Genomic DNA, 57,671 nt, shown 5'->3' with positions numbered 1-57,671 from the left:
GGACCGCCGGCCCGGATCGCGCCGGAGCCGTGGCGCAGGGCGGTGACCAACAGGCCGACGCACGCGGCCAGGAGCGTGGCGGCGGTCAGGGCCGCGAAGGCCCACCCCGCGTCGCGCAGCGACGCGGCGATGGCCGGCTCGGGCGTCAGCACGCGCAGGGCGTGACCGACCAGCAGGAAGATGACCGATGCGGTTCCGGCCAACAGGGGGGCCAGCACGGAGAGCGTCGGGAGCAGTCCGGCCCCGGCGGAACCGGAAGCTCCGGAAGAGGCCGCGTCCGCTCCCTGAGCCGAGGGAGCCCGGTCGGGGCGGCGCAGCTCCTCGCGGAGCCGGACGAAGTGGTCGTACTCGGCGGCGGCGCAGGAGGCGATCGCGGCGGCGGCGCCCAGCGCCATGGCGCGCAACTGTTCGGTGGTCAACCGTCGGCCGTCGGCCGGTGGGTCGAGGTGGTCGTGGGCGGTGCGCAGCGCCTCGTCGAGGACCCGTTCGAACTCGGGGCGGTCCTCGAGGCGCAGGTGCGGAGCGCTGTTCATGTACATCCCCCGATGCCTCCGTGGGGCCGTGAGGGCGGAAACGGAGGAGAGCTCGCTGGAGACAGGGCCCCGATGGTAGAGCGGTTCCGTCAGGCGGTGACAGGGTGTTTCCGGAAAATACGCACCCGCCGGCGACGGCGCGTACCGCCGAGGCCGCCCGCGCGCGGTCGGATCAAGCGGACACCGGGGGATACAACGCTCAGGCGGAGAGCGGGAGTTGGGACACCAGTAGCTTTCCGGCCATGGTCACCCCGCCGTCCATCGCGACCGCGAGGGAGTCGGCGTAGACGTGCGGGCCGTGCACCTGCGGCGCCCCGTCCTCACCGTCCTCGGAGCCGACCTCGCCCAGCAGGTACGGGATGGGGCTGTGCCCGTGGACGAGCCGCCGCCCGCCGTAGGTGTCGAGCATCTCGCGCACGGCCATGGAGCCGCCCTCGTCGCGGAAGGCGAAGCGCTTGGTGAACTTGCGGAACAGGTCCCAGGTCTCGTCGGCGTCGTGGTGGGTGAGCGCCTCGGTGACCGCGTCGTTGACGTCGGTGATGGTGTCGCCGTACTCCAGGTAGGCGGTGGTGTCGGAGTGCACCAGCAGGTGGTCGTCGGCCAGCGCCATGGCGTCCAGTCGGGACATCCACTGGATGTGGTGGTCCTGGAGCCGCTCCATGTCGGAGTGCTGCCCGCCGTTGAGCAGCCAGGCGGCCTTGAAGGAGGCGGTGCCGGCGCCGGAGTTGACGGGGGTGTCGCCGAAGCGCTTGGCGCCGATCAGCAGCAGCTCGTGGTTGCCCATCAGGGCCTTGCAGTAGCCGCCGGCGGCGGCGGCCTCGGCGGAGAGCTGCATCACCAGGTCGATGACGCCGATGCCGTCCGGGCCCCGGTCGGTGAAGTCGCCCAGGAACCACAGCCGCGCGTTGCCCGCGATCCAGTGGTCCTCGGTGTCGATCAGTCCCTGGTTGAGCAGGGCCGCCCGCAGTTCGTCGAGGTAGCCGTGGACGTCGCCGACCACGTACAGCGGGCCCGGCTCGCCGCCGGACGGGGCGAGGGGGGAGGGCGTGTCGACCAGCGTGGGAGTGGGGACGGGCGGGCCGGCCGCGGGGTCGACGACGGGCAGGTCCCGCCGCGTCGGGGTGTAGCCCTCGGGGAGCGGACCGGGAGCCGCGCCCATCGCGCTCGCGTTGTGCCACATGTCGGATCCCCGACCGGCCCCCTGAGTCATCGACCCCTCCACCGTCGCGCGCGCCTGCACCTTCCGGACCCTCTCCGCCTCCCTCGGGGCTGTCCCGTGTCGAAGGCCGGTCCTGGTGTGTGCGCCCATCATAGGAACGCAGGTCGTGCCTTGTGACGCACCCGGGGGACGGCAATTCGGGCCGGATTCGGCCGGGAGCCGGACGAGGTGGAGTTTTCTCCCGTTGTGGCCGGTTCGCTCGCTCAACTGTGCTGTTCGGGGGCGCGGGGTGCGCTGATCGTCGTCTGTGGACGGCGGCGCTGGGAGGAGGCGCGGACGATCAGGTCGGTCGGCATGATCCGCTGTACGGGCCGCCCGCCGCCGGTGCCCTCGATGGCGTCGATCAGGAGTTGGACGACCGTCGTGCCGATGCGTCCGGGCTTGAGGGACAGGGTGGTGACGGGCGGCTCGGTGGTGGCGTAGACGGCGGACTCGCTACAGCACACCAGCAGCAGGTCGTCGGGGACGCGCAACCCGTAGCGGCGGGCGGCGGCGAGCAGGTCGGTGCCGTTGGGGTCGAACAGGCCGTACACGGCGTCGGGGCGGTCGGGGCGGGCCAGCAGCCGGTCGGCGGCGACGGCGCCCGCGCAGGGATCGTGCGCGGGGTACGCCTCGTACACCGGGGGCTGGCCGTTGCGTTCGCACCACCGGAGGTAGGCGCTGGTGGACAGCCGGGTGTAGGTGTCGGTACTGGTGCCGGTGAGCAGACCGATGCGGCGGGCGCCGGCGGCGGCCAGGTGATCCAGCAGGCCGGTGACGGCGGCCTCGTGGTCGTTGTCGACCCAGGCGGTGACGGGAAGGTCGCCACAGGGACGGCCGTCGGAGACGACGGGAACGCCCTGGCGGACCAGTTCGGTGACGACGGGGTCGCGGTCGGAGGGGTCGATGACGACGGTGCCGTCGAGGGCGACGTTCGACCAGACGTCGTAGGGGCTCTGCCGGGTGCTGCCGGGCAGGATCACCAGGGCGTAGCCGCGGGCCAGGGCGGCGGAGGAGGCGGCGCGGGCCATCTCGGCGAAGTAGGCGAACTCGGTGAAGGTGAAGGGCTCCTCGCCGTAGGTGGTGACCGTGAGCCCGATCAGCCCCGACTTTCCGGTGCGGAGGGTCCGGGCCGCCGCGGAGGGGCGGTAGCCGAGACGGTCGGCCACCTCGCGGACGTGGCGCCGGGTGGCCTCGGGCAGACGGCCCTTCCCGTTGAGCGCGTCCGAGACCGTCGTGATCGAGACACCGGCCGCGGCGGCCACGTCACGGATGCCCGCGCGTCCCAGCCGGCGGCCGTGGGAACGACTCACCTGGTGCTTCCCTGCTGCTGTCATGGCGTGCCGATAGTAGGGCGGCGGCATGCCGTTCGCAGAGGCGTACGGAGAAGGGCGTGAAGAACCGATTCTGCAAGCTGGAACAGCGGTGACGACCATGGAAGAGGACGCGGTCGAGCGGTTCGGCCCATCGTTTCCGTGGCTCTCCCGCTGCTTGTACCGGCAGAAGGGACGGTGGCTCGCGGTCACCTCAACTCACCCGTACGGGTGATGCGCGCCACGGCGCGCGCCACCCGCGCACGCTTCCGAGCCGGCGCCGTTCACCGATCGGGCCGGCCCTTCCGGAATCCTGCTGAGATAAGCAGTATTGGTTCCGGCACGAGCGGCGGCAGGCCGCTCCACGACTGGCCCGGAGGGTCGAGGAGGACCTGGCATGACGGAGAAGGCCCCGAAGCTGCGCGCGGTACTGGAAGGGATCCCCACCTACAAGCCCGGCCGTCCCCCGACGTCCGACGGCCCGGTGGCCTACAAGCTCTCCTCCAACGAGAACCCCTACCCGCCCCTGCCCGGCGTGCTGGAGGCCGCCACCGCCGCGGCCGGCTCTCTCAACCGCTACCCCGACATGGCCTGCGGCGCCCTGTTGAGCGAGCTGGCGAGCCGCTTCGACGTGCCCGTGACCCACCTGGCCACCGGCACCGGCTCGGTGGGCATCGCCCAGCAACTGCTGCAGTCCACGGCCGGCCCCGGCGACGAGGTGATCTACGCCTGGCGGTCCTTCGAGGCGTACCCGATCATCACCCGGATCGCCGGCGCCACCCCCGTCCAGGTGCCGCTGACCGAGGACGAGGGCCACGACCTGGACGCGATGGCCGACGCCGTCACCGAGCGCACCCGCCTGATCTTCGTCTGCAACCCCAACAACCCCACCGGCAGGTCCGTCCGCCGCGCGGAGCTGGAGCGCTTCCTGGACCGGGTGCCCGAGGACGTCCTGGTGGTGCTGGACGAGGCGTACCGCGAGTTCGTCCGCGACGAGGAGGTGCCGGACGGGCTGGAGGTGTACCGGGAGCGTCCGAACGTGTGCGTGCTGCGCACCTTCTCCAAGGCGTACGGCCTGGCCGGGCTGCGGGTCGGGTTCGCGGTCGCCCACGAGCCGGTGGCGGCGGCGCTGCGCAAGACGGCGGTGCCCTTCGGCGTGAGCCAGATGGCGCAGGACGCGGCCGTCGCCTCGCTGCGCAGCGAGGACGAGCTGCTCAAGCGGGTCGAGGCGCTGGTCGAGGAGCGGCAGCGGGTCCGCGACGGGCTGCTGGAGCAGGGCTGGACGGTGCCCGAGTCGCAGGCGAACTTCGTCTGGCTGCGGCTGGGCGAACGCACCACCGAGTTCGCCGAGGTCTGTGAGAAGGCCGGTGTGACCGTCCGGCCGTTCGCGGGCGAGGGCGTCCGCGTCACGATCGGCGAGACGGTCGCCAACGACATCTTCCTGCAGACCGCCCGGGCCTTCCGCGCGGAGCTCTAGCTTCACGGACCGGGACCTTCCCCGATCGGGCCCGGCCGAGTGCCGGCCGGGCCCTCCCGAACCGGGACTCTCCCGAATCGGGACGAAGGTCCCGACGAACAGGTCCTTCGCGCCCTCTCACCCCCCGGTGAGAGGGCGCGAAAATATGTGCGTCATACTTCTTGTGAATGTGAACGCATTCACGAGCGCGTGTGTTACGTCACACCTTGTCCACTTTGGAGAGTGCCGTGGACCTAGCTCTGGCACCGGAAACCCTGGCGCGGTGGCAGTTCGGCATCACCACCGTCTACCACTTCCTGTTCGTGCCCCTGACCATCTCGCTGGCCGCGCTGACCGCCGGCCTCCAGACGGCCTGGGTGAGAACGAACAAGGAGGTGTACCTCAAGGCGACGAAGTTCTGGGGAAAGCTCTTCCTGATCAACATCGCCATGGGTGTGGTCACCGGCATCGTGCAGGAGTTCCAGTTCGGCATGAACTGGTCCGACTACTCACGGTTCGTCGGCGACGTCTTCGGCGTCCCGCTGGCCTTCGAGGCGCTGCTCGCGTTCTTCTTCGAGTCGACCTTCATCGGGCTGTGGATCTTCGGCTGGGACAAGCTGCCGAAGAAGCTCCACCTCGCCACCATCTGGATGGTCTCCCTCGGCACCGTCCTGTCCGCCTACTTCATCCTGGCGGCCAACTCCTGGATGCAGCACCCGATCGCCTACCGCATCAACCCCGAGAACGGGCGCGCCGAGCTCACCGACTTCGTCGCGGTGCTCACCCAGAACACCGCCGTGGCGCAGTTCTTCCACAGCATCACCGCGGCCTTCCTCACCGGTGGCGCCTTCATGGTCGGCATCGCCGCCTACCACCTGATCCGCCGCCGCCACGTCCCCGTCATGCGGACCTCGCTCCGCCTGGGCCTGGTCACCCTCGTGACCGCCGGAGCGCTCACCGCCGTCAGCGGCGACGTCCTCGGCAAGATCATGTACGAGCAGCAGCCGATGAAGATGGCCGCCGCCGAGGCCCTGTGGGAGACCGAGGGGCCCGCCCCGTTCTCCGTCTTCGCCTACGGCGACGTGGACGACGGCCACAACAAGGTCGCCATCGAGATCCCCGGACTCCTCTCCTTCCTCGCGCACAGCGACTTCTCCACCCCCGTCCCCGGCATCAACGACACCAACGAGGCCCTCCAGGAGCAGTACGGCCCCGGCGACTACAAGCCCAACATCCCCGTCGCCTACTGGGGCTTCCGCTGGATGATCGGGTTCGGCATGGCCTCCACCGCCCTGGGCGCGGTCGGCCTGTGGCTCACCCGGCGCCGCTTCTGGCTCGCCGAACGCCACCGCACCGCCGCCGACGAGGTGCCGCGCCTGGCCCTCACCCGCGAGACGCTCCTCGGCCCCACCCTCACCCGCTGGTACTGGCGGCTGTCCTTCCTCACCCTGGGCTTCCCGCTCATCGCCAACGCCTGGGGCTGGATCTTCACCGAGATGGGGCGCCAGCCGTGGGTCGTCTACGGCCTGCTGCGCACCTCCGCCGCCGTCTCGCCCGGCGTCTCCCAGGTCGAGGTGTTCATCTCCATGACCGTCTTCACCCTCCTGTACGCCACCCTCGCCGTCATCGAGGTCAGGCTGCTGGCCAAGTACGTCAAGGCCGGACCGCCCGAGTTGACCGAGGCCGACCTCAACCCGCCCACGCGGATCGGCGGTCACGACAGGGACGACGCCGACCGCCCCATGGCCTTCTCCTACTAGGTCCGAGGTTTCCTCCGATGGAACTCCACGACGTCTGGTTCGTCCTCATCGCCGTCCTGTGGACCGGCTACTTCTTCCTGGAGGGCTTCGACTTCGGAGTCGGCGTCCTCACCCGGCTGCTGGCCCGCGACCGCACCGAGCGCCGCGTGCTGATCAACACGATCGGACCCGTCTGGGACGGCAACGAGGTCTGGCTGCTGACCGCCGGCGGCGCCACCTTCGCCGCCTTCCCCGACTGGTACGCCACCCTCTTCTCCGGCTTCTACCTGCCGCTGTTGCTGATCCTGGTCTGCCTGATCGTCAGGGGGGTCGCCTTCGAGTACCGCGCCAAGCGGCCCGAGGAGAAGTGGCAGACCAACTGGGAGCGCGCCATCTTCTGGTGCTCCCTGCTCCCGGCCTTCCTGTGGGGCGTGGCCTTCGGCAACATCGTCCACGGCGTCGCCATCGACGCCGACAAGGAGTACGTCGGCGGCCTGATCGACCTCCTGAACCCCTACGCGCTCCTCGGCGGCCTGACGACCCTGACCCTGTTCACCCTCCACGGCGCGGTCTTCACCGCCCTGAAGACCGTCGGCGACATCCGGGTCCGCGCCCGCGCCCTCGCCGTCCGCCTGGGTCTGGCCTGCGCCGCCCTCGCGGTCGCCTTCCTGGGCTGGACCCAGCTCGACCGCGGCGGCCTCGCCAGCCTGGTCGCCCTGGCCGTCGCCGCCGTCGCGCTGCTCGCCGCCGTCCGGGCGATCGCCGCCGGGCGCGAGGGCTGGTCCTTCACCTTCTCCGGGGTGACCATCGTGGCCACCGTGGCGATGCTCTTCCTCACCCTCTATCCGAACGTCATGCCCTCCACCCTCGACCCCGCCTGGAGCCTGACCGTCGACAACGCCTCCTCCAGCCACTACACCCTGACGATCATGACCTGGCTGGCCGCCCTGGCCACACCACTCGTGCTCCTCTACCAGGGCTGGACATACTGGGTGTTCCGCAAGCGAATCGGCACCCAGCACATCGCCGCCGACGTCCCCCAGCAGGAACCGGAACCCAGCCGCCCATGAAGCCCGTCGACCCCCGCCTGCTCCGGTACGCCCGCACCACCCGCGTCTTCCTCGTCGCGGCCGTGGTGCTCGGGCTGGCCGGAGCGGGCCTGGTCATCGCCCAGGCCGTCCTCATCGCCGAGGTCGTCGTCCGAGCCTTCCAGCAGGGCGCGGCCCCCGCCGACCTGACCACGCCGCTCGTCCTCCTCGCGGTCGTGGCGGTCGGCCGGGCCCTGGTCTCCTGGCTGACCGAACTGGCCGCCCACCGCTCGTCCGCCGCGGTCAAGTCCGAACTCCGCCTCCGCCTCCTCGACCGGGCCACCGCCCTCGGGCCCGCCTGGCTCGGCGACCGGCGCACCGGCGAACTGGCCAACCTCGCCACCCGAGGCATCGACGCGCTCGACGACTACTTCGCCCGCTACCTCCCCCAGCTCGCGCTCGCCGTCGTCGTCCCCGCCGCGCTGCTCGCCCGGATCGTCACCGACGACTGGATCTCCGCGGCGACCATCGTCGTCACCCTGCCGCTCATCCCCGTCTTCATGGCCCTGGTCGGCTGGGCGACCCAGGCCCGCATGGACCGCCAGTGGCGGCTGCTGACCCGCCTCTCCGGCCACTTCCTCGACGTCGTCGCGGGTCTGCCCACCCTCAAGGTCTTCGGCCGGGCCAAGGCCCAGGCCGAGAACATCCGCGCCATCACCGCCGACTACCGCCGCGCCACCCTGCGCACCCTGCGGATCGCCTTCCTCTCCTCCTTCGTCCTCGAACTCCTGTCGACGATCTCCGTCGCGCTCGTCGCGGTCGGGATCGGCATGCGCCTGGTCCACGGGGACCTGGACCTCTACACCGGCCTGGTCGTGCTGATCCTCGCCCCCGAGGCGTACCTCCCCCTGCGCCAGGTCGGCGTCCACTACCACGCCGCCGCCGAGGGCCTGTCCGCCGCCGAGGAGGTCTTCGACGTCCTCGAAACCACGCCCCCCGCCCCCGGCGCCACTCCCGCCCCCGACGCCCGCACCGCCACCATCTCCGTCGAGGACCTCACCGTCCGCCACGAGGGCCGCACCGCCGACTCGCTGCCCGCCACCACCCTCACCGTCCGGCCCGGCGAGACCGTCGCCGTCACCGGTCCCTCCGGCGCCGGCAAGACGACGCTCCTGAACGTCCTCCTCGGCTTCACACGCCCCACCTCCGGTCGCGTCACCGTCAACGGCACCGACCTGACCGACCTCGACCCCGCCGGCTGGCGCTCCCAGATCGCCTGGGTCCCCCAGCACCCGCACCTGTTCGCCGGGACGATCGCCGAGAACGTCCGCCTCGCGAAGCCCGACGCCACGGACGCCGAAGTCCTCGCCGCCCTCCGCGACGCCGGCGCCCCCGACCTGTCGCCCACCACCCTCCTCGGCGAGATGGGCGCCGGGCTCTCCGCCGGTCAGCGGCAACGCGTCGCCCTGGCCCGCGCCTTCCTCGCCGACCGCCCGCTGCTGTTGCTGGACGAGCCGACGGCCGCGCTCGACGGCGCCACCGAGGCCGCCGTCGTCGAGGCGGTCGCCCGCCTGGCCCGCGACCGCACCGTCCTGCTGATCGTCCACCGCCCCGCGCTGCTCGCGGTCGCGGACCGCGTCGTCCGCCTCGCGCCCGCCCCCGTCCCCGCGCCGTCCGAGCGGACACCGGCCACCCCCGTACCCCTCATCACCGGTACGTCGGTCGGCGCCCCCACCCACACCCCGATCCGCACCCCGGGCCACGACGGCCCCGCAGTCGGCAGTGAGCCGGAGGGGACGGGGAGGGACGGCCGTTCCGGACACTCAAGCGTTATTTGCGGGCCCATCACCGGGTCACAGAACGGCACAGGGCAACGGCCCGTAAATAATGCCGTCCGGAATGGTCGTCCCGGACCGGCCCCGACCCCGGCACGCTCCGCACCCGCACCCGCACCCACACCCGCCCCCACGACCACACCCGCACCCGCACCCGACACCCTCGCCCGGGTGCGCCGCATCGCGCGCCCCCAGCGCGCCCGCCTCGCCCTCGCGCTGCTCCTCGGGGCGCTCGCGCTCCTCAGCGCGGTGGGTCTGATGGCCACCTCCGGCTGGCTGATCTCGCGCGCCTCCCAGCAGCCCCCCGTCCTGTACCTGATGGTCGCCGTCACCGCGACCCGCGCCTTCGGCATCGGCCGCGCCGTCTTCCGCTACGCCGAGCGCCTCGTCTCCCACGACGCCGTGCTGCGCCTCCTGGCCGACCTGCGCGTCACCGTCCACCGGCGCCTGGAGCGTCTCGCCCCCGCCGGACTGCGCCACGCCCGGCGCGGCGACCTGCTCGCCCGGCTCGTCGCCGACGTCGACGCACTCCAGGACTACTTCCTGCGCTGGCTGCTGCCGGCCGCCGTCGCCGCCTGCGTCTCCGTCGTCGCCACCGGCTTCACGGCGTGGCTGCTGCCCGAGGCCGGGCTGGCCCTCGCCGTCGGGCTGCTCGTCGCCGGTGTCGCCGTCCCGGCGTTCGCCGCCGTCGTCGCCCGGCGCACCGAGCGGCACCTCGCGCCCGCCCGCGGCGTGTTGACCACTCGCACCGTGGACCTGCTCACCGGCACCGCCGAGCTGACCGTCGCCGGCGCGCTGCCCCGCCGTGCCGAGGCCGTGCGCGCCGCCGACGCCGAACTCACCCGCCTCACCGCCCGCAGCTCCGCGGTCACCGCGCTCGGCGGCGGGCTGTCCACGCTCGCCGCCGGACTCACCGTCGCCGTCGCGGCCTGGGCCGGCGTCGCCGCCGTCCACGGCGGGCGGCTGGACGGACTCCTCATGGCGGTGGTCGTCCTGACACCGCTCGCCTCCTTCGAGGCGGTCACGGGAATGTCGCAGGCGGCCCAGTACCGCCAGCGCACCCGCCGGTCCGCCGAGCGGCTCCACGAGGTGGTCGACGCGCCCGCGCCCGTCCGGGAGCCGGAGCACCCGCTCCCGGCGCCGACGTCCCCGTTCCCGGTCGTCCTCACCGACCTCACGGCCCGCCACCCCGGCCAGGACCGTCCCGCCCTCGCCGGGCTGGACCTGCGGCTGACGCCGGGGCGCCGCGTCGCGGTCGTCGGGCCGTCCGGGTCGGGCAAGACCACCCTCGCCCACGTGCTGCTGCGCTTCCTCGACGTCGAGGGCGGCGGCTACACCCTGGGCCCGGACGCCGTCGACGCCGCCCTGCTGGACGGCGACACCGTGCGCCGCCTCGTCGGCCTGTGCGCCCAGGACGCGCACATCTTCGACAGCTCCCTGCGCGAGAACCTCCGCCTCGCCAGGCCGTCCGCGACCGACGACGACCTCCACGCCGCCCTGGCCGCCGCCCGCCTCGACACCTGGGTCCGGGAACTGCCCGAGGGCCTGGACACCCTGGTCGGCGAGTTCGGCGCCCGGCTCTCCGGCGGACAGCGCCGGCGCCTGGCCCTGGCCCGCGCGCTGCTGGCCGACTTCCCCGTGCTGGTGCTGGACGAACCCGCCGAGCACCTGGACCTCGCCACCGCCGACGCCCTGACCGCCGACCTGCTGGCCGCCACCGAGGGCCGCACCACCGTGCTGATCACCCACCGCCTGGCCGGCCTGGAGGCGGTGGACGAGGTGGTCGTCCTCGACGGCGGACGCGCGGTCCAGCGCGGGACGTACCGCGAACTGGCCGAGGCGGACGGCCCCTTCCGCCGGATGCTGGAGCGCGAGCGGACCACCGAGGAGCTGGTGGGCGCGGTCCGGGGCTGAGCCGCGCCCGCGCCCCGCCGGCGGAACGTTCCGGCAGGCGTCGGGCGGCGGGCGTCAGGCGCCGGCCGGCAGGCTCAGCAGCCGCTCGATCACGGCGGCCACGCCGTCGTCCTCGTTGGTGGCCGTGCGGTGCGTGGTCGCGGCCAGCACGGCGGGGTGGGCGTTGGCCATGGCGAACGAGGCGCCGGCCCAGGTCAGCATCTCCAGGTCGTTGGGCATGTCGCCGAAGGCGACGACCTCCTCCGGCGTGACGCCGCGCCGCTCGCAGCACAGGGCCAGGGTGCTGGCCTTGCTGACGCCGGGCCCGCTGATCTCCAGCAGCGCGCTGGGACTGGAGCGGGTGAACTCCGCGTGGTGACCCGCCGCGTCACGGGCCAGGTGGAGGAAGTCGTCCGGGGCCAGCTCCCTGTGGTGGGCGAGGAGTTTCAGGACCGGCTGGTCGGCGTGTTCGGAGTCGTCCGACAGCAGCTCCTCGACCGATGCGATCACCGCGCCCGGGTCGAGGTGGAACTGCGGGTAGAGCGGCTCGTAGTGAATGCCTCCGGTCCGCTCGACGGCGAAGTGGACCTCCGGGGCGACCGTCCGCAACTCCTTGACCACGGCGAGCGCGGTGCTGTGCGACAGGTCCCGCACCCGCACGATCCGACGTCCGCGGTGGAGGTCGACGACGGCCGCGCCGTTGGCGCAGATCGCCAAGCCGTGTCCGTGGACGTGGTCGGCGACCACGTCCATCCAGCGCGCGGGGCGTCCGGTGACGAAGAAGACCTCGATCCCGGCCTCCTCGGCGGCGGCCAGCGCCTCGACCGTGCGGTCGGAGACGGACTTGTCGTCGCGCAGCAGGGTGCCGTCCAGGTCGGTGGCGATGAGGCGCGGACGTGTCGTCGGGAACGCGGAGGCATGAGTCACAGTCCCCATACTCCCGCATATGCCCGCACAGCCGTGCAGGCAGGTGCCCGAATGAGCCACCGAACGAACACATCCGAAACCGGACGGACACGGACAGTCAGGGGCCCGGCTCCCCACCCGGAGGAGCGCCGAACCCGTGCCGTCCGACCGCATACGCTCGGGGGATGCGCCTGAGTACCGTGATCCTTCCCGTCCTGCGCTGGGCCGAGGGTGGGCGCGAGAGGTGGCGGCGGGCCGAGGAACTGGGCTTCCACACCGCCTACACCTACGACCACCTCTCCTGGCGCGAGCCCTTCCGCGACGGCCCGTGGTTCGGCGCGCTGCCCACCCTCACCGCCGCCGCGACGGCCACCGAGCGGATACGGCTCGGCACCCTGGTGACCTCGCCGAACTTCCGGCACCCGGTCACCCTGGCCAAGGAGTTGATCACTCTCGACGACGTCTCCGGCGGACGGATCACCCTCGGCATCGGCGCGGGCGGCTCGGGGTACGACGCCACGGCGCTGCGGGCGCCCGGCGAGCGGCCGTGGACGCCGCGTGAGCGGGCCGACCACTTCGGCGAATTCCTGCCCCTGCTGGACCGGCTGCTGACCGAGGACGCCGTCACCCACCACGGGGAGCGCTACCGCGCCCACGAGGCCCGGAACATCCCCGGCTGCGTCCAGCGGCCCCGCGTCCCCTTCGCGGTGGCCGCCACCGGACCGCGCGGCATGCGCCTGGCGGCCCGGTACGGGCAGGCCTGGGTGACCGCCGGCGACCCCGCGGTGGCCAAGGGCGGGACCGCGCGGGAGTCGCGCGACGCGATCCGGGAGCAGCTCCGGCGCCTGGAGCGGATCTGCGCGGAGGAGGGCCGGGACCCGGCCGGACTGTCCCGCGTCCTGCTCACCGGCTTCACCCCGGACCGCCCCCTGGCCTCCTTGGAGGCCTTCGTGGACTTCGCCGGGACGTACCGGGAGCTGGGCATCGACGAGATCGTGCTGCACTGGCCGATCGAGGGCACGATGTTCGAGGCCGACCCGGAGGTCTTCGAGGAGATCGCGACCGAGGCGCCGGGACGACTGGCCTGACCCGCCCGGCCCGTCGGTCGGTCGGGCCCGTCGGTCGAGCCCATCGGTCGGTCGGGCCCGTCAGCCGGGGAAGCGGATGTACTCCGGCGGCACGTACGTCACCAACCACACCCCGTTCTCGCTCACCCGGAACTCGTGCCCGTCCCGGCGCATCGCCCCGGCGTCCACCACCAGCACCACCGGCTCCCCGCGCCGCGCCCCCACGGCGCCGGCGGTCTCACGGTCGGGCGAGAGGTGGACGTCGTGACGTCCCATGGCCCGCAGGCCGTCCCGCCGGATGCCCGCCACCCTCCGTCCGACCGTCCCGTGGAAGAGGTACGGGGGCGGCTCGGCGACCGGCAGGTCCAGGTCGACGTCGATCGTGTGCCCCTGGTTGGCCCGGATGCGGTTCCGTTCGCCGTCGACGGAGAACCGCCGCTTGTCGTTGCGGGCGACGACCTCCGCCAACTCCTCGCGGGTGAAGCGGAACCCGTCGCGCGCGGCGGCGGCCACCAGCTCGTCGATGTCCACCCAGCCGTGGCCGTCCATGGTCAGCCCGATCCGCCCGGGGTCGTGCCGCAGGTGCCGTGCGACGTACTTCGAGATCCGCTTGTTGCGTCGGTCGTCCAGCCGGTCGTTCATGTGCGCCCCGTCCATACGAGCCCAGGGTGCACCCGGGGCCCGGCGCGCGGCACCCCGTTCCGTCGTTTCGGTCCCTCCGGGCGGCGGCCGGCCCGGCGGTCAGGCCCGGACGTTGATCCGCGCGAACGCCCGCAGCGCGCTCGGCGCCACCCGCGAGAGCACCATCCCGGCCCGCGCCTCCAGGTTCACCGGCACCACCGCCCGGTTCTCCACCACCGAGCGCAGCACCGCGTCGGCGACCTTCTCCGGCGGGTACCTGCGAATCCGGTAGGCCTGCCGGGCCCGCTTGATCCGGGCCTGACGGTCCTGCTCGTCGAAGCCCCGGAACCGGGTGTCGTCCAGGATCGTGGTGCTGACGATGCCCGGACAGATCGCCGAGACCCCGATGCCCTCCCCGGCCAGGTCGGCGCGGAGGACCTGGCTGAGCATCAGCACCGCCGCCTTGGAGGTGCAGTACGCGGGCAGGGCGCGGGTGGGCTCGTAGGCCGCGCAGGAGGAGAGGTTGACGATGTGGCCGCCCTGGCGGCGCGCGGCCATCTGCCGTCCGAAGAGGCGGCAGCCGTGGATCACGCCCCACAGGTTGGTGCCGAGGACGGCGTCCCAGTCGTCCTCGGTGTGCTCCAGGAACGGTCCGGCGGCGGCGATCCCGGCGTTGTTGACCAGCACGTCCACCACGCCGTACCGGTCGGCCACCCGCTCGGCCAGCGCCGCCATGGACCGTCCGTCGGAGACGTCGACGGTCTCGGCCCACGCCTCGGAGGCGCCGCCGAGCCGGGCCAGTTCGGCGGTGCGCGCCGCGCCCTCGCCCTCGATGTCCGCGGCGACGACGCGGGCCCCGGCCCGGGCGAAGGCCAGCGCCGTCTCCCGGCCGATGCCGCGGGACGCCCCGGTGACCAGCACCAACTGCTCGCCGAAGTACTCGGCGTACATGCCCTCCCGCCCGGTGCGCCCGGCGCGCTCGACGGACGCCGACGACGCGACCCCGCCGTTCCCGCCGTCCCCGCCACTCCCGCGCCGCCCCTCGCAGACGTCGACGAACGCGGCGATCCAGGCGGCGAGCCGGTCGGGCCGGGTGCGCGGCGCCCAGTGGCCCGCCCGCAGCGTCCGGCGCGTCAACCGGGGCACCCAGCGGTCCAGGCCGTCGTGGACGGCGGGGGAGAGGAAGGGGTCGTCGGCGGACGTGATCAGTTGGACGGGCACGTGGGCGTAGGCGTCCTCGCGCGGGGCGCGCAACCGGGCGCGGACGTTGTCGCGGTACAGCCAGGCCCCGTGCGCGGCGTCGGAGGGCAGCGAGGCGGTGGGGTAGCCGCCGTGCGGGACGCCTTTCCGGCGCGCCCGGCGCCGCGCGAGCGCGGGCCCGAACCGGCCGAACAGCGCCTCCGGAACGCGGGGCAGGTGCATCAGGTACACGTGCGGGGCCCTGGCGCCCTGCCCGAGCGCCTGGGCCGCACCGCGCGGGGACGGCCGGGTCAGCCGCCCGGCGAACCAGTGCCCGAGGTGGTCCAGGGACGGTCCGGAGAGGGAGGTGAAGGACGCGATCCGGCCCTGGGTCCGTCCGACCGTGGCGAACTCCCACCCCTGGATCGACCCCCAGTCGTGTCCCACCAGGTGCACCGGGGCGTCGGGGCTCACCGCGTCCGCGACGGCCAGGAAGTCGTCGGTCAGCTTCTCCAGCGTGAAAGCGCCGCGCGGCGGGTCGGGCGCCGTCGACTTCCCGAAGCCGCGCACGTCGTACAGCACCACGTGGAAGCGGGGGGTGAGCCGCTCGGCGACCGGGTACCACAGCTCCTTGGTGTCCGGGTAGCCGTGCAGCAGCACCACCGTCGGACGGCGACCGCCGTCCTCGTCCGTCCGCGTGCCCAGTTCGGCGACGCACAGCTCGACGCCGTCCGTGGGGATCCACCGCTCCCGTGCGTCCCTCGACGCCCTCCCGGTTCCCATGGGCACTTCTCCCTTCCGCCGCGGCACGGCATCGGACGGTTTCGAGGACCACGGGTAGCCGGTCTCGGCGTCCTGACACCGCCCGTGCCACGACCGGGCGGCCCCGCCCCTCCCCCGGACTCCCCGGTTCCGCCCCCTAGGGGCGTCTCCGCCTCCGGTACGAGACGCATGCACGCCCCCGGGCTGACGTGGCCCGCCCGGAGGACCACTACGGTCGGAGCGTGACTGTCATCGCGACCGAGAACCTCACCAAGAGGTTCCCCAGGGTCACCGCGCTGGACCGGCTCACCATGGAGATCACGCCGGGCGTGACCGGCCTGGTGGGGGCCAACGGTGCGGGCAAGTCGACCCTGATCAAGATTCTGTTGGGCCTCTCCCCCGCCAGTGAGGGGACCGCCTCCGTCCTCGGCATGGACGTCGCCACCCAGGGCGCCGGCATCCGCGAGCGTGTCGGGTACATGCCCGAACACGACTGCCTGCCGCCCGACGTGTCGGCGACCGAGTTCGTCGTCCACATGGCGCGGATGGCCGGTCTGCCCGCCACCGCGGCCCGCGAGCGCACCGCCGACACCCTGCGCCACGTCGGCCTCTACGAGGAGCGCTACCGGCCCATCGGCGGCTACTCGACCGGTATGAAGCAGCGGGTCAAACTGGCCCAGGCCCTGGTCCACGACCCGCGGCTGGTCTTCCTCGACGAACCGACCAACGGACTGGACCCGGTCGGCCGGGACGACATGCTGGACCTGATCCGCCGCATCCACTCCGACTTCGGGATCTCGGTCCTGGTCACCTCCCACCTGCTGGGCGAGCTGGAGCGCACCTGCGACCACGTCGTCGTCATCGACGGCGGCAGACTGCTGCGCTCCTCCTCCACCGCCGACTTCACCCAGGAGACCACCACCCTCGCGGTCGAGGTCACCGACACCGACGCCCACCCCGACGGCACCGACGCCCTGCGCACCGCCCTCGCCGGCGCCGGGCTCGCCGTGGCCGGCTCCGGCGAGGGCGGCCTGCCCGGCGCCGGGCGCGTCCTGCTGGTCGAGGCGGCCGACGACACCGTGTACGACACCGTCCGCGACACGGTCGCGGAGCTGGGCCTGGGACTGGTCCGGATGGAACAGCGCAGGCACCGCATCGCGGAGGTCTTCAAGACCGCCGACGCCGCCGACGCCGCCGCCGATGCCGCCCGCACCACCGGAACCACCGAGAAGGGGGGCAGCACCGATGCGGCCTGAACCGACCACGACCCCCGCCGTCCCCGCCCCGCGCGGCGAGGACGCCAGCATCCACAACATCGGCTACCGCCACTACGACGGCCCCCGCCTCGGCCGGTCCTACGCCCGCAGGTCGCTGCTCACCCAGTCCCTGCGCGGCGCGTACGGGCTGGGGCGCTCGGCGAAGTCGAAGGTGCTGCCGTTCGTTCTGCTGGCCGTGATGGTGCTGCCGGCGGGCATCCTGGTGGCGGTCGCCGCCGTGACCCCCGGCGCCAAGGCGCTGGAGGTGCAGTACACCGAGTACGCGCTGATGATGCAGCCCGTCATCGGTCTCTACCTCGCCTCCCAGGCACCGCAGTCGGTCTCGCGCGACCTGCGCTTCCGCACCGTGCCGCTGTACTTCTCGCGCCCGATCGAGCGCGTCGACTACGTGGCGGCCAAGTACGCGGCCATGGCCTCGGCCCTCTTCCTGTTCGTCACCGCCCCCCTGGTGGTCATGTACGTGGGCGCCCTGCTCGTCGAGCTCGACTTCGGCGACCAGACCACCGGGTTCCTCCAGGGGCTGGCCGGGACGGCGGTGTTCTCCGTCCTCCACGCGGGCATCGGCCTGGTCGTCTCCGCGCTCACGCCGCGCCGGGGCTTCGGCGTCGCCGCGGTCATCGCCGTGCTGACCATCCCGTACTTCGCCGTCACCACCGTCCAGGTCATCGCCGAGGCACAGGGCAGCGGCGGCGCGGTCGCCTGGCTCGGACTGGCCTCCCCCGGCTCGCTGATGGACGGCTTCCAGTCGGCGTTCCTCGGCGCCCCCACCGGCTTCCCCGGCGGGCACGAGCCCGGTACGGCCGTCGCGGCCGTCTACGTCCTGGTCATCCTCGGCCTGATCGCGGCCTGCTGGTTCGCGCTGATGGGCCGCTACCGCAAGGCGGGGCTGTGACGACCGAGACCGTGAAGACCCACACGCAGAACGAGAAGGCGGCGTAGGCCATGACCACGATCCACATCGACCACGTGTCCCGCTGGTTCGGCAACGTCGTCGCCGTCAACGACGTGACCATGGACATCGGCCCCGGCGTCACCGGCCTGCTCGGCCCGAACGGCGCGGGCAAGTCCACGCTGATCAACATGATGGGCGGCTTCCTGGCCCCCTCCGCCGGCACCGTCACCCTCGACGGGACGGTGATCTGGCGCAACGAGCAGGTCTACAAGGAGATCGGCGTCGTCCCCGAGCGCGAGGCGATGTACGACTTCCTCACCGGCCACGAGTTCGTCCTCGCCAACGCCGAACTGCACGGGCTGCCCGATCCGGGCGAGGCCGCGCGGAGGGCGCTGGCCACCGTCGAGATGGAGTACGCCCAGGACCGGAAGATCTCCACGTACAGCAAGGGCATGCGGCAGCGGGTGAAGATGGCCTCCGCGCTCGTCCACGACCCGTCCGTGCTGCTGCTGGACGAGCCGTTCAACGGCATGGACCCGCGCCAGCGCATGCAGTTGATGGACCTGCTGCGGCGGATGGGCGCCGAGGGCCGCACGGTGCTGTTCTCCTCGCACATCCTGGAGGAGGTCGAGCAGCTCGCCTCCCACATCGAGGTGATCGTCGCCGGGCGGCACGCGGCCTCCGGCGACTTCCGGCGCATCCGCCGGCTGATGACCGACCGCCCCCACCGCTACCTCGTGAGGTCCAGCGACGACCGCGCGCTGGCGTCCGCGCTGATCGCCGACCCCAGCACGGCGGGCATCGAACTCGACTGGTCCGAGCGCGCCCTGCGCGTCCAGGCGATCGACTTCGCGCGCTTCACCGAGCAGCTCCCGCGCATCGCCCGGGAGCACGGCATCCGGCTCCTCACGGTCTCGCCTTCGGACGAGTCCCTGGAGAGCGTCTTCTCCTACCTCGTCACGGCCTGAGAACCAAGGAGCCCACAGCGATGTACGACCCCACGGTCGCCCGGCTCACCTACCGGGCCCTGCTCGGCCGCCGCCGGGCGCTGATCCTGTTCGTCCTGCCCGCGGTGCTCGTGGTGATCTCCGTGGCGATCCGCCTGCTGGTCGGCGCCGACGACGCCGTCGCCACCGAGGTGCTCGGCGGCTTCGCGCTGGCCACCATGGTCCCGCTGATCGGCGTGATCGCCGGGACCGGCGCGATCGGCCCGGAGATCGACGACGGCGCGATCGTCTACCTGCTGGCCAAGCCGCTGAAGCGGCCCACGATCATCCTCACCAAGCTGACCGTCGCCATCGCCGTCACCATGGTGTTCTCGGCGGTCCCCATGCTGGTCGCGGGCTGGATCCTCAACGGCAACAGCCAACAGATCGCCGTCGCCTACACCGTCGCGGCGGTCGCCGCCTCCATCGCCTACAGCGCGGTCTTCCTGCTGCTGGGCACGGTCAGCCGGCACGCCGTCGTCCTCGGCCTGGTCTACGCCCTCATCTGGGAGGCACTCTTCGGCAGCCTGGTGCCCGGCGCCCGGACGCTCAGCGTCCAGCAGTGGGCGCTGGCCCTGGCCGAGAAGACGGCGCCCGGCGCGAACATCGCCTCCGACGTCGGACTGCCGACCGCCGTGGTGCTGCTGGCGGTGGTGACCGTCGCGGGCACCTGGTACGCGGGGCGGAAACTGCGCACTCTCACCCTCGCGGGCGAGGAGTGAGCGGGGCACCCCCCGCCCGTACACCGGCATCGCGCGCCCCCGCCCCGCTCCTCGGGGCCGGGGGCGCGCGGCGTTCGGTCCACGGGAGCAGCCCGTATGCCCGTTTCCTCCGTACTCGTACGCTGGAAACATGGGCACGACACGGTGGTTGAACGACGAAGAGCAGCGGACCTGGCGGGCCTTCCTGGCCGCAACCCAGCGCATCCGCGAGGAACTGGACCGACAGTTGCAGCGTGACGCCGGGATGCCGCTGGCGTACTACCAGACCCTGGCCATGCTCTCCGAGGCTCCGGACCGGACCCTCACCATGAGCCAACTGGCGAGGATCACCCGCTCCTCGGCCAGCCGGCTCTCCCATGCCGTCGCCAAGCTGGAGAGCCGGGGCTGGGTGAAGCGGACCCAGCACCCCGCCGACCATCGCACCACGTTGGCCACGCTGACCGACGAGGGGTTCGCCACGCTGGAGGAGGCGGCCCACGGCCATGTGGAGCAGGTCCGCCGAGCCCTGTTCGACCACCTCACCCCGGAGCGGACCGAGCAGCTCCACGCCATCTGCCGGGCGGTCCTGGAGGGCACCACGGAGGGACCGCCCCCGGAGTGAGCGCGGGCGGTCCCTCGGCAGCCGGTTGCTCGACGGCCGGTTGCTCGGCGGCCGGTTCCTCAGAGGGAGAACAGCCGCTCCAGGACGACCGCGATGCCGTCCTCGTCGTTGGACGCGGTCACCTCGTCGGCCACCGCCAGCAGTTCGGGGTGGGCGCTGCCCATGGCGACGCCGTGGGCGGCCCAGGCGAACATGGGGATGTCGTTGGGCATGTCGCCGAAGGCGATCGTCGTCGTCGCCGACACTCCCAGCCGGCGGGCGGCGATCGACAGGCCCTTGGCCTTGGAGAGCCCCAGCGGCAGCATCTCCACGATGCCCTCGCCCGAGACCACCACGCCCACCAGGTCGCCCGCGGCCCGTCGGGCGGCGTCGGCGAGGGCGTCGTCGTCCAGCCCGCCGGGGTGCTGGAGGTAGACCTTGTTCAGGGGCTCGGCCCACAGCTCGGCCGGATCGGCGGTGGCCGTCGCGGGCAGTTCCTCGTTCCCCACCCGGTAGTGCGGACCGAACAGCACCTCGCCGTCCAGCCCGTCCCGGGAGACGGCCAGGGCCACCGGGCCGATCTCCGCCTGGATCTTCTCGATCGCCAACCGGGCCTGCCGGCGGTCGAGCGTCACCGAGGTGAGCATTCGGTGTTCGCCGGCGTGGTAGACCTGCGAGCCCTGCCCGCAGACGGCCAGGCCGTCGTACCCCAGCTCGTCCAGGATGTGCCTGGTCCAGGGCACGGAGCGGCCGGTGACCACGATGTGCGCGGCACCCGCCGCCGTGGCGGCGGCGAGCGCCTCACGGGTGCGGGGCGAGATGGTGCCGTCGCTGCGCAGCAGTGTGCCGTCGAGGTCGGTGGCGACCAGCCGGTACGGGAGGCGGGAGGACTCGGCACTCACCGGGCGGCGGTTCCCACGGGCTCCAGCACCTCGCGTCCGCCCAGGTGGGGCCGGAGGATCTCGGGCACCCGCACCGAGCCGTCGGCCTGCTGGTGGTTCTCCAGCAGGGCCACGATGGTGCGGGGGACCGCGCACAGCGTGCCGTTGAGCGTCGCCAGCGGACGGACCTTCTTCTCCTGGCGCATCCGGATGGACAGCCGGCGGGCCTGGAACTCGTCGCAGTTGGAGGCGGAGGTCAGCTCGCGGTACTTGCCCTGGGTCGGGATCCACGCCTCGCAGTCGAACTTCCGGGAGGCGGAGGCGCCCAGGTCACCGGTGGCGACGTCGATCACCCGGAAGGGCAGCTCCAGGGAGTTCAGCCACTGCTTCTCCCACTCCAGCAGCCGCAGGTGCTCGGCCTCGGAGTCCTCGGGCGCGACGTAGGAGAACATCTCCACCTTGTCGAACTGGTGGACGCGGAAGATGCCGCGGGTGTCCTTGCCGTACGAGCCCGCCTCGCGACGGAAGCACGGGGAGAAACCGGCGTACCGCAGCGGCAGCTTCTCCGCGTCGAGGATCTCGTCCATGTGGTAGCCGGCGAGCGGTACCTCGGAGGTGCCGACCAGGTAGTAGTCGTCCTTCTCCAGGTGGTAGACGTTCTCGGCGGCCTGGCCGAGGAATCCGGTGCCCTCCATGGCGCGGGGCTTGACCAGCGCCGGGGTCAGCATGGGGATGAAGCCCGCCTCGGTGGCCTGGGCGATCGCGGCGTTGACCAGGGCCAGCTCCAGCAGGGCGCCGACGCCGGTCAGGTAGTAGAAGCGCGAGCCGGAGACCTTGGCGCCGCGCTCGACGTCGATGGCGCCGAGCGCCTGGCCGAGCTCCAGGTGGTCCTTGGGTTCGAAGCCCTCGGCGGCGAAGTCGCGCGGGGTGCCGTGCGTCTCGCGGACGGTGAAGTCGTCCTCGCCGCCCACGGGCACGTCGGGGTGGACGAGGTTGCCGAGTCGGAGGAGCAGCCGCTGGGTCTCCGCGTCGGCCTCGTCCCGCTCGGCGTCGGCCGCCTTGACCGCGGCGGCCAGCTCGCCGGCCTTCTTCAGCAGCTCGGCCTTCTCGTCGCCGGTGGCCTTGGGGATCAGCTTGCCGAGCTGCTTCTGCTCGGCGCGCAACTCGTCGAAGCGGACGCCGGACGACCTGCGCCGCTCGTCGGCGGAGAGCAGGGCGTCGACGACGCCGACGTCCTCTCCACGGGCACGCTGGGAGGCGCGCACACGGTCGGGGTCCTCACGGAGCAGGCGAAGGTCAATCACGCCGCCAGGGTACCGGGGGGCGGGCGGCACGCTCGACTCGATACGGCGATACGTGCCGATATGTTCCTTTTGAGGGTTTTCGGGAAAGGGTGCGGAGGTGCCGTCAAGGTAATTTCCGATGTCACCGTACGGGGGGAGTTCCGCGGTGCGGGGGTGGACGGAATCCCCGTCCCGGCGAGGCATCCGGAAAACGTCGGGGCGCGCCGGGAAACGCCGGAAAGCCGGCGGAAAGCCGCCGGGCCGCAGCGGGCGTCGGGGCCGGTCCGATGCCCGGGGGCGGGGCCGGGCGCGGCGATGGGCGGCCGGGTTATCCACAGGGGTGTGGGAAGATGCCCTGTTTTCCACAGGCCCTCTGGAAAACCTGTGGAAGAAGACGAGGAGAGGGCGAGGGCGAGAGGCGCCGGCGGGTGTGCTCGCGCATCGATTCCCCTTCTTCACCTCGTCTACACACCCTTTCGGACGGAAATGCCGTCCTTTCGAGTGTTGATCAAGTTATTCGACGGGGGTCGCAGGGTTCTGCTCGGCTATGTACAAGGAAGGGAAATAAGGGCGTTTTGTCGAGAATGCGCGCTTAGCGAGAATGTGTTGTGCACAGGTCGCACACAGGTCCTGTGGATAACTCGCGCGAACCTTCCCGGCCGTCCCCTCAGGCGCGTCCGTCGACGCAGCGCGCCAGCCAGTCCGACGCCTCCTCGAACTCCTCGTCCGTCGTCCCCTGCCGCAGCGGCGTGGTCTGCGAGGGCTCGACGCCCGCCCGCGGATACGAACCCAGGAACCGCACTCTCGGGCAGATCCGCCGCAGACCCATCAGCGCCTCGCCCACCCGCCGGTCGGTGATGTGCCCCTCGGCGTCCACCGAGAAGCAGTAGCGGCCGATGCCCTCGCCGGTGGGCCGCGACTCGATCCGCACCAGGTTGACGCCCCGCACCGCGAACTCCTGGAGCAACTCCAGCAGCGCGCCCGGACGGTCGTCGCCGAGCCAGAGGACCAGCGAGGTCTTGTCGGCTCCGGTCCGCGCGGCGGGCCGCCCCGGTCGGCCGACCAACACGAAGCGCGTCTCCGCGTTCTCCACGTCGTGGATGCCGGTCACCAGCGGAACCAGGCCGTACGTCGCCGCGGCGAACTCGCCCGCGAACGCCGCGTCGTACCGCCCCTCCTGCACCAGCCGGGCGCCGTCCGCGTTGGAGGCCGCCGACTCCCACTGCGCGTCGGGCAGGTGGGCGGCCAGCCAGCGGCGCACCTGGGGCTGGGCGACCGGGTGCCCGGTCACCGTCTTGACCGACGTCAGCTCGGTGCCCGGCCGCACCAGCAGCGCGAACGAGATCGGCAGCAGCACCTCGCGGTAGATCATCAGCGGCGCGCCGGTGGCCAACTCGTCCAGGGTGGCGGTGACCCCGCCCTCCACCGAGTTCTCGATCGGCACCAGGGAGCCGCCCGCCTCCCCGTTCCGCACGGCGTCCAGCGCGGTGGGCACCGACACCATCGGCACCAGCTCCCTGGTGGCCGCCTCCGGGAGGGTACGGATCGCGGCTTCGGTGAAGGTGCCCTCGGGCCCGAGGTAGGTGTAGCGGCTCGCTGCTGACATACGGCCACAGTAACGATGCCGACGGTCGGCCGGCCGTCGATCTCGATTCTCGGACCTCACCCCTCCAGCAGTCTCTGCCCCACGTACTCGCCCTCGCCGGCGCCGCCCGGCACCGCGAACAGCGCGCTCGCCTCGTGGCGGATGAAGCGGGAGAGCGCGTCGCCCCGGTCGAGCTTGCGCTGCACGGGCACGAAGCCCTTCATCGGGTCCGCCTGCCAGGCGATGAACAGCAGTCCGGCGTCCGGTGCGCCGTCGTCGCGGAAGCCGTCGTGGTAGGAGAAGGAGCGCCGCAGCATCACGGCGCCGCCGTTGGTCTCGGGCGCCGTCACCCGTACGTGGGCGTCGGCGGCGATGGCGAGATCGCCGCCCGCGTTCCGCTTCTCCAGGTCCACCGGGGTGGTCTCGGAGCCGCCCGACAGCGGGGCGCCGTCGGACTTGCGGCGGCCGATCACCTTCTCCTGCTCCGCGAGCGGCGTCCTCTCCCAGTCGTCCAGCAGCATCCGGATGCGCCGCAGCACCGCGTACGAGCCGCCGGCCATCCACGCCGGGTCGCCGCCGGAGGGCACGAAGACCCGCCGCTCGAAGTCCTCGTCGGTCTCCCTGGGGTTGTTGGTGCCGTCGACCTGGCCCATCAGGTTGCGGGCGGTGCGGGGGGTGGCGGTGGCGCCGGGGGAGCGGTTGAAGCCGTTCATCTGCCAGCGCACCCGCGCCGTGCCGTCCGCCTCGCGCTGGAGGGCGCGCAGCGCGTGGAAGGCCACCAGGGCGTCGTCGGCGCCGATCTGGACCCACAGGTCCCCGTCGGAGCGCTTGGCGTCCAGTTCGTCGGCCGAGAACGGGGGCAGCGGTTCGAGCGCGGCCGGGCGGTGCGCCGTCAGGCCCGTGCGGTCGAAGAAGCTCCGGCCGAAACCGAAGGTGACGGTGAGGGAGGACGGTCCGGCGTCCAGGGCGATGCCGGTGTCGTGCAGCCGGGAGGAGGGCGTCTCGCCCGCCATCAGCGCCTCGGCCGTCCGCGACCAGCGGCGCAGCAGCGCGGCGGCCTCCTTGCGCCCCGCGTCCGCGACCAGGTCGAAGGCGATCAGATGGCCGTGGGCCTGGGCCGGTTCGACGATGCCGGGCTGGTGGACGCCGTGGAAGGGGACGCGGTTCCGTCCGACCGTGGCCAGGGCGGTGGGCGACTCGGTCGCGACGGCGGTGCCCAGGGCGCCGCCCGCCGCGCCGAGCACCAGTCCGGCGGCGCCCGCCGCGCCCGCGGTGCCGAGCAGTCGGCGGCGGGAGGGGCCGGCGGGGCGGATGGCGGACTCGTCGGAGCGGCCGTCGGGGTGGTGCGTGGTCATCGCTTCTCTGCTTCGGTTCCTCGGTGGTGACGGGTGGTGCGGGGGTGTTCGGGGCTTCGGGTGTTCGGGCTGTGCGGGTGTTCGGGGTTTTCGGTTGTCAGGGGAGGAGGAAGGTCGTCCTCTCGGTGACCTGGTCGATGTCCGAGGTCCTCACCGTCACGGAGGCCCGCCAGGTGCCGGACAGGGGGAGCTGGAACCCCTCGGCCGTCCAGTGGCCCTCGGCGACCTTCTCCAGAGGGGCGGTCAACGGGCCGATGTCCCGCTCCTCCAGGGTGAAGGACACCTTCACCTCCGGCGCGTCCATGGGGCGGTCCTCGGGGTCGGTGAGCCGCAGGTGGAGGGTGTTGTCACCACTGCGACCGGGATCGATGTCGAGTCGGGCCGACCCCTTGCCCTCCGGGCCGCCGGTGTCGAAGGGGGTGACGAGGGAGATCGGCCCGGCCCCGACGGACGGCCGCTCGGTCGTCGCCGTGCCCGAGCGGTCGGCGGCGACCGCCGTACGGGCGGGCTCGGTGCCGGTGAGCAGGGTCGTCACGGCGAGCACGACGATCGCGATGACCGCCTCGACGAGCACCGAGCGCCGCAGCCCGGACCGCACGGGGTCGGCGTCGCGCTCCCGCCTGCGGCGCGCGGTCTCCATGGCGTCGCGCTGCCGTGCGAGCTGGGCGGCGCGTTCGGGGGTGAGGACGGCGGCGCTCTCGGTGGCCTCGGTGCCCTCCGAAGCCTGCTCGTGCCCGGCGGACTCCGGCTCCCGCCGGGCCTCCTCTCCCTTCTCCTGCTTCTCCTCTTCTTCCTCTCTCTCCGTCTCCTTGTTCGCCGCCGCCGCGTCCACGAGCCGCGCGGTCCAGCGGCGGGAGGAGCGGGCGACGCCCACCAGCAGCACCACCAGCCCGACCTTGAGCAGCAGCAGCCGCCCGTACGAGGTGGAGACGAGCGCCGACCAATCGCCGACCTGCCGCCAGGACTGGTAGAGGCCGGTCACGACGAGGGCGGACACGCAGCACAGGGCGAGCCGCGAGAAGCGGGCCACCGCCTCACGAGGGACCGCCGGGCCCCGCCACAGGTCGACGAGCAGGGCCGCCAGGCCGCCCAGCCAGACGGCGACGGCGAGCAGGTGGACGATGTCCAGGGGGATCGCCACCTCGGTCTGGATGCCGGTCGAGGCGTGTTCGGCCATGGCCCAGGTCGCGGCGAGCCCGATGGAGACGACCGCGCCGCCGACGGCCAGGCCGATGGCCAGGTCACGCCGTTCCCGCGCGGCGTCGCCGGCGTCCTCGCCGGTGGCGTTCCCGGTGGCGTCCACGGCGGCGTCCTGCCGCGCGTACGCCCCGAAGAGGATCGAGACGAGCAGCGCCGCCGCCGCGAGCAGCAGCAGCCTGGAGACCAGCGCGGTGCCCTGCCGGGTCTCCAGGACCTCCCGGATCACGCCCGGGTCGAGGACGTCGCCCAGACCGCCCGAGCCGGTGTAGGGGCCACGCAGCAGCAGCGTCGCGATGGTGGCGGCGGTCAGCGAGACCCAGCCGGTCACCACCAGGCGCCGCACCGGACGGACCCGGGCGGCGCCGGGCCGGCAGGCGAGGACGAAGACCGCCCCGCCGACGAGCAGCACCCAGCCCGCGTAGGCGACGTAGCGGGCGGTGTCGTACAGCGCGCCGGCCGAGCCGCCGCCCGGCTCCTCCCCCGACACGGTGACGGAGGTCTCCGAGGGCGCGCCGATGGAGAAGGTGAAGCCGCCGGCGATGGGGTGGCTGTCGGCCGAGACCGCCCGCCAGGCCACGGTGTACGTGCCGTCGGCCAGACCGTCGCGCAGTTCCACCCCGTAGCGGAAGCCCTCCCCGTCCCCGCCGTCCTCCGCGGGCCGCTCCCCCGGTTCGCCGGTGTCCACGCGCTCGCCGTCCGGCGCCAGGACGCGGATGGAGTCGTCCGACAGCGCGACGCTCTCGGTGAAGACGAGCGTCACCTCCCGGGGCGCCTCCGGCACCACGTCCCCCTGCGCCGGGGTGCTCCCGGTCAGCACGGCGTGCGCGCCGGCCGGGGTCGCGCCGCCCGGCAGACCGAGCACGGCGAACACGGCGAGCAGCGCGGCCGACAGGAGGGTGCGGACGAGCCGCGGCGCGCGCGAGGGGGACCGGGGCGTGGTGCGGGGAACGGCGGTGGTCATGGCGGTGGCCTCACTGGTGGTGGCTGCCGGGGACGTGGTTGGTCGCTTCGACCGGGATCTCGATCGTGATCGGGTCGGACTTCTCGAAGTGCAGCTCCACCGACACCTTCTCGCCCTGAGCGGGTCTGCGGGCGAGATCCATGAACATCAGGTGGTCACCACCGCGGCTGAGCTCCAGGGCGCCGCCCGCGGGCACGGGCAGCGACGGGACGCGGCGCATCGTGCCGTCGCTGGTCGTGTGGATCTGGACGTCGTCGGAGATGTCGCTGTTCACCGAGGTGAGCCTGTCGTCGGTGTCGCCGTCGTTGCGGATGGTCATGAAGCCGCCGGCGGTGTCGGTGGTCACCGGCCGGGGCAGGTACGCGTCCTCGACGGTCAGCCGGGGGCCGGAGTCGCCGGAGCCGCAGGCGACCGCGCCGCCGGCGAGCAGGGCGGTCGCGGCGGCGAGTCCGAGGGCGCGGCGGGCGCGTGCGGTCCTCATGGGAGCCGTCCCTCGGCCAGCTTGGGAAGGTCCTCCTCGTACACCTCGACCGGCACGTCCGAGGTGTACAGGACGTGTGCCTTGTCGTCCTTGGGCAGGAAGGCGAGGACCTGGTCGCCGTGGGTGGAGACGATGTCGCCGTTCTCCTCCACCACCGGCGGCTCCAGGCTGACGCCCAGGGAGCGGGCACCGGCCTGGATGGTGTCGAAGTCGCCGGTGAGGCCGATGAAGTCGGGGTCCTGGGCGCGCAGCCACTTGCCGAGCGACTCGGGGGTGTCGCGCTCGGGGTCGGAGGTGATGAAGACGACGCGCAGCTTGTCCTGGGCCTCCTCGGGCAGCTTGGACTTGGCGACGGCGATGTTGCTCATCGTCAGGGGGCAGACGTCGGGGCAGTGGGTGTAGCCGAAGTAGATCAGGGTCGGCCGGCCCTTGGTCTCCTCGATCAGGTCGTAGGTCTCGCCCTTGGTGTCGGTGAGGACCAGGTCGGGCTTGTCGAAGGGCTTGGTCAGGGTGACGCCCCGCTTCACGGAATCGGTGGACTCCATGGCGAAGGGAGCCTGGTCGGCCCGGTCGGAGCCGGAGTCGCCGGAGCCGCAGGCGACCGCGCCGCCGGCGAGCAGGGCGGTCGCGGCGGCGAGTCCGAGGGCGCGGCGGGCGCGTCCGGGAAGGCGGGGCTGGGGGTGGTGCATGGCTGTGTTCTTCCTTGCGGTGGTGGGGTCTCGGAGCGCCGTCCGGGAAGGGGCGCTCCGGGTGGTGCGCGGCCCGAGGGGCCCGGCCCGTGGAGGGACGCGGGCCCGCTCGGACCGCGGCCGTCAGGAGGTGCGGCGGCGTCCGGCCAGGACGCCGAAGACGATGCCGCCGATGCCGACGACGATGCCGACGACGGCGAGGACGCGGGCGGTGGCGTCGGTGGCGGCGTTCTCGTCGGCGTCCGCGGCGGCGTTCTCCGCGGTGTCGTCACGGTCGGAGGCGGCCTCGGCGTCGGAGTCGCTCTCCGCCCCGTCGCCGCCGTGACCGCCCCCGTCCGCGGCGGGAACCAGACGCAGCACGGGCGCCGGGTGCTCCGGCTCCTCGCCGTCGTCGGTGGGCTCCTCGATCCAGCGCACGACCTCCTTGTTGTCGTACGTCTGGACGGCCTTCAGGACGAGCCGGTCCACGTCCTCGGGGAGCTGCCCGACGGAGACGGGGAACTGCTGGAAGGTGCCCGGCTCGATGCCGCCGTCGGTCTCCGTCCAGGTGATCTTGGAGGGGACCTCGTCGAGCTGTCGGCCGTGGACCTCCAGGGGCTTGTCCAGCTTGGTCTTGGTGATCTTCACGTCCCAGCCCGGAACCGGCTGCGGCATCACCGAGGCGAGCGGGTGGTCGGCCGGGAAGGTGATCTCCAGCTTCACCGTCGAGGCGTTGTCGCGCTCGTTGGGCACCTTGATGTCGATGGTGGCGTAGCCGCCCTGCTCGGCCTCGTCGGGGTTGACGGAGACGTGGGCGGCGGCGGGTCCGGCGAGGGCGATGACACAGGCGGCGGCGACGGCGCCCGTGGCGGCGAGACGGCGAGTGGACCGCGTCGTGAACTGCATGCTGATGACACTCCTCGTACGGGGAACACGCTCCCCGGCGTGCCGGCGGGCTCGCGTCGGAGCCCGTGGGCCGGGTGAGCTCGGGCGTGGTGCGCGCGGCGTCGGCGCACACCTCGTCCCCGGGTACGGAAAGTGGGGGGTGTGCGTCAGGCCGCGAGGGCGAGGTCGTGCGCGGAGCGCGGCGGCCCACGCCGGATCACCGAGTGCGTCGGCACCAGGGAGTGGGGCGGTACGGGGTCCGAAGCCCCGTCGGCGTGGGGCGGACGGGACGGCACGGAAGCGTTCGGGAACAGCCCTCGGTACAGGGCGCGGAACCAGCACAGCACCGTGTGCAGCGCCCGGGCGAGCGGCGAGCCGGCGAGTTCCTCGCCGAGGTGGGTCGAGATCCGCACCAGCCGCCACAGCGCGGCGTCGCCGCGGCGCAGCAGCCAGCCCATGGCGAGCGCGACCAGCAGGTGGCCGAGCAGCATGGGCCCGGAGAGCATCGACAGGGCGGTGCGCACGGCGACCTGGAGGCACTCGGCCGGGCCGAGTGCCTCGGCGGTGCTCGGCAGGGCGTGCCCGCCGTGGAGCGCCGCGGCCTCGGCCGTGGTCCGCGGCGCCAGGTGGGAGAGCCCGGCGGCGGTGACGACGCGGCGGGCCTCGGCCTCGGTCAGGCCGGCCGCGACCTGGTCGTTGCAGAGCAGCCGGCCGGCCAGGGCCAGCAGCCCGTCCCGGTCGGCGCTCTCGACGGCGCCCTGCCCGGCCGGGACCGCCCGCGCGGCCTGGCCGTAGGAGAAGAGGGTGTGGAGCGCGAGTTGCCCGAGGGCCAGCAGCGCGGTGATGCCGGGGAGGGAGCGTTCGCGTCCGGCCAGCGGCGCGGCGACGGCGAACACGGCGGCGAAGCCCACGCCGACCGTCCACAGCGGCAGGCCCTCTCCGGCCGCGAGCACGTGACCGGCCGCGGACAGCGTGACACAGGCCGCGGCGAACACCGCGGCCCGAAGCAGTCGCAGGTCGGCGGCGGCACGCGCGACAGGGGCTCTCATGGCTCGACCATCATCGCACCACCACATCGGTTCGAACACGGGGGTGGGGGCCCAAGACGGCGGAAAAGGGTCCTGAGTACCGTCCCCAAGATCCTTTAAGGTCTGAAGGGGGAGGTGAGTGATCGTTTCTCGTACATTTTCGGTACATTGGCGAACACACTGCGTCCGCCGAATGAGCGGTAGCGCGTCGACCCCGGGCTTACCACCACGGCCTCGGGCAATACGTAGGCGTATGTCGAGCCGCAGCCAGGAGGCTGAGCATGAGCATCTGGTGGTCTCTCCACTTGCGGCGCGAGGCTGCGAGCGTTCCGCTCGCACGGCGGCTTCTGCTCGGCGCGATGGAGGCGGCGGGCGTCGACCCCGACGTCTCCTACGACCTGTCGGTGGCGCTCTCGGAGGCGTGCGCGAACGCGGTCGAGCACGGCGGACCGGTGGGAGCCGGACCGTCGGGCGCCGGGGAGTTCCACGTGACGGCGTACCTCGACGACGACATGTGCCGCATCGAGGTGACCGACCACGGGCCGGGCTTCGAGCGCGGACGCGGCGCGTCCCGCGCGGCGGGCGCCGACCCGACCGCGTGGGACGGGCACCGGGACGGGACGCACGACGGGGTTCACGGCGGGGTTCATGACAGTGGCCACGACGGGGGCCACGACGGGGGCCACGACGGGGCGCATCATCCCCCCGAGCACGGCAGGGGACTGTTCCTGATCGAGGCCCTCGCCGATCACGTCGACTTCCGCAGCCGCCCGGGCGACGGCGCCGTGGTCTGTTTCGACAAGCTCCTCAAGTGGAAGAAGGACGCGCTGCTGAGGGTGTCCTGACCCGAGAAGGGACACCCCTTGTGTCCGCCCCGCGCCGGACTCGCCGTCCGGCGCGGGGCGGACGTGTGCACGGAGCCTCGCGAACACCGCGTTCCGGTTCCCGGAAGCAGCGGATCTCCCACTCGGAGAGCCGACTCCCCCAACGGCTCAGGACGAGTTGCCGCAGCAGTTGCCGAGGTCGAGGGTCAAAGCAGGCCGGCGAACCCGGAACGACGACGTCGCGCACATGTCGGATCCGCCGCCGCAATCCGTTGCGGGCCCGATCATTCGGCGTGCCTTGGAACCCCTCAAGAGAAGGAAAAGGGCATGGGGAAGAAATTCTTCCTGTCGGCTTGCGTGGCGCTCGCCGCCGCTCTCCCGGCCGTGCCGGCTCACGCGGACCCGGTGGAGATCGTCGTCGACGACGATCTGGTGCAGTGTCCCGAGGCGGACTTCATGGCGATCCAGGACGCGGTCGACGCGGCTCCCGCCGGCAGCCGGATCATGGTCTGCGCCGGAACGTACGACGAAGTGGTCACGGTGGGGAAGAGCCTCCACCTGGAGGGCGCGAGCGCGCCGAGGGCGTGCGACAGACCCCAGGCGCCGGACCCGAGAAGGGACTCGATCATCCAGTCGAGGAACTCCTCGGGAGGTGTCGTCAACCTGGAGGCGGACGGGATTTCGTTCAAGGACTTCACCGTCCGGGACAACACCGCGGGACCGGGCGTCGCCACCGACGGCTCCTTCTCCGGCTACCGGCTGGAGCGGAACGTGATCCAGGACAACGTGTTCGGAATGCACCTCGACATTCGCGATGCCAAGGAGCAGAACGAGGTCGAGAAGAACTGTATTCGCCACAACAATCGTCCGGGGCCCGAAAGCGGCTATGGCATCTATGTGGACCGGGGTCTGGACGCCACGGAAATCGTGGAGAACTCGTTCCACCGGAACGATTCCGCCGCGATCGCCCTCGCGGGCGAGAAGCCGGGGGACGTCTCCGACGTCGACGTCGAGCGGAACACCTCGCTGCGGGACGGGTCGCTGCTCGTCATCGTGAACTCGGTCGACACCGAGGTGGAGCGGAACGACGTCCGCGGCAGCCGGGGAGCCGCGCTCTTCGTCGGTCACGACAACGACTGGCTCCAGATCAAGTACAACGAGATCGCGGACAGCGCGGGCGGCCTGCGCACGAGCACCGGGTCCGGCGGAGTGCCGGGCGCGATGGCGAGCGGCGGGCCGAGCACGGACGTCAGGATCGTCCGCAACCGCGTCGGCGGGGCCACCGTCGGCGACGGCATCGGCGTCGGCCCGGACTCGCTGACGGGGTCCGTCGTCTCCCACAACCGGGTGGCGGGCAACTCGCGCAGCGGCATCCGGATCGACGCGGGCGAGAACGGGGACAACCTCCTCGCCCACAACCGACTGCGGAACAACGGCGAGCTGGACTGCCACGACCGCACCGAGGGCACCGGCACCGCCGGTACCGCGAACACGTGGCGGAAGAGCACCGGCCGGACCGAGAACCGGGCCGGCCTGTGCGACCGGGCGACGGCTCCCGGCGGCTCCTGACGCCTCTTGACGCCTCTTGACGCCTTGACGGTGGAGGCGCCCCACCGGAGGGGCCTGTGAACCGAGAGGCTCCCCGGACGGATCGTCCGGGGAGCCTCCGGCCCGTTCCACGGGCGGTCCGGGCACGACGACGCGACGGTATGACGCGGTCAGCCGCGCAGCCGCGCCATCCACGCCTCGACCTCGTCCGACCGGCGCGGCAGCGCGGCCGAGAGGTTCCGGTTGCCGTCCTCGGTGACGAGGATGTCGTCCTCGATGCGCACCCCGATGCCTCGGTACTCCTCGGGCACCGTCAGGTCGTCGGGCTGGAAGTACAGGCCCGGCTCGACGGTCAGGCACATGCCCGGCTCCAGCGTTCCCTCGGCGTACGTCTCGCGGCGCGCGACGGCGCAGTCGTGGACGTCCATGCCGAGCATGTGGCCGGTGCCGTGGAGCGTCCAACGGCGCTGGAGGCCCAGTTCCAGCACGCGCTCGACCGGGCCCTCCACCAGGCCCCACTCCACCAGCTTCTCGGCCAGCACCCGCTGGGCGGCGTGGTGGAAGTCGAGGTACTTCGCGCCCGGCTTCACCGCCGCGATGCCCGCCTCCTGCGCCTCGTAGACGGCGTCGTAGATCTTCCGCTGGAGGTCGGTGAAGCGGCCGTTGATCGGCAGGGTGCGGGTGACGTCGGCGGTGTAGAGGGTGTGGGTCTCCACGCCGGCGTCCAGCAGCAGCAGGTCGCCGGAGCGGACCGGACCGTCGTTGCGCACCCAGTGCAGGGTGGTGGCGTGCGGGCCGGCGGCGCAGATGGAGCCGTAGCCGACGTCGTTGCCCTCCACCCGGGCGCGCAGGAAGAAGGTGCCCTCGATGTACCGCTCGGAGGTGGCCTCGGCCTTGTCCAGCACCCGCACGACGTCCTCGAAGCCGCGCACGGTGGAGTCGACGGCCTTCTGCAGCTCGCCGACCTCGAAGTCGTCCTTGACCAGGCGCATCTCGGAGAGGAAGACCTTCAGCTCCTCGTCGCGCTCGGCGGTCGTCTTGTCGGTGAGGGCCGTCTCGATCCCCGCGTCGTACCCGCGCACCACGCGGACGTCGCCGGAGGCGTCCCGCAGGACGTCGGCGACGGTGCGCACGTCCCGGCACGGCAGGCCGTAGAGCCGTTCGGCCTCGGTGAGGCTGTGCCGGCGGCCCACCCACAGCTCGCCCTGGCCGTCGAGCCAGAACTCGCCGTTCTCCCGGTTGGAGCGGGGCAGCAGGTAGAGGACGGAGTCGTGGCCGCCGTCCGCCCGCGGCTCCATGACCAGGACGCCGTCCTCGGTCTGGTTGCCGGTGAGGTAGGCGTACTCCACGGACGCGCGGAACGGGTAGTCGGTGTCGTTCGAGCGCGTCTTGAGGTTGCCCGCGGGGATCACCAGCCGCTCGCCGGGGAAGCGGGCGGAGAGCTTCGCGCGCCGTTCGGCGGTGCGGTCGGCCTGGGGGATCGGCTCCAGATCGCGCAGCTCGGTGTCGGCCCAGCCGGTCCTCATGTTCTCGGCGAGTTCGTCGGAGACGCCCGGGTACAGGCCGTTCTTCCGCTGCTTGATCGGTTCCTCCGAGGTGGGTTCTCCCTGCTCCTCCGGGATCTCCGGCGTCTGCTGGTCAGCCACGTCGCTGCCTCCTCCTGCTGATGGCATGGGCCTCCGTGGGCCGTCTTCCATCGTAGGTCCGTACGGTTTTCCGGGGATACGGCCCCGCGGAGGGCGCGCGGAAGGGGGGCGGGAGGGCCTTCGTGGTGGGCCTTCGGGGAGGGGCTTTGCGGCGCCGGACGGGCCCGCTCAGAACCGCGCGGCCAGCAGCACCACGTCCTCGGCGCTGTCGGCGTCGGCCCGCCCGTCGGGGAGCACGAGGTGCAGGACGTGGTCCACCAGGGCGTCGGGATCGTCGCGGACGGCGCGCGGGGCGCCGATGGCGGCGGCCTGGAGCCGGGCGAAGGCGCGGTCCGTCGACTCGCCGGTGCGGTGCAGCAGGCCGTCGCTGTACATCAGGAGGGTCTCTCCCGGCGCCAGCCGCAGCTCGATGCTCGGCGCCTCCCAGCAGGCGAGCATCCCCAGCGGCGCGGAGAGCGTGGTCTCGGCGAACTCGACGCGGCGCGGACCGATGATCAGCGGCGGGCAGTGCCCGGCGCCGGCGAGCACGACCCTGGTGGCGGCCCCGGCGTTCCCGAGCTCCCCGGCGCCCCCGGACCCTTCGGGGCGTCCCGCCCCGCCGCCGGACGGGTGCGGGGGCACGGTCCGTTCCGCGTACCCGAACAGCGCGGTCGCCGCGCGCGCCGGTTCGGTCAGCCTCAGCAGCAACTCCAGATCGGACAGGACCGCGACCGGGTCCTCTCCCTCCATCACCGCGTACGCCCGCAGCGACGCCCGCAGACGCCCCATCGCGGCCACCGCGTCGGGCCCCGAGCCGGTGACGCCGCCGACGGACAGGCCGAGCGCCCCCTCGGGCAGCGGCAGGACGTCGTACCAGTCGCCGCCGCCGCGCGGCCCGGTGCGGTGCCGCACCGCCAGCCGTACGCCCGGCACCCTGGGCAGCCGGGCGGGCAGCAGCTCCTCGCGCACGCCGGCCAGGTCGGCGCGGGCACGGGCGAGGTCGAGCCGGCGGGCGATGTGCTCGGCGGCGTGTCGGACGTACAGACCGAGCAGATGACGCTGGCGCTCGGTCGGCTGCGCCGGTTCGTCGTACAGCCAGACGGCCGCGCCCACCCGGCCGGCGCTCTCGGACACCAGCGGCACGGCGTAGCTGGCGGCGTAGCCGAGCCGGGCGGCGACCTCGCGGTGGCGCGGGTCGAGACCGGTCTCCTCGGCGATGTGGGGGTGGGCGATCTCCAGGGGCCGGGCGCCGGTCTCCGGCAGACCGCCGAGGAGGTGGACGTGGGAGGCGGAGTCGCTCGGGACGGTTTCGAGGTGTCCGAGGTCCGCGACGCCCAGGCCGAGCCCGAAGGTGGTGGCTGAGTCGTGGGGGAGGTCGAGGGGGGAGTCGTGGGGAAAGTCGTGGAGGGAGTCGTGGGGGAGGCGCCCGGAGCGGGGCCGGGGAGGGACCGGGGCGGAGGGCTCCAGGGTGATCAGTCCGCGCCGGGCGCCCACGAGGGCGGCCCCGGCGTTCAGGGCCTCGCGCACCGTCCCGTCCAGGGTCTCGGCGCGCGCCAGCCGTTCGGTGAGGTCGTGGAGGGTGGTGAGGTCGGAGATCCATCCGGCGAGCCGGTCCTGGACGGCGGCGAGCCGTTCGACCGAGTGCGTCAGGGCCGGGTCCTCGACGGCCGTCGGGCGCGGGGGGACGGCGGGCTGCTGGTGAGGGGCGGCGGAGGGCGGAACAGTCTGCTGGGGCGGCGGTGCGGGCGAGTTGATTCCGGCCAGTTTCGGTGGTTGTTGGGCGCTCATGGCCGGCGCCCCTCACCGTGGATCGGCAACCTCAATAGCATCGCAAACCCCCATGTCGTGCTGCTCCGCTATCAGTGTCTCCAGATGTACACGCCCTGATAACGAGATGTCCAGCATTGTCCCAGCGGGCCGCGGGTGTACCTTCCGGAGGCTTTTGTCGCGGGGGCGCGAGGGTGGATGCGAGGGGCGTGGAAGTGACCGTAAGCTTGGCCGAAAACCTACCTTGGGATGGGTGGCTCGCGGTCGACTGACGTCCATTGCGACAGCGCGTCAACACGGTCGTTGTGGGTACGTGGGTACGTACGGCAAGAGGAGAACGGGCGGTCGGGTCCCGCCGGAACCCGATGACGAGTCCGCGCGTCTCACGGAGTGGAAACCGGAGCGCGTCCTCGTACGGGGCGAAAGATCAGGGCACGGTCGCCGGGCGATCACCGACGGCACGGCCGGCACGAGCACGAGAGCGGTCACCGGGCACATCGCCCCGCCGCGCTTCCCCGCCCCACGAGTTGCCCGAACGGCAGGCGTCGAGAGACGGAACGCGGTGGCGCTGCCGTGATCGCGTACGCGCGGTCACACGAGATCCACAGGTGTAGAGGTGTGAAGGACCGGCCGGCCGTCGTCGGCCGCCGGTCCCGATAGGTCCTTGTCGATCCTTGGCGGTACGGAAAGGAACGAGCGCTGATGCGCGAGATCCTCGGAAGGCGACGCATGACCCGCTGGGCGCTGCGGAACGCGGCGCTCGTCTGCGCCACACGGTGGAGGTGGCCGGTGCTGCCCGGGGTGGCGCCGCGGGGGTCCGGACGCCCGGCCGCACGCCAGTCCGGGCGGTCACAGGGGCGCTGTTCCTGTCCACGGCCCGACTGCGTCGTGCCCGGCGCGCACCCCTTCGATCCCGAACTGCTCGCCGCCACCACCGACGCCCGCATGGTGCGCTGGTGGTGGACCAACCGCCCCGACGCGCCGATCCTGTTGGCCACCGGAGGCCGCGCGCCGTGCGCGCTGAGCCTTCCGGCGTCCGTGGGGGCGGGGGCGTTGGCGGAGTTCGACCGGCTGGGTCTGCGCACCGGACCGGTGGTCGCGACCCCGACCCGTTTCGTGCTGCTGGTCGCGCCGTACGACCTCGAGGAGTTGGGCGAGTTGCTCTACGCCCAGGACTGGGTGCCCAGTTCGCTGCGCTTCCACGGCGAGGGCGGTTACGTCCCGCTGCCGCCGTCGCGCATCGGCACCGGGCAGGTGCGCTGGGAGAGGCCGCCGTCCGCGGGGGACGGCGGAGCTCCGTGGCTGCCCCGGATGGAGCCCCTGGTGGACGTACTGGTGCGGGCCGGCACGGAGGCGCCGGACACCGGCAGCCGGTTGGCGTACTGAGCCGCCGCGCGGCACGCGGCCGGGGAGTCCGCGCCCTGCTCACTCGCGCGGGGTTCACTCGTACGGGTAGCAGGGCGCCGGAGATGGCGGGAAAGGGCCACTCTGTCCCCTTGGGCGCCTTCTTCCTCCCGATATGTTCGGGGCGCCCCGGGGCCTCTTCCGTTTCCGGCCCCTCTCCAGCGAGTCGCAGGTGGACTTCATGCATGACCCGCAGCAGCGTGCCCCGAACCTCCGCGTGATCGCGCTCGCCGGCGCGGTGGTGCTCGCGGTGGCCCTGCCGCTCGCCGCCGCGACCGCCGGGCCGGACGTGTCCGACGGACGCCCCGTCGCCGGTGCCCCGCCCTCCCCGGCCCCTTCCCCGGCTCCCTCCGTGCCGCTCGCGCCGGAGCCGGCGGAGCGACCGGAGTCGCCGGAGGGCGACGGGCCGTCGGACGTCACCGCCGTCTGCGGCCCCCAGGCCACGTCACCGGAAGGAGTGCGGGCGCAGACCTGCGTTCTGACTCGGAACAGAACGACATGGGGGCGGATGTACTACCGGAATAACACCGGCGAATCACTGCACGGAGCCCTGAGTCTGATGGGGCCCGGCGGGCGGAGTGTGCACATGCCCTGCTCCCTTCCCGCGACGGACCGTCCGGGTACGTGCGACACCCCGCGCGGGAAGACGGAGGAAATCCGTCCGGGTGGGGAGCCGTATGTGGCGGTGGCGGAGATCGGGGCGCCGGACGGGGACGGCCTGCTGCTGCGCTCCGGCAGCAACTCCACTGGCCTGTCGGGGAGTTGAGCTGCGGGGCCACCGTCCGGAGGGGCGTCCGGGGGCTCGTGCGGAAACGTCCGGACATGGAAAGACCCGATCGCTGGCGACGGGGGATGCACCAGCGACCGGGCCCTTAAACGGTAACAAGCAATTGGCCGTTCGCAAATTCCACCGATCTCTTCAAGCCGACTATTTACCTGCTGGTACGGCCTGTTGTGACGCGAATCACGGTGCGAAAGTCCGCATGCCTCACCGAAATTCGTCTGTCAGTTGAGAGTCACCTGTCGATTGGTGAATCCGTTGCGGGCCCGACGCTCGTCCGCCGTCAGCGGAGCGGTGGCCTCCAGAGCGTCCGCGAGCCGCTCCGCGAAGGCCGCCGCGGGCTTCTCGCACTCCTCCGCGCCCATCGCGCTCGGCAGGTCCCACACCGGCACCACCAGGCCGTGCGCGCGGAACGAACCGACCAGTCGCGTGCCCTCGCCGAGCGACGAGGCGCCGGCGGCGTGCAGCCGGGCGAGCGCGTCGAGCATCCGCTCCTCGGGGTGCGGCATGACCCAGCGCAGGTGGTTCTTCTCCGGGGTCTCGCACCAGTACGCGGCCTCCACCCCCTCCAGACGGGCGGTCGGCAGGGCGGCGGAGTTGGCTCGTTCCAACGAGGCAGCCACCTCGGGGCTCTGGTTCTCGGCGTCCTCCACCCAGAACTCGAAACCGTCGTGCACCTCGGGCACGAACGGGGCGTCGAGGTCCAGCAGGTCCTGCAGACGCGGGGCGTCGGCTGCGGTGCGCTCGGCGGCCACCGGGGTGCCCGGCCGTACCGTCAGGGCCCGCCGCAGCACGTCGGCGAGGTCCCGGCTGAGGTCGCCGGAGGGCGTGTCGTTCTGCAGCCCGACCAGCACGGCCCCGTTGTCGCGGCGCAGCGCGGGCCAGGCCATGGGCAGAACGGTGGCGAGGGTCAGGGAGGGGACGTCCTCGGGCAGACCGTCCTTCAGCTTCAACGGCACGGTCGCGGCGGGCACCAGCTCGCGCAGCGCGACCCAGTCGCACTCCCCGGGCAGCCCCTCGAACGGCCGGCGGACCAGCTCGGTCACCGCCTGGGCGGCGGCCCGGCCGTGGCAGGCCTTGTAGCGGCGGCCCGATCCACAGGGGCAGGGCTCGCGGGCACCGACGACGGGGATCTCCCCGTCGACGAGCTGCGGCTTGGCGGCCTTTGTCTGGGGGCGGCGCTTCTTGGCCATGGCGTGCGGATCTCCCGGTCGTACGGACGCTGTCGGCGCGAGCCTAGTCCGTGGGGCCGGGCCCGCACGCGTACGCGGGAGACGCCACCCGAAACGCCTACGCGAAGTCGTCCAGGTCCACCAGATCGAAGTCCATCGAGGCGGAGAACCCGCCGTCGCCGGGAGGCACCACCGCCCAGACCGTCACCTCGCCGGGCTCGTCGCCGTCCCGCACCCCCCAGTCGCGGGCGAGGGAGGTGATGATCGACAGCCCCCGGCCGCCCCGCGCGGTCACCGACGGGTTGGACAGGCGTGGACGGGTCGGCCCCCCGCCGTCCGTGACGGAGACGGACACCCCGCCGTCCCGGGTGAGGCCCCACGCGGCGTGGACGAAGTTCCCCGCGCCGAGCGGTCTGGCGTGCCGGTACGCGTTGCTGAGGAGTTCGGAGAAGACCAGAACCGCGTCCTCGACGACCGCTTCCGGCGCACCGAGACCGAGAAGCTCCTCGCGCATCCGCCGCCGTGCCGCACCCACGCCCGCCGGACCGTGGGGTACGGCCATCGTCGACGACGTCGGCGCTTCTTGTGCAACCACCAACGCCACCCCCGAGACCTCCTTCTTCGCCCCACGCCACGTGATGGATGCCCCTTTGTCCGAGACCGGAAACCGGCCGGAACATTCCCGTGACGCACCACTCACGAATGATTCACGACCCCCGGGGCGCGGAACGCGCCCGCGCACTCCCCCTCGGTACCTCGGAAAACGCCGTCAGCCCCCTTGTTCCCGTTCCAGCCGGGCCAGTTGGGACAGAACGTGTTTGGGGCGATTGGTGATGATGGCGTCCACCCCCAGCAGCGCGCACAGTTCGACGTCGACCGGATCGTCCACCGTCCACACGTGCACCTGGTGGCCCATGCTGTGCGCACGTGCCACGTACTCGGGGTGGTTGCGCAGGATGCGGATGCTCGGTCCGGCGATGCCCACCCCCGGCGGCAGCCGCCCGTCCCGGTGGCGCGGCAGCAGGAACTGCATCAGGTAGACGGTGGGGATCCACGGCGCCGCGGCCCGCACCCGGTGCAGCGAACGGGCCGAGAAACTCATCACCCGCACGGGGATGGCCGGATCGTGACGGGCCAGCACCCGCAGCAGCTCCTCCTCGACCTGCCCCGCCCAGCGGGTGGGGTGCTTGGTCTCGATGGCCAGGTCCACCCGGCGACCCGCGGCGGCCTGCTCCTCCACCAGCCGCAGCAGCCGTTCCAGGGTGAGGACGGAGGTGTGCTCACGGCTCTCGGTCTCCGGCGACTCGTGTGTGTCGCCCCAGCCCTTCCAGGAGCCGAAGTCCAGGGCGGCGAGATCGGCCAACTCCAGTGCGGAGACGGCGCCGCGGCCGTTGGATGTACGGTTGACCCGGCGATCGTGCACACAGACGAGATGGCCGTCGGCGGTGAGCCGCACATCGCACTCCAACCCGTCGGCGCCGTCCTCGATTGCTCTGCGGTACGCGGCCAGGGTGTGCTCCGGGGCGTCCTCGGAGGCCCCGCGGTGGGCGATGACGGAGATGGGGCGTCGTGACCCGGGCGACCCCTGGCGGATCTCATAGCTCACCGCGTTATGGTGCCACCCCGCCGCCACGCCGTGGACCGCCGTGCCGACCGGGCCGCCACGTCGTCCGGACGGAGGTGCTTACGCCACCCTGACGTGCGGCGGGCGAAGCTGACGTCATACACCTGAATACGCGCCGGTCCCCGACGGCGCGCGACTGTCGTGTACCTGAGGAGATAGCTGTGAGCACCGAGAACGAGGGCGCCGCCGACAAGCCCGCGGCCGGCGCCCCCGTGCCGCCCCCGCCGGCCGAGCGGTCCGGCGCGAGCGCCGCCGCGCCCAGGACACCGACCGACGACTCGTCGGAGGACTACGACCTCCCGGCACCCGCCCCGGCGCCGGCGTCCGCCCCGGCGCCGGCGTCCGGGGGCGAGGTGACGACCCACCTGCGGAAGATCGACCCCGAGGCCGCGGAACCGCCCGCCCGACAGCCACCCCAGACCCCGCAGTCCTCGCAGGCGCCCCAGGCTCCGCAGTCCCCGTCTCCCGCGGCGGAACCGACGCAGCAGACGCAGCAGTCCCCGTCGCCCCAGGAGCCGGCGACGCACGAGCAGGCGACCCGGCCCTCCGTCACCACGCCCCCCACCGCTCCGCCCGCCCAGCAGTACCCGGGGCCGTGGGGCGCGCCGGGCGGCTACGACGGCTACGGCACCACGCCCCCCGCCCCCGGCGCGCCCGCGAGCCCCGCCTCCCCGTGGAACGTCCCGCCCGTGGCCCCGATCCCGGAGAAGAAGCGGCGGTTCGGCGCCCTCATCGCCGCCGTCGCCGTGGTGGCCCTGCTGGCGGGCGGCGTCGGCACCGGCGTCGGCTTCTGGGCCGCCGACCGCGCGAACAGCGGCGGCTCGACGACCATCTCCTCCGACGGAAGCCTCGAACGCATCGACCGCGCGCCCGACTCCGTCGCCGGGATCGCGGCCAAGGCCCTGCCCAGCGTGGTGACGATCGAGGCCGAGGGCAGCGGCGAGAGCGGCACCGGCACCGGCTTCGTCTACGACAAGCAGGGCCACATCATGACCAACAACCACGTGGTGGCCAGTGCCGCCGACGGCGGCCGGCTGACCGCCACCTTCTCCGACGGCAGGAAGTACGAGGCCGAGGTCGTCGGCCTCGCCCAGGGCTACGACGTCGCCGTCATCAAGCTCAAGAACGCCTCCGACGCCAAGCTCACCCCGCTGCCCCTCGGCGACTCCGACAAGGTCCAGGTCGGCGACGCGACGATCGCGATCGGCGCCCCGTACGGCCTGTCCGGCACGGTCACCACCGGCATCGTCAGCGCCAAGAACCGTCCGGTCGCCTCCAGCGACGGGCAGGGCTCCCAGGCCTCCTACATGAGCGCCATCCAGACGGACGCCTCCATCAACCCGGGCAACTCCGGTGGCCCCCTCCTCAACGCCGAGGGCGCGGTGATCGGCATCAACTCCGCCATCCAGTCGGCGGGCAGCGGCCTCGGCCAGGGCGCGGCCGGCAGTATCGGCCTCGGCTTCGCCATCCCGATCAACCAGGCCCAGCGCGTCGCCAGGACGCTGATCGAGACCGGCGAGCCGGTCTACCCGGTCATCGGCGTCCAGGTGGACCTCCGCGACCTGGGCGACGGCGCCCGCGTCATCGAGGACACCGACAACGGCAGCGAACCGGTCACCCCGGGCGGCCCGGCCGACAAGGCGGGCCTGCGGCCGGGCGATGTGATCACCAAGTTCGACGGCGTGGTGATCGACAGCGGTCCCACCCTGATCAGCGAGATCTGGGCCCACGAGCCGGGCGAGAAGGTCTCGCTCACCTACGAGCGCGGCGGCAAGGAGAGCACGGTCGAGCTCACCCTGGGCTCCCGCCGAGGAGACTGACGAACCGGCTACGCTATCCCCACGCCGCACCACCCGGCGCGGCGTGGGGAGGCTTGCCCGAGCGGCCTAAGGGAACGGTCTTGAAAACCGTCGTGGCGGCAACGTCACCGTGGGTTCAAATCCCACAGCCTCCGCCGAGGTGAACGAAACACCAGCTCAGAAGGGGTGCCTCCCACCGGGAGGCACCCCTTCGACGTTCGCTCTGTCTCACCAGCCCGCCCGTATCCCGCCGTCGACCAGCGCGCGTGGACCAAGCGCAGGTGCCGCGGGTGCCCGTTATTTCGGGTGCGTAACCGTAAGAGAGTGCTGGTTACCGGTGCTCGGCAAACCCTCGGTCGATCAACTCGTTCATGCGCTCCTCCTGGCCGTCGAGCACCTTCGCGTAGTAGCGCTGGAGCACGGCGATGCTCTGGCCGGCCCGGCGGGCGGTCTCCGCCAGGCTCACCCCGGAACTGAGCCAGAAGGATACGCACGTGTGTCGCAGGTCGTACGGGATCGCGCGAGGGGCGAGGAAACCTGCTCGGGCGTCAGGGCGACCCTTCGGCTGAGGTCTTCGAGCTGAACGCCTCCCGCTTCGAGAACCCGACCTTCCCGCGGAACGGCGACAGTTGCAGCACGGATGTGACGGCCGCCGGCCTGCCGGCCGCACCAGGCCTTCCGCGTCGAGGCGCAGCCGGCCCCGCCGAGGTCGGGTCTCGAAATTGACCAGCCGATTGCCGCTGGGGCTTGGTGGAACCGGCTCCCAGATGGCGCTGAGCCACATGTCTTGGGAGGCATCGTGTCGGGACCGGCAGTGGGGCTGTGGCTCTCGGAGCCATGCGACGTCGAGGACGTCCTGACCGATGTGGCCCCGTGGCTGCGGTCCTTCTGCGAGCCGGTGAAAGTCGAAGCCGGTGGTGACCTGTCCTTCCGGGTGCGCGACTGCGCGGCCCTGGGGCTGCGCGGCGTTGCTCCCCAGGCCGCCGGCGCGTTCTGGTTGTCCGAGGACGAGTGCATACCGGCGGAGGACGAGGACTACTCGGCCTTCTCCCAGCCGCCGGCGCAGGGCCTGGTTCTCGCAGCAGGCTGCTCGGGCGCGGTCAACCACATGCCGCTCGGCCACTTGGCACTCGCTCTCGCCCGCCGTCTCGGCGCGTTGATCGACTTCGACGGCGTCCTGGGCTACCCCACCCCACGCGATGAAACGGTGGACGACGCGCACCTGGCCCGGGCGAGAGCGCTGGTGGCCTCCCTGCCCGGGATGGTCGCGGAGGTCTCCTACGACACCGGCAGCGGTAGTCGTTGGTTCCGGCACGTCGGTGACGTCGAGTTCCTGGCCGCTTGGCTGCGCCATCCGGAGTTTCACCTGGTCAAATAGCGTGCTGCCGGCCGGAAGCCGTCGGCTCGCACCCGGTGTCACGCAGCCGGGGTCAGCGACGCGATGACGACGCCGGCGCGGTAGCAGGAGGCTGCCTTGTCGAGTTGGGCGCGACGGTTCGGAACTGCGCCTCGGCAGGCCCGGTTGGCGATCTGGTCGCGGCGCTCGGGAATGGTCGCCTTGCTCTTGCGCTGCCGCGGAAGGAGCGGCTCACACTCGCCGAGTTCCGGATGGAGATCGGTCATCTGGAAGCGGTGTGCAAGGCATGGCACGAGGCACTGGACGAGTGTCCGATGGTTCAGAGCGGCCGGGGGGACGACCGCATCCTCGCCATGTACGCGAGCATCCGCCCGCGAACTCCACGAACGTGCCCGGACGGTGGCCCCGCCCGTCCTCCGCGTCCGAGGGGAGTCAAGCGCGCCCTAACCTGACGTCATGACGGATGGTGTGGACTTCCGGGTGGGCGATGTGCTGTCGGTCGCCTGTCCGTTCACGCGGACCCGGGTCGCGGAGGGCTTGAAGTGGGACCATCTGTCGTTGGAGTGGCCGTGGTGGCGACCGGACCCGGCCTGCGAGTTCTCCCACTGGAACGGGGTCGTGGCACTGGGGATCGACGCGAGTACCCGTGCCTGGGACGAGATGGAACTGTTCCGCACCGACCCGGCACCGGAGCACTTGAAGCCGGGTGACGCGTGCCGGGTCGGTGTGCCGCCGGCCGTGGTCCACGTCACCGCGGTCGACCACTTCGATCCCCCGCTGGAGACGGGCCGGCTGCCGCGCCCGCGCCTGTCCGTCGCGGTGCTTCCCCGAGGGCTGTCCTACCGGGAGGTCCCGGCGGACGGCCATGTCAACGGCACGGGGTACGAGCTACATCCGGGCGACGGCATACCGTTCACCTTCGACCTGCTGTTCAGGCCGTACGCGTTCCTGCGTCCGGGTGACGAGGTGGCCGACGCGGCGGGACGGGCGTGGCGGTTCGACGGCCCCTGGGACTGGCACGCCTTCGACGGCGAGGAGACCCCCGAGCATCCCGAGTGGCCACTGACCCTTCTGACCCGCTCCGGAACGCCGTGCGACCCGGATGACGCCGCAGTGGTGGTCGAGGCCACCGCGACCGGTTCCCACCGGGAGACCCTCCTGCACTGGACCCGCCTCGCCGACGCCACTCCCACCCCTCTCGGCACAGTCGTCCCAGGGCTTCGATGACCCTCTCCCGACTTGTTCGGCATCGCCTGCTTCTGACCAGGGGGACCGCTCCGTCACGGTGTGCGTGAACGCCCCCGTCGGTCCCCGTCAGTCCTCGTCGGGGAGCTGGATCTCGGCGGTGTCGGGCCGGTGGTCGGGGAGGGAGGACTGGGTGGTGGCCTCGCGGTGCAGGCGCAGGAACTCCATGTGCCGCTCGTACTGGTCGAGGATGTCGGCGATGAGCTGGTCCTTGTGGTAGCCCATGACGTCGTAGCCCTGGCTGCCCTCCGAGAGGTGCACCTCGAAGCGGACGTAGGTGTTCCGTGCGCTGATCGAGCGGGTGGCGAAGGTCGGGGCGGGTGCTTCGATGGGCCACACCCGGTACAGGAACTCCTCTCCCTTCCCGATCGGCACCTTCAGCTCCAGGTGGGGGATGCCGATCTCCTCGTCCATCTGCTCGGTGACGGTGGCCGGCACGCCCTGCTTGCGCAGTTCCTCGGCGACCTCGCGCATCGCCGGGCGGCACACCTCGTCGATGAACCGGGCGCCGGCACGCCGGTCGGGGAAGCTCATGGAACGGGCGAGCCGCCGGCGCCAGTCGAGTCCGGCCGGGTGACCGGGGTGGAGGGTCCGTCCGGAGAGGGAGGAGGGCAGGGTGGTGTTCATCGCCTCCGCGCGGAAGTGCTCGACGCGCAGCGCCCGGTACAGGCCGGCCATGATCAGGAACATCACGAACGAGAACGGCAGGCCCATGATGATCGTGGCGTTGGTCAGGGCCTGCACACCGCCGACGATGAGCATGGCCAGGGTGAGCAGGCCGGTCACCAGTGCCCAGAAGGCACGCAGCCAGAGGGCCGCGTCGACGGTCGGGGTGGGCAGGTGGGAGCTGAGGTTGCCGATCACCAGTGCGCCGGAGTCGGCGGAGGTGACGTAGAACAGCAGCCCGACGAAGGTCGCCAGCACGGCGCTGAAGACGAAGCCCGGGTAGTGCTCGAGCAGTCCGTAGAAGCCCTGCTCGGGAGTGTCCACGGCGGTCCGGCCGAACGCGGTGTCGCCGTCCCGCACCCTGCCCAGGGCGCTGTTGCCGAAGATGGACACGAAGGTCAGCGTGAACAGGAACGGGATGATCAGCGTGGCCGCGACGAACTGGCGGATGGTGCGGCCGCGGGAGATGCGGGCGAGGAACAGTCCGACGAACGGCGCCCAGGCGACCCACCAGGCCCAGAAGAACAGCGTCCAGGAATTGAGCCACTCGGTGGGCTGGTCGAAGGCGAAGGTGTTCAGGGTCATCGACGGGAAGCGGCTGACGTAGTCGCCGATGTTGAGCATCAGGGTGTTGAGGAGCCGGATCGGATGGTCGGCGATCAGCACGTACAGCATCAGCACGATGGCGAGCAGCACGTTGAGCTGTGACAGCAGCTTGATGCCCCGGTCCACGCCGGAGACGGCGGAGGCGGTGGCCATGAGCACCGCGATGGCGACCAGGGCGGTCTGGGCGGGGACGCCCTCGGGGACGTCGAAGAGGAGTTTCAGGCCGTAGTTGAGCTGGACGACGCCGATGCCGAGGGTGACGGAGATGCCGAAGACGGTGCCGAGGACGGCCGCGAGGTCGACGGCGTCGCCGGTCCGTCCGTGGATGCGCCGGCCGATGAGGGGGTAGAGCGCGGAGCGGATGGCCAGCGGAAGGCGGTAGCGGAAGGAGAAGTAACCCAGCGCCATGCCCATGAGGGCGTACATGGCCCATCCGGTGAGGCCGTAGTGGAACAGTGTCCACACCACGGCCTGTCGGGCGGCCTCGACGGTCTCCGGATCGCCTTCGGGGGGCGCCAGGTAGTGGCTGACGGGTCCGGAGACGGAGAAGAACATCAGGTCGATGCCGATGCCGGCGGCGAAGAGCATCGCGCCCCAGGAGAAGATCCCGTAGTCGGGGGTGGAGTGCTTGGGGCCGAGTTTGACCGTGCCGTAGCGGGACAGGGCGAGGTACACCACGAACACCAGGTAGAGGGTGGCGGCGAGGAAGTAGTACCAGCCGAAGCCCTCGGACACCCAGCCCACGAGGGTGCCGATGGTGCTCTCGGCGCCCGTGGGGGTGATGATCGCCCAGATCGAGATGGCGAGGATCAGCGCGGCCGAGCCGAAGAAGACGACGGGCTTGAGGTGCCCCCGACCGTGCTCCGCCGACCAGGGGGCGTCCTCGGTGCCGCCCTCTTCGGCGGTGCTCGCGGGGCCTTTGTTCCCGGTGCCGCCGTCGATGCCGGCGGCACCGTCGACGTTCCGGGGGTCGCGTTCTCCGTCCCGCGCCATCGGTTCATCCCTCCTGCGCGCGGTGCCGGTGGAAGGCGACGTCGGCCGGGGGCAGGGGCGTGTTGCCCCGGACGAATCCGCCCGCCTCGAAGTGGTCGGTGGCCGCCGGTCCGGTGCGGAAGAGGAGCCACTGCAGGCCGATCAGGGCCTGCCGGGTCGGCTTGAGCGCCGGGTTGAGGGTGACGGGCTGTTTGCAGGCGTGCTGGACGTGGACCTCCAGGTGGTCCTGGAGGTTCTCGCCGACGCCGGGCAGCGCGTGCACCATCTCGACGCCCGGCGGGCGCAGCTCGTCGGGGCTGCCGATGCCGGAGAGCCGGAGGAGCTGCGGGGTGTTGAACGCGCCGCCGCAGAGGACGACCTCGCCGCCGTACGCCCGCATGCGGCGGCCGAGGCGGCGGTAGGCCACGCCCACGGCGCGCTTGCCGCTGAAGAGGATCCGGTCGACCTGGGAGAAGCAGCGCACGGTGAGGTTGGGCCGCCTCAGGACGGGGTGGAGGTAGGCGCGGGAGGCCGACCGGCGGCGTCCGTTCCTGATGGTGCGGTCGAAGCGGTCGAAGCGGGCGAAGCCCTCCTGCCGGTGGCCGTTGACGTCGGAGGTCAGGGGGTGGCCCGCCTGCTGGACGGCCTCCAGGAAAGCGCCGAACAGGGGGTTGGTGGCCGGTCCGCGCTCCAGCCACAGGGGGCCGCCGCGTCCGCGCCGGTCGTCGCCGCCGACGACGCAGTGTTCCATCTTCTTGAAGTACGGCAGGCAGTGCGCGTAGTCCCGGGTCTCCATGCCCGGGTCGGCGGCCCAGCGCTCCAGGTCCATGGGGTTGCCGCGCTGGAAGATCATGCCGTTGACGGAGCCGGATCCGCCCAGCAGCCGGCCGCGTCCTTGGCTGACGCGTCGGCCGTTCATGTACGGCTCGGGTTCGGAGTGGTACCGCCAGTCGTGGAAACGGTTGCCGATGACCATGGTGAGGGCGGCGGGCATGTGGGTGAGGACGTCCCGACTCCGGTCCGGGCGCCCGGCCTCCAGGACGAGGACCTCGTTGCTCGGGTCATCGCTCAGGCGGTTGGCGAGGACGCAGCCCGCCGATCCCCCGCCCACGATGACGTGGTCGTAGCCCGTCCGGCTCATGCCGCTCCTCGGATCCGGTCTGCTTTGCGTCCCGCTCTTGGATGTGACTAATCTGATATTATTGCTCTTTTCGGGCAAAATGGTCAGCATGTCCGGGCCCATGGCGGAAGGGGTCGGTCACGTCCAGTCTGTTCATCGGTGGCGAGTGGACCTCGGCGTCCGACGGCGCCACCCGCGAGATCATCAACCCCTACGACCGCTCCGTGGTGAGCACGGTGGACGAGGGCGGGCGCGCGGACGCGCAGGCCGCCGTCGCCGCGGCGCGGAAGGCGTTCGACGCCGGGGACTGGCCCACCTGGACCGCGCGGCGGCGCTCCGGACTGCTGCACCGGATGGCCGAGCTGCTCCAGCGGGACAAGGCGGACATCGCCCGCCTCGAAACCCTGGACACCGGCAAGACGCTCACCGAGAGCGGCATCGACGTCGACGACGTGACCGAGGTGTTCCGCTACTACGCCAACCTGGCCGAGGCCGACGCCGGCCGGATCGTGGACGCCGGCGACCCGCGCGTGCGCAGCCGCGTCGTCTACGAACCCGTCGGGGTGTGCGCGCTGATCGCCCCGTGGAACTACCCCCTCCTCCAGGTCTCCTGGAAGGTGGCGCCGGCGCTGGCCGCGGGCAACACCATGGTGATCAAGCCCAGCGAGATCACCCCGCTGACGACGATCCGGATGGTCGAGCTGCTTCAGGAGGCCGGGGTTCCGGCGGGCGTGGTCAACCTGGTGCTCGGGCCGGGCGGGACGGCCGGCGCGGCCCTGTCGGAGGACCCGGGCGTGGACCTGGTCTCCTTCACCGGCGGGCTGGAGACCGGCCGGACGATCATGCGCTCGGCGGCCGACACGGTGAAGAAGATCGCCCTGGAACTGGGCGGCAAGAACCCCAACATCGTGTTCGCGGACGCCGACTTCGAGGCCGCCGTCGACTACGCCCTGACGGCCGTCTTCTTCCACGCCGGCCAGGTGTGCTCCGCGGGCACCAGGCTCATCGTCGAGGACTCCCTGTACGACCGGCTCATCGCCGAACTCGTGGAGCGGGCCGACCGGATCCGGCTCGGCAACGGGCTGGACGAGCACACCGAGAGCGGTCCGCTGGTCTCCGCCGAACACCGCGCCAAGGTGGAGTCCTACGTGGAGATCGGGCTCCAGGAGGGCGCCAGGCTGGTCGCGGGCGGCCGGCGGCCGGACGAACCGGAACTGCGCGACGGCTTCTTCTACCGGCCGACGGTCTTCGTCGACTGCGACCGCGACATGCGGGTCGTCCAGGAGGAGACGTTCGGCCCCATCCTGACGGTGGAGCGGTTCACCGACGAGGAGAGCGCCGTCGAACTGGGCAACCACACCGACTACGGACTGGCCGGAGCCGTGTGGACGCGGGACGCCGGACGGGCCGAGCGGGTCGCCCGGCGGTTGCGGCACGGCACGGTGTGGATCAACGACTTCGGACCGTATCTGCCGCAGGCCGAGTGGGGCGGGTACAAGCGTTCCGGAGTCGGTCGGGAGCTCGGATACGAGGGGCTCGCGGAGTACCGGCAGGCCAAGCACATCTACGAGAACACCGCCCCGGAACCGCAGCGTTGGTTCGCCCGCTGAGCGAACGCGGGAACGGGTGGGTTTTGCGGTTGCGTGAGAGGTTTATCGACACGTCGTCATTCGTGCGAGCGAATGAGGCGTTGGTGACGCTTCGTCGGTTTCCGGGTGGGGCAGCCTTGCTGCGCGACGTCGTTGGATCGGAAGCACTCGCCCCACAGGAGGACAGAACATGGCACGTACCCGCACCGTCCGCCTCGTCGCGGCGGTGCGTCCGCTTCACGGGCTCCGGTGAGCCAGGGGCGTCGGCCGGGCGGGGAACCGGCCGACGCCCGATGGGAGAAGGGATGGAGCGGCGCGGCCGTACTCGGGGAGTACGGCCGCGCCGTCGTGCGCGTGAGCCGCGCGTGTGGTCGGGGACGGGCGCGCGAACCCTGAGCCGGAGCGGTACGGGTGTCCCCCCAGGGGAGGTGTGGAGGAGGCGGCGCCTCCAACCTGAGAGGGAGCCGGTATCGGCACCTGTGGCCGATTCGGGAGGGGACCCCGGCTCATAGCGTTGGGCCATGACCACGCATGGGACCACCGCGACCGTGACGCCGCTGACGTTCACCTCGTACGTCCGGGCACGCAGACCGGTGCTGCTGCGCACGGCCCGCTCGCTCACCCCCAATCCGTGCGACGCCGAGGACCTGCTCCAGACGGCTCTGACCAAGACGTATCTGGCGTGGGAGAGGATCGAGGACCAGCGCGCGCTCGACGGTTACGTGCGCCGCGCGCTGGTCAACACGCGCACCTCGCAGTGGCGCAAGCGGCGGGTGGACGAGTACGCCTGTGAGGAGTTGCCGGAGCCGGAGCCGGTGCCGGTGTCCGATCCCGCCGAACAGCAGGCCGTGCGCGACGCGGTGTGGCGGGCGGTGCGGGGGCTCCCGGACCGGCAGCGGGCCATGGTGGTCCTGCGGTACTACGAGGATCTGAGCGAGGCCCAGACGGCCGAGGTGCTGGGGGTCTCGGTCGGCACCGTCAAGAGCGCGGTGTCACGGGCGCTGGCCAAGCTCCGCGAGGACCCGCGGCTCGCCGTGGACGTGTTCGGGGGCGCGGAGGACGGGGAACGCGCGGGCGCCGTGTCGGCCGGGCGGGGCGTGGCGCGTCGGAGGAAGGCCGGGGTCGGGCAGCACCACGGACTGACCACCGCCGCCTGACGGGCCACCGCGACGGCGCGGGAGCGGGGGCGGGGACGGCCGCAGGCGCGGATGGGGGGACGCACGGGCGAGCGGACACGGGGACGAGCGGGGGCGGGGACGGAGGCCGGATCGGAGACATCTTCGCGCGCTCGCCTAGTGACATACCGACCGGTCGGTGGCAGTCTTCCGAGAGAACGCCCGCGTTACCGAAGCGTAGCGCCCGTATAACTCGGGAGGCCCCGGTGCTGAGCACGATGCAAGACGTACCGCTGACCGTCTCGCGCATCCTGCGCCACGGAAGCACGGTCCACGGAAAATCGCGGATCACGACCTGGACCGGGGAGGGCGAACCTCAGCGCCGCACGTTCGCGGAGGTCGGCGCCCGCGCGGCCCGGCTCGCGCACGCCCTGCGCGACGAACTCGGCGTGGCCCGCGACGACCGGGTGGCCACCTTGATGTGGAACAACGCCGAACACGTCGAGGCGTACTTCGCCATCCCGTCCATGGGGTCGGTCCTGCACACCCTCAACCTCCGGCTCCCCGCCGAGCAGCTCGTGTGGATCGTCAACCACGCCGCGGACCGCGTCGTCCTGGTCAACGGTTCGCTGCTGCCGCTGCTGGCGCCGCTGCTGCCGAAGATGGAGCCGGTCGAGCACGTCGTGGTCGTCGGCCCCGGCGACACCTCCCTGCTGGAGGGCTGCCGTCCCACCGTCCACGAGTACGAGGCGCTGATCGAGGGGCGTCCGACCACCTACGACTGGCCGGAGTTGGACGAACGCGAGGCCGCCGCCATGTGCTACACCTCCGGCACCACCGGCGACCCCAAGGGCGTGGTCTACTCCCACCGCTCCATCTACCTGCACTCGATGCAGGTCAACATGGGCGAGTCCATGGGGCTGACCGATGCCGACACCACCCTTCCCGTGGTGCCGATGTTCCACGTCAACGCCTGGGGACTGCCGCACGCCGTCTTCATGACCGGCGTCAACCTGCTGATGCCGGACCGCTTCCTCCAGCCCGCCCCGCTCGCCGAGATGATCGAGGCCGAACGCCCCACGCACTCGGCGGCCGTCCCCACCATCTGGCAGGGACTGCTGGCCGAACTGGCCGCCAGACCGCGCGACATCTCCTCCCTGAAGAACGTCACCATCGGCGGCTCGGCCTGCCCGCCCTCCCTGATGAAGACGTTCGGCGAGAAGTACGGCGTGACGGTCACCCACGCCTGGGGCATGACCGAGACCTCCCCCCTGGGCACCGTCGCCCACCCGCCGGGCGGGCTGAGCGACGAGGAGGCCTGGCCGTACCGCATCAGCCAGGGCCGCTTCCCCGCCTCCGTCGAGGCCCGGCTGATCGGCCCGGACGGAACGGAGATGCCCTGGGACGGGGAGTCCGCCGGCGAGCTGGAGGTGCGCGGCCCCTGGATCGCCGGGGCGTACTACGGGGGCGCGGACGCCGACCCCGTCCGCCCCGACGACAAGTTCAGCCCGGACGGCTGGCTGCGCACCGGCGACGTCGGCGTGATCACCCCCGACGGCTACCTGACGCTGACGGACCGCGCCAAGGACGTCATCAAGTCGGGCGGCGAGTGGATCTCGTCCGTGGAACTGGAGAACCAGCTCATGGGCCACCCGGCCGTCGCCGAGGCCGCCGTCGTGGCCGTGCCCGACGAGAAGTGGGGCGAACGCCCGCTGGCCACGGTCGTCCTGAAGGACGGGGCGGGGGACGTCACGTACCAGGAACTGCGGGAGTTCCTCGCCGAGAGGGTCGCCCGGTGGCAGGTCCCCGAGCGGTGGGCGCTGATCCCGGCCGTGCCGAAGACGAGCGTCGGCAAGTTCGACAAGAAGGTGATCCGGGCGCAGTACGCCAAGGGCGAGCTGGACGTCACCCGACTCTGAACGGGCGGCTCCCGGAACGGGCGGGTCGCACGGGTCGCACGGGTCGGCCGGGAACCCCGGCCGACCCGCTCTAGTTGGCCCCGATCTTCGCGAGCAGGTCCACGATGCGCGACTGGACCTCCGTGCTGGTGGACCTCTCCGCGAGGAAGAGGACCGTCTCCCCGGAAGCGAGGCGGTGGAGCTCGTTCGGGTCGATGCCGGCCGAGGTGTAGACGACGAACGGGGTGCGGTTGAGCAGGCCGTTCGCCCGCAGCCAGTCGATGATCCCGGCGCGGCGGCGACGCACCTGCATCAGGTCCATCACCACCAGGTTCGGCCGGACCTGCGCGGCGACCTGCACCGCGTCCGCGTCCGAGGGGGCGTGCGCGGTCTGCATGCCGCGTCGCTCCAGCGTCGCGGCGAAGGCCTCGGCGATCTCGGCGCGCTCCTCCACCAGCAGCACCCGCGGCGGGTGCTGCTCGCTGTCGCGCGGCGCCAGGGCCTTGAGGAGGACGGCCGGGTCGGCGCCGTACGCGGCCTCCCGCGACGCCTGCCCCAGCCCGGCCGTCACCAGCACCGGCACCTCGGCGGCGACGGCGGCCTGACGCAGCGACTGCAGGGCCGTGCGGGTGATGGGACCGGTCAGCGGGTCCACGAAGAGGGCCGCCGGGTACGCCGCGATCTGGGCGTCCACCTCCTCGCGGGAGTGGACGATGACGGGGCGGTAGCCGCGGTCGGTCAGGGCCTGCTGCGTGGAGACGTCCGGCTCGGGCCACACCAGCAGCCGCCGCGGGTTGTCCAGCGGCTCGGGCGGCAGTTCGTCGTCGGCGGGCATCGGCACCGACGCCCCGTGGCTGCCCGTGACCTCGACCGCGCCTCCCGGCCCGTCCAACGGCTCCGGTCCCTCGACCCCGGCCTCGGGAGCGCCGATCGCGAACTCCCGCCCACCGGACGTGGAGTTGTGCGGCGAGGCGTGCGGCGCGCCCGGGACGTGGGGGAGCTGGGGCTGCTGCGGCTGGGCGTGCGTCGGTGCTCCGGCCGCGGCAGCCGCTGCCGCCGCGGCGGCAGCGCGCTCGCCCTCGTCGGGCGGGGCCGCGAGCTTGCGGCGGCGACCCGGCCCGGCGGTCGGTGCGGGAGGGGGCGTGGGCGTGGGCGCCTGGGCGGGGGCCTGTGGGATGGCGTGTTGTCCGGAGTGCTGCCCCTGCATCTGTTGGGGGATGGGGTGCTGTCCGGAGTGCTGTCCCTGCGCCGGTTGGGGGATGGGGTGCTGTCCGGAGTGTTGCCCCTGCGCCTGCTGCGGGAGGGGGTGCTGTCCGGAGTGCGCGCCGTTCGCCTGCCGGGCGAAGGGCACGCCCTGGCCCAGCGTGCGCACGCTGACACCGGACGAGTGCTCCGGAGACGTCTCGCTGCCCGGCATCGGCAGCGCCCGCTGCCGGGGCGCGGCCGTGGGCGGGACCGCGCCGCCCAAGATGGGGCTGGCCGCGACCACCGTGAGGTCGGGCCGCTGCGGCTGTTCGGCGTCGCCCGCGTGAGCGTGCTCGACGGGCTCCTCCCCGGACGCGGTCGCGCCCGGAGCGTCGGGCCGGGGGGCGTCGGGTTCGGCAGAGGGCTGCTGCGGCGCCTCGTCGGCGGGCGGGACGCGGCGGCGACGTCCGGTCGGCCGGTCCACCTGCGCGGGGGTGGCGGTCTCGGGCGCCGGGAACCCGGCGGGCGCGGGCGTCTGCTGCGGGTCGGCGGCCGGTGCCTGGTTCGGCGCCTGGTTCGGGGCCTGGCCCTGGAGGTGCGGGGCCTCCTGCGGGACGGCCGGCGCGGGCGGCAGCGCGAACGCCGCACGCTCCGGTGCCTGGGCCGCCTGGGCCGCCTGGGCCGCCTGGGCCGGCGGGGCTTCGGCCTCGGGGGCGCGGCGCGCCCGCCGGCCGCTCGGCCTGGCCTGCTGCGGGAAGGAGGGCGTGCCCGTCCCGTCCGTGGGAGGCTGCGGCACCGCGTGCTCGCCGCTGTCGCCGGCGCCGCCGTCCACGCGCTCCTCGACCGGCGCCAGCGCACGCCGGGCCCGGCGGCGTCCCGTGCCGGCCGGAACCGTGCCGGCCGGGAGCGGGGTGGCGCCGCTCGCGTCGCCGTCCGGCACCGTGGGCGCGGACGGTTGGGCGGGCGGCTGGACGGGCGTGGCCTGCGGGGCTGTGGCTCGCGGGGCGTCCGAGGTGGGACCGGCGGGCAGGGCGATCGCCCCGGCGGGCGCCTGTGCCCGCCCGGGCGCGGAGGCGTCGGTGCCGGCCGCCGGGGTGTCCGCCGCGTCGGGAGCCCCGGTCTTCCGCGCGCCGTCCGCGTCGCGGGCCGACCGCTTCACGACCGACGGGTCCGGGGAGCCCACCGGCACCTCCAGGACGTAGGCGCTGGCGCCCGCCGCCCCCGGCACCTGGTGGGTCTGGAGGACGCCGCCGTGCCGCTCCACGATCCCGCGCACCAACGGCTCGTGCACCGGGCTGCCGCCGCCGTACGGGCCGCGCACCTCGATGCGTACGACGTCCCCGCGCTGGGCCGCGGCCACCACGATCGTGGAGTCGCCGGAGGCGGTTCCCTGCGCGTTGCCGGTCGAGTCCACACCCGCGACGTCCGCCACCACGTGGGACAGCGCCTGCGCCAGCCGCACCGGGTCGACCTCCACCGCGACCGGCGGGGCGTGCACCGCGAACTGCGCGCGTCCGGGACCGATCAGCTCGACCGCGCCCTCGACGCCGGCCGAGACGACCTCCTCCAGGGAGACCGACTCGCGCTTCAGCTTCTCGCCGCCGGAGTCCAACCGCTGGTAGCTGAGGACGTTGTCCACCAGCGTGGTCATCCGGGTGTAGCCCGCCGCCAGGAAGTGCAGGATCTGGTTGGCCTCCGGCCAGAGCTGCCCGGCCGGGTCGGACGCCAAGCCGGTCAGCTCGCCGCGGAGCTGCTCCAGCGGCCCGCGCAGCCCGTTCTCCAACAGGGAGACGAGCTGTCGGTGGCGTGCCACGAGCGCGTCGTGGGCGGTGCGGTCGGTGAAGGCGAGGACGGCGCCGACGAGCTGGTCGCCGTCGCGCACGGGCGCGGTCGTCAGGTCGACCGGCACCGCGCGTCCGTCCTTGGTCCACAGCACCTGCCCGCGCACCCGGTGCTTGCGGCCCGAGCGCAGGGTGTCCGCGAGCGGCGTCTCCTCGTACGGCAGGGGACTGCCGTCGGGACGCGAGTGGTGGACCAGCGGGTGCAGCTTCTGACCGCCCAGGTCGCTCGCCCGGTAGCCCAGGATCTGGGCGGCGGCCGGGTTGACCAGGACGACCCGGCCCTCGGTGTCCACGCCGACCACGCCCTCGGCGGCGGCGCGCAGGATCATCTCGGTCTGGCGCTGCTGCCGGGCCAGTTCGGCCTCGGTGTCGATGGTGCCGGTGAGGTCGCGGACGACGAGCATGAGCAGTTCGTCGCCGGTGTAGCTGTTGCCGTGGTCGGCGTAGGCGGCCTCGAAGGACGACTCGTAGGGGGTGCGCCCGTCCTCCAGGTTGGCGCTGGTCACCTCGGCCATGAACGGGGTGCCGTCGGTGCGCCGGGCCACCATCCGCGTCGGCTTGGTGCGGGCTTGGGGGACGTCGTCCGGGCGGCGCATCGAGCCGGGGATGAGCTTGGAGTCGAAGTCCGGCAGCAGGTCCAGCAGGCCGCGACCGACCAGGGCCGTGCCCGGCGCCTCGAAGAGCTCCAGCGCGATGCTGTTGGCGTTGACGACCGTGCCGTTGCAGTTCACCAGGAGCAGCGCGTCCGGCAGGGCGTCGAGTATGGCGGCGAGGCGAGCAGCGCCTCGGGATGGCCTGCTGCTCACGACGACGCATCCTCCCTGCTGACCGGCTGGTGCCTCGTGACAGCACCGGGGACGCGGTCGGTGTGCCGTTCTCCTGTGCGTGCCACTAGGGGGAGTCTACGGGCAGCGGTGGCGGAAGCGACGGCGGATGCGTGGGGAGGGTGGGGAGAACGTGGGGCCGGCCCCGTCCCGAGGTATGAGATGCGTCACGTGCCCGGGTGGGGGAGGGCGGGGACGAGGGCGTCCCAGCGCGCGATCTCGCATCCGTCCGTCCGGTCGAAGGAGGCGTCCACCGGTGCGCCGCGCCACGTTCCGGTGACCCGCGCGACGGCCGAACCGCCGTACACCTGGGCGCACATGGACCCCTCGGGGACGGGTGCCCACGGGTCCCCGGCGCCCTTGGCGGCCCGGTCGATGGCGCCGCAGGCGGCGAG

Annotated in this window: 45 protein-coding genes, 1 tRNA gene and 1 pseudogene (2 of these 47 cut by a window edge); 21 read left to right on the top strand and 26 right to left on the bottom strand. The window is 72.5% G+C overall.

The features are described 5' to 3' along the window. From IF47_RS0111990 to IF47_RS0111980, 3 genes are all read right to left on the bottom strand, one after another. Positions 1–533: the 5' portion of a hypothetical protein gene (locus IF47_RS0111990; protein WP_342667253.1), read on the bottom strand. Its footprint begins 286 nt before the window's first position; 533 of the gene's 819 nt are visible here — the first part of the coding sequence; the start codon lies at positions 531–533; the stop codon falls past the left edge of the window. A gap of 199 nt (positions 534–732) precedes the next feature. Then, the gene (locus tag IF47_RS0111985; protein WP_245641090.1) at positions 733–1,713 is read right to left on the bottom strand and encodes a metallophosphoesterase; all 981 of its coding nucleotides are present in this window, start codon (positions 1,711–1,713) and stop codon (positions 733–735) included. A 242-nt stretch (positions 1,714–1,955) separates the two neighbouring features. Further along, complete coding sequence (locus tag IF47_RS0111980; RefSeq protein WP_031508679.1) at positions 1,956–3,068, bottom strand: LacI family DNA-binding transcriptional regulator; 1,113 nt, start codon at positions 3,066–3,068, stop codon at positions 1,956–1,958. 373 nt (positions 3,069–3,441) lie between these two features. Here IF47_RS0111980 and hisC point away from each other — a divergent pair, with 373 nt between their 5' ends. The 4 genes from hisC (at position 3,442) to cydD (ending at position 11,016) form a co-directional block, all read left to right on the top strand. Beyond that, entirely contained in the window at positions 3,442–4,521 is a 1,080-nt protein-coding gene (hisC, locus tag IF47_RS0111975) for a histidinol-phosphate transaminase (protein WP_031508678.1), read from the top strand. Positions 4,522–4,748: 227 nt separating this feature from the next. Further along, entirely contained in the window at positions 4,749–6,260 is a 1,512-nt protein-coding gene (locus IF47_RS0111970) for a cytochrome ubiquinol oxidase subunit I (RefSeq protein WP_031508676.1), read from the top strand. 17 nt (positions 6,261–6,277) lie between these two features. Further along, positions 6,278–7,309: a cytochrome d ubiquinol oxidase subunit II gene (cydB, locus tag IF47_RS0111965; RefSeq protein ID WP_051717493.1), complete on the top strand. Its 1,032-nt coding sequence runs from the start codon at positions 6,278–6,280 to the stop codon at positions 7,307–7,309. Next, complete coding sequence (gene cydD / locus IF47_RS0111960) at positions 7,306–11,016, top strand: thiol reductant ABC exporter subunit CydD (RefSeq protein ID WP_031508674.1); 3,711 nt, start codon at positions 7,306–7,308, stop codon at positions 11,014–11,016. Before cydB ends, cydD begins: the two co-directional genes overlap by 4 nt. A 54-nt stretch (positions 11,017–11,070) precedes the next feature. Here cydD and IF47_RS0111955 read toward each other — a convergent pair whose 3' ends face one another. After that, positions 11,071–11,931, bottom strand: coding sequence for a Cof-type HAD-IIB family hydrolase (locus tag IF47_RS0111955; protein ID WP_031508673.1), 861 nt, complete (start codon positions 11,929–11,931; stop codon positions 11,071–11,073). A gap of 155 nt (positions 11,932–12,086) precedes the next feature. On the opposite strand from IF47_RS0111955, the gene IF47_RS0111950 reads away from it, so the two are divergent. After that, on the top strand, positions 12,087–12,989 hold the full coding sequence (locus tag IF47_RS0111950; RefSeq protein WP_031508672.1) for an LLM class flavin-dependent oxidoreductase: 903 nt from the start codon (positions 12,087–12,089) through the stop codon (positions 12,987–12,989). A gap of 60 nt (positions 12,990–13,049) precedes the next feature. On the opposite strand, the gene IF47_RS0111945 is transcribed toward IF47_RS0111950, so the two are convergent. Both IF47_RS0111945 and IF47_RS0111940 read right to left on the bottom strand, forming a co-directional pair. Next, positions 13,050–13,598, bottom strand: a complete 549-nt coding sequence (locus tag IF47_RS0111945; protein WP_031508671.1) for an RNA 2'-phosphotransferase — start codon at positions 13,596–13,598, stop codon at positions 13,050–13,052. 111 nt (positions 13,599–13,709) lie between these two features. Continuing rightward, entirely contained in the window at positions 13,710–15,551 is a 1,842-nt protein-coding gene (locus IF47_RS0111940) for an SDR family oxidoreductase (protein WP_031508669.1), read from the bottom strand. 221 nt (positions 15,552–15,772) lie between these two features. On the opposite strand from IF47_RS0111940, the gene IF47_RS0111935 reads away from it, so the two are divergent. The 5 genes from IF47_RS0111935 (at position 15,773) to IF47_RS0111915 (ending at position 20,008) form a co-directional block, all read left to right on the top strand. Further along, entirely contained in the window at positions 15,773–16,786 is a 1,014-nt protein-coding gene (locus IF47_RS0111935; RefSeq protein WP_031508668.1) for an ABC transporter ATP-binding protein, read from the top strand. After that, positions 16,776–17,699, top strand: a complete 924-nt coding sequence (locus IF47_RS0111930; protein ID WP_031508667.1) for an ABC transporter permease subunit — start codon at positions 16,776–16,778, stop codon at positions 17,697–17,699. The genes IF47_RS0111935 and IF47_RS0111930 overlap by 11 nt, the downstream gene beginning before the upstream one ends. Before the next feature lie 50 nt (positions 17,700–17,749). Further along, positions 17,750–18,667, top strand: coding sequence for an ABC transporter ATP-binding protein (locus tag IF47_RS0111925; protein ID WP_031508666.1), 918 nt, complete (start codon positions 17,750–17,752; stop codon positions 18,665–18,667). 20 nt (positions 18,668–18,687) lie between these two features. Next, complete coding sequence (locus tag IF47_RS0111920) at positions 18,688–19,407, top strand: ABC transporter permease (protein ID WP_031508665.1); 720 nt, start codon at positions 18,688–18,690, stop codon at positions 19,405–19,407. Between the two features lie 130 nt (positions 19,408–19,537). Continuing rightward, positions 19,538–20,008: a MarR family winged helix-turn-helix transcriptional regulator gene (locus IF47_RS0111915; protein WP_037732434.1), complete on the top strand. Its 471-nt coding sequence runs from the start codon at positions 19,538–19,540 to the stop codon at positions 20,006–20,008. 59 nt (positions 20,009–20,067) lie between these two features. Here IF47_RS0111915 and IF47_RS0111910 read toward each other — a convergent pair whose 3' ends face one another. From IF47_RS0111910 to IF47_RS0111870, 9 genes are all read right to left on the bottom strand, one after another. Then, a complete protein-coding gene (locus IF47_RS0111910; RefSeq protein ID WP_031508663.1) occupies positions 20,068–20,889 on the bottom strand; it encodes an HAD family hydrolase in 822 nt (273 codons plus the stop codon). Then, on the bottom strand, positions 20,886–22,172 hold the full coding sequence (gene serS, locus IF47_RS0111905) for a serine--tRNA ligase (protein WP_078591751.1): 1,287 nt from the start codon (positions 22,170–22,172) through the stop codon (positions 20,886–20,888). The genes IF47_RS0111910 and serS overlap by 4 nt, the downstream gene beginning before the upstream one ends. Positions 22,173–22,818: 646 nt before the next feature. Continuing rightward, the gene (gene pheA / locus IF47_RS0111900) at positions 22,819–23,757 is read right to left on the bottom strand and encodes a prephenate dehydratase (RefSeq protein ID WP_031508660.1); all 939 of its coding nucleotides are present in this window, start codon (positions 23,755–23,757) and stop codon (positions 22,819–22,821) included. Between the two features lie 56 nt (positions 23,758–23,813). Then, on the bottom strand, positions 23,814–25,091 hold the full coding sequence (gene efeB / locus IF47_RS0111895; protein ID WP_031508659.1) for an iron uptake transporter deferrochelatase/peroxidase subunit: 1,278 nt from the start codon (positions 25,089–25,091) through the stop codon (positions 23,814–23,816). A 97-nt stretch (positions 25,092–25,188) separates the two neighbouring features. Then, the gene (locus IF47_RS0111890; protein ID WP_031508657.1) at positions 25,189–27,252 is read right to left on the bottom strand and encodes a copper resistance CopC/CopD family protein; all 2,064 of its coding nucleotides are present in this window, start codon (positions 27,250–27,252) and stop codon (positions 25,189–25,191) included. 10 nt (positions 27,253–27,262) lie between these two features. Beyond that, positions 27,263–27,733 carry a copper chaperone PCu(A)C gene (locus IF47_RS0111885; protein WP_031508656.1) on the bottom strand — a complete coding sequence of 157 codons (471 nt, stop codon included), beginning with the start codon at positions 27,731–27,733 and terminating at the stop codon, positions 27,263–27,265. Beyond that, on the bottom strand, positions 27,730–28,422 hold the full coding sequence (locus tag IF47_RS0111880) for an SCO family protein (RefSeq protein WP_031508655.1): 693 nt from the start codon (positions 28,420–28,422) through the stop codon (positions 27,730–27,732). Before IF47_RS0111880 ends, IF47_RS0111885 begins: the two co-directional genes overlap by 4 nt. A gap of 123 nt (positions 28,423–28,545) precedes the next feature. After that, positions 28,546–29,307: a YcnI family copper-binding membrane protein gene (locus tag IF47_RS0111875; RefSeq protein WP_031508653.1), complete on the bottom strand. Its 762-nt coding sequence runs from the start codon at positions 29,305–29,307 to the stop codon at positions 28,546–28,548. Between the two features lie 146 nt (positions 29,308–29,453). Continuing rightward, positions 29,454–30,335, bottom strand: coding sequence for a hypothetical protein (locus tag IF47_RS0111870; protein ID WP_031508652.1), 882 nt, complete (start codon positions 30,333–30,335; stop codon positions 29,454–29,456). Between the two features lie 260 nt (positions 30,336–30,595). Between IF47_RS0111870 and IF47_RS0111865 the strand changes: the two genes are divergently transcribed. Together IF47_RS0111865 and IF47_RS0111860 are read left to right on the top strand one after the other, a co-directional pair. Then, complete coding sequence (locus IF47_RS0111865) at positions 30,596–31,159, top strand: ATP-binding protein (protein WP_031508651.1); 564 nt, start codon at positions 30,596–30,598, stop codon at positions 31,157–31,159. A gap of 306 nt (positions 31,160–31,465) precedes the next feature. Beyond that, positions 31,466–32,707 carry a right-handed parallel beta-helix repeat-containing protein gene (locus IF47_RS0111860; protein WP_031508650.1) on the top strand — a complete coding sequence of 414 codons (1,242 nt, stop codon included), beginning with the start codon at positions 31,466–31,468 and terminating at the stop codon, positions 32,705–32,707. 149 nt (positions 32,708–32,856) lie between these two features. Here the strand turns inward: IF47_RS0111860 and IF47_RS0111855 are convergent, their stop codons facing one another. Both IF47_RS0111855 and IF47_RS0111850 read right to left on the bottom strand, forming a co-directional pair. After that, complete coding sequence (locus tag IF47_RS0111855; RefSeq protein ID WP_078591750.1) at positions 32,857–34,359, bottom strand: aminopeptidase P family protein; 1,503 nt, start codon at positions 34,357–34,359, stop codon at positions 32,857–32,859. Between the two features lie 141 nt (positions 34,360–34,500). Continuing rightward, entirely contained in the window at positions 34,501–36,099 is a 1,599-nt protein-coding gene (locus IF47_RS0111850) for a PP2C family protein-serine/threonine phosphatase (protein WP_031508647.1), read from the bottom strand. A 681-nt stretch (positions 36,100–36,780) separates the two neighbouring features. Between IF47_RS0111850 and IF47_RS0111845 the strand changes: the two genes are divergently transcribed. Further along, a complete protein-coding gene (locus tag IF47_RS0111845; RefSeq protein ID WP_031508646.1) occupies positions 36,781–37,464 on the top strand; it encodes a bifunctional DNA primase/polymerase in 684 nt (227 codons plus the stop codon). Between the two features lie 199 nt (positions 37,465–37,663). Then, positions 37,664–38,248, top strand: coding sequence for a hypothetical protein (locus IF47_RS0111840; RefSeq protein WP_031508645.1), 585 nt, complete (start codon positions 37,664–37,666; stop codon positions 38,246–38,248). A 239-nt stretch (positions 38,249–38,487) separates the two neighbouring features. Here IF47_RS0111840 and IF47_RS0111835 read toward each other — a convergent pair whose 3' ends face one another. The 3 genes from IF47_RS0111835 to IF47_RS0111825 all read right to left on the bottom strand — a co-directional run bounded on the left by IF47_RS0111835 (position 38,488) and on the right by IF47_RS0111825 (position 41,041). Next, positions 38,488–39,456 (bottom strand): DUF5926 family protein, encoded by a 969-nt coding sequence (locus IF47_RS0111835; protein WP_031508644.1) that lies wholly within the window; start codon positions 39,454–39,456, stop codon positions 38,488–38,490. 97 nt (positions 39,457–39,553) lie between these two features. Next, a complete protein-coding gene (locus IF47_RS0111830; RefSeq protein WP_245641088.1) occupies positions 39,554–40,135 on the bottom strand; it encodes an ATP-binding protein in 582 nt (193 codons plus the stop codon). A 69-nt stretch (positions 40,136–40,204) separates the two neighbouring features. Beyond that, positions 40,205–41,041 carry a glycerophosphodiester phosphodiesterase family protein gene (locus IF47_RS0111825; protein ID WP_031508641.1) on the bottom strand — a complete coding sequence of 279 codons (837 nt, stop codon included), beginning with the start codon at positions 41,039–41,041 and terminating at the stop codon, positions 40,205–40,207. A 179-nt stretch (positions 41,042–41,220) separates the two neighbouring features. On the opposite strand from IF47_RS0111825, the gene IF47_RS0111820 reads away from it, so the two are divergent. Continuing rightward, on the top strand, positions 41,221–42,879 hold the full coding sequence (locus IF47_RS0111820; protein WP_031508640.1) for a S1C family serine protease: 1,659 nt from the start codon (positions 41,221–41,223) through the stop codon (positions 42,877–42,879). 47 nt (positions 42,880–42,926) lie between these two features. Beyond that, a tRNA-Ser gene (locus tag IF47_RS0111815) sits at positions 42,927–43,013 on the top strand. Between the two features lie 176 nt (positions 43,014–43,189). Here IF47_RS0111815 and IF47_RS31900 read toward each other — a convergent pair. Further along, the gene (locus IF47_RS31900; RefSeq protein ID WP_281179465.1) at positions 43,190–43,324 is read right to left on the bottom strand and encodes a hypothetical protein; all 135 of its coding nucleotides are present in this window, start codon (positions 43,322–43,324) and stop codon (positions 43,190–43,192) included. Between the two features lie 333 nt (positions 43,325–43,657). On the opposite strand from IF47_RS31900, the gene IF47_RS30670 reads away from it, so the two are divergent. Then, a complete protein-coding gene (locus IF47_RS30670) occupies positions 43,658–44,236 on the top strand; it encodes a DUF6368 family protein (protein WP_157839952.1) in 579 nt (192 codons plus the stop codon). Positions 44,237–44,274: 38 nt separating this feature from the next. Here IF47_RS30670 and IF47_RS30665 read toward each other — a convergent pair whose 3' ends face one another. Beyond that, a complete protein-coding gene (locus IF47_RS30665; RefSeq protein WP_157839951.1) occupies positions 44,275–44,481 on the bottom strand; it encodes a hypothetical protein in 207 nt (68 codons plus the stop codon). 190 nt (positions 44,482–44,671) lie between these two features. Between IF47_RS30665 and IF47_RS0111800 the strand changes: the two genes are divergently transcribed. Then, positions 44,672–45,442, top strand: coding sequence for a hypothetical protein (locus IF47_RS0111800; protein ID WP_031508636.1), 771 nt, complete (start codon positions 44,672–44,674; stop codon positions 45,440–45,442). Positions 45,443–45,529: 87 nt separating this feature from the next. Here IF47_RS0111800 and betT read toward each other — a convergent pair whose 3' ends face one another. Both betT and IF47_RS27730 read right to left on the bottom strand, forming a co-directional pair. Further along, positions 45,530–47,725: a choline BCCT transporter BetT gene (gene betT / locus IF47_RS0111795; protein WP_051717491.1), complete on the bottom strand. Its 2,196-nt coding sequence runs from the start codon at positions 47,723–47,725 to the stop codon at positions 45,530–45,532. 28 nt (positions 47,726–47,753) lie between these two features. Continuing rightward, a pseudogene (locus tag IF47_RS27730) lies at positions 47,754–48,845 on the bottom strand (GMC family oxidoreductase N-terminal domain-containing protein); the annotation flags it as partial. 128 nt (positions 48,846–48,973) lie between these two features. On the opposite strand from IF47_RS27730, the gene IF47_RS0111785 reads away from it, so the two are divergent. The 3 genes from IF47_RS0111785 (at position 48,974) to IF47_RS0111775 (ending at position 53,447) form a co-directional block, all read left to right on the top strand. Next, positions 48,974–50,434: an aldehyde dehydrogenase family protein gene (locus tag IF47_RS0111785; RefSeq protein WP_031508634.1), complete on the top strand. Its 1,461-nt coding sequence runs from the start codon at positions 48,974–48,976 to the stop codon at positions 50,432–50,434. A 500-nt stretch (positions 50,435–50,934) separates the two neighbouring features. Then, a complete protein-coding gene (locus IF47_RS0111780; RefSeq protein ID WP_078591748.1) occupies positions 50,935–51,570 on the top strand; it encodes a SigE family RNA polymerase sigma factor in 636 nt (211 codons plus the stop codon). Positions 51,571–51,794: 224 nt separating this feature from the next. Further along, on the top strand, positions 51,795–53,447 hold the full coding sequence (locus IF47_RS0111775; RefSeq protein WP_031508631.1) for a long-chain fatty acid--CoA ligase: 1,653 nt from the start codon (positions 51,795–51,797) through the stop codon (positions 53,445–53,447). A 70-nt stretch (positions 53,448–53,517) separates the two neighbouring features. Here the strand turns inward: IF47_RS0111775 and IF47_RS0111770 are convergent, their stop codons facing one another. Beyond that, positions 53,518–57,258, bottom strand: a complete 3,741-nt coding sequence (locus IF47_RS0111770; protein ID WP_031508630.1) for a PAS domain-containing protein — start codon at positions 57,256–57,258, stop codon at positions 53,518–53,520. 185 nt (positions 57,259–57,443) lie between these two features. Next, positions 57,444–57,671: the final stretch of an SSI family serine proteinase inhibitor gene (locus IF47_RS0111765; RefSeq protein ID WP_031508628.1), read on the bottom strand. The gene runs 231 nt beyond the window's last position; 228 of the gene's 459 nt are visible here — the last part of the coding sequence; its start codon lies off the right edge, out of view; the stop codon is at positions 57,444–57,446.

Source organism: Streptomyces megasporus (assembly GCF_000718985.1).
GTDB classification, from domain to species: Bacteria; Actinomycetota; Actinomycetes; order Streptomycetales; family Streptomycetaceae; genus Streptomyces; species Streptomyces megasporus.
This window is presented reverse-complemented; position numbering and strand designations above follow the sequence as displayed.

Coding starts and splice junctions, on each gene's coding strand:
- IF47_RS0111985 (WP_245641090.1), bottom strand. CDS start 1,713: ATGTGGCACAACGCGAGCGCGATGGGCGCGGCTCCCGGTCCGCTCCCC.
- IF47_RS0111980 (WP_031508679.1), bottom strand. CDS start 3,068: ATGACAGCAGCAGGGAAGCACCAGGTGAGTCGTTCCCACGGCCGCCGG.
- hisC (WP_031508678.1), top strand. CDS start 3,442: ATGACGGAGAAGGCCCCGAAGCTGCGCGCGGTACTGGAAGGGATCCCC.
- cydB (WP_051717493.1), top strand. CDS start 6,278: ATGGAACTCCACGACGTCTGGTTCGTCCTCATCGCCGTCCTGTGGACC.
- cydD (WP_031508674.1), top strand. CDS start 7,306: ATGAAGCCCGTCGACCCCCGCCTGCTCCGGTACGCCCGCACCACCCGC.
- IF47_RS0111955 (WP_031508673.1), bottom strand. CDS start 11,931: ATGGGGACTGTGACTCATGCCTCCGCGTTCCCGACGACACGTCCGCGC.
- IF47_RS0111950 (WP_031508672.1), top strand. CDS start 12,087: ATGCGCCTGAGTACCGTGATCCTTCCCGTCCTGCGCTGGGCCGAGGGT.
- IF47_RS0111940 (WP_031508669.1), bottom strand. CDS start 15,551: ATGGGAACCGGGAGGGCGTCGAGGGACGCACGGGAGCGGTGGATCCCC.
- IF47_RS0111930 (WP_031508667.1), top strand. CDS start 16,776: ATGCGGCCTGAACCGACCACGACCCCCGCCGTCCCCGCCCCGCGCGGC.
- IF47_RS0111925 (WP_031508666.1), top strand. CDS start 17,750: ATGACCACGATCCACATCGACCACGTGTCCCGCTGGTTCGGCAACGTC.
- IF47_RS0111920 (WP_031508665.1), top strand. CDS start 18,688: ATGTACGACCCCACGGTCGCCCGGCTCACCTACCGGGCCCTGCTCGGC.
- IF47_RS0111915 (WP_037732434.1), top strand. CDS start 19,538: ATGGGCACGACACGGTGGTTGAACGACGAAGAGCAGCGGACCTGGCGG.
- pheA (WP_031508660.1), bottom strand. CDS start 23,757: ATGTCAGCAGCGAGCCGCTACACCTACCTCGGGCCCGAGGGCACCTTC.
- efeB (WP_031508659.1), bottom strand. CDS start 25,091: ATGACCACGCACCACCCCGACGGCCGCTCCGACGAGTCCGCCATCCGC.
- IF47_RS0111890 (WP_031508657.1), bottom strand. CDS start 27,252: ATGACCACCGCCGTTCCCCGCACCACGCCCCGGTCCCCCTCGCGCGCG.
- IF47_RS0111885 (WP_031508656.1), bottom strand. CDS start 27,733: ATGAGGACCGCACGCGCCCGCCGCGCCCTCGGACTCGCCGCCGCGACC.
- IF47_RS0111880 (WP_031508655.1), bottom strand. CDS start 28,422: ATGCACCACCCCCAGCCCCGCCTTCCCGGACGCGCCCGCCGCGCCCTC.
- IF47_RS0111875 (WP_031508653.1), bottom strand. CDS start 29,307: ATGCAGTTCACGACGCGGTCCACTCGCCGTCTCGCCGCCACGGGCGCC.
- IF47_RS0111870 (WP_031508652.1), bottom strand. CDS start 30,335: ATGAGAGCCCCTGTCGCGCGTGCCGCCGCCGACCTGCGACTGCTTCGG.
- IF47_RS0111865 (WP_031508651.1), top strand. CDS start 30,596: ATGAGCATCTGGTGGTCTCTCCACTTGCGGCGCGAGGCTGCGAGCGTT.
- IF47_RS0111860 (WP_031508650.1), top strand. CDS start 31,466: ATGGGGAAGAAATTCTTCCTGTCGGCTTGCGTGGCGCTCGCCGCCGCT.
- IF47_RS0111855 (WP_078591750.1), bottom strand. CDS start 34,359: ATGCCATCAGCAGGAGGAGGCAGCGACGTGGCTGACCAGCAGACGCCG.
- IF47_RS0111850 (WP_031508647.1), bottom strand. CDS start 36,099: ATGAGCGCCCAACAACCACCGAAACTGGCCGGAATCAACTCGCCCGCA.
- IF47_RS0111845 (WP_031508646.1), top strand. CDS start 36,781: ATGCGCGAGATCCTCGGAAGGCGACGCATGACCCGCTGGGCGCTGCGG.
- IF47_RS0111840 (WP_031508645.1), top strand. CDS start 37,664: ATGCATGACCCGCAGCAGCGTGCCCCGAACCTCCGCGTGATCGCGCTC.
- IF47_RS0111835 (WP_031508644.1), bottom strand. CDS start 39,456: ATGGCCAAGAAGCGCCGCCCCCAGACAAAGGCCGCCAAGCCGCAGCTC.
- IF47_RS30665 (WP_157839951.1), bottom strand. CDS start 44,481: ATGACCGATCTCCATCCGGAACTCGGCGAGTGTGAGCCGCTCCTTCCG.
- IF47_RS0111800 (WP_031508636.1), top strand. CDS start 44,672: ATGACGGATGGTGTGGACTTCCGGGTGGGCGATGTGCTGTCGGTCGCC.
- betT (WP_051717491.1), bottom strand. CDS start 47,725: ATGGCGCGGGACGGAGAACGCGACCCCCGGAACGTCGACGGTGCCGCC.
- IF47_RS0111780 (WP_078591748.1), top strand. CDS start 50,935: ATGACCACGCATGGGACCACCGCGACCGTGACGCCGCTGACGTTCACC.